The sequence below is a fragment of the Dyella sp. 01L423 genome, from assembly GCF_056399945.1.
Map to the genome: position 1 here is coordinate 167,397 of NZ_JBFTSI010000004.1, position 57,671 is coordinate 225,067.

A 57,671-nucleotide genomic window follows, 5' to 3' on the forward strand; every position below is an offset into this window, starting at 1 on the left:
AAGTTTTCCTGATGGACGGCGAGGCGGAAAATGCCGCCATTGCAGGAGAACCGCATGAACGCCGCCGTCGCCATCCCCACCACTCCCACGCCTTCCCGCCTCCCCGGTTTACTGCTGTCGGTGGTGATCGCCCTGGTCGCGCTGGGACTGGGCAAAGTGGCGCCGCTGATCGGCGGCCCGGTGTTCGGCATCGTGCTGGGCATCCTGGTGCGCAATACGGTGGCTCCGGGCGGCAGCTACACACCCGGCATCCAGTTCGCGGGCAAGCAGGTGTTGCAGTGGTCGATCATCGCGCTGGGTTTCGGCTTGAGCCTGAATCAGGTGGCCAAGACGGGGCTGGAATCGCTCTCGGTCACGCTGGTGACGATGACGGTCGCCTTTCTTACCGCATGGGGCCTAGGCCGACTGCTGAAGGTCCAGGACAAGCTGAAGATCCTGATCGGCGTGGGCACGGCGATCTGCGGCGGCTCGGCGATTGCCGCCGTCACGCCCATCATCAAGCCCGACGAACACGACACCGCGTTCGCCATCTCCACCATCTTCCTGTTCAACCTGGTCGCGGTGTTGTTGTTCCCGCTGTTGGGGCACCTGTTGCACCTCTCGGATCTGGGCTTTGGCCTGTGGGCGGGCACCGCCATCAATGACACCTCCTCGGTGGTTGCGGCGGGTTACAGTTTCAGCAAGGCGGCTGGCGATTACGCCACCATCGTCAAGCTCACCCGCGCCACGCTGATCATTCCGATCTGCCTGATCCTCGCCTTCGCCACCGCGTGGAAGCAAAAGAAGCAAGGCGCCACGGATTTCAGCCTTGCGCGCATCTTCCCGTGGTTCATCCTGTGGTTCCTGGTAGCTTCCGCCATCCGCACGGCGGGCCTGGTGCCGGTGGCGATCCAACCGGCGCTGCACCTGGCGGCCGAGTTCCTGATCATCGTGGCACTGACGGCGATTGGCCTCTCGGCGAATTTGCGCAAGATGGCCTCCACCGGTGCGCGCCCGATCCTGCTGGGGCTGGGCGTATGGGCGGCGGTGGCAGTAAGCAGTCTGGTCGTGCAGCTGGTGATCGGGCAGCTCTAGGGATCGATTACGCTTGACGTCGAGTCATCTCGACAACGGAAGCCACCATGCAGCTCCAAGGCCAGTGTCACTGCGGCAATATTGCCTATACGCTCGACTGGGAACCCGATCCCATCGAGATCCCAGCACGCGCCTGCGACTGCACCTTCTGCACCAAGCACGGCGCTGTTTGGACGTCCAATCCGGATGGCGAGCTGCGCGTCACCATCGGCCATCCTGAGTTGGTGAACCGTTACGCGTTTGGCACCGGCACGGCAGCTTTCCATATTTGCCGGCAATGCGGCGCGGTACCGCTGGTGACCTGCACGGTGGATGGCCAGGTCTATGCCGTGGTCAACGTAAACACGATCGACAATCTCGACACCGGCTTGCTGCAGCATCGCGCGGCGAGTTTCAGCGAAGAAGACCTGAGTGCCAAGCTGGCGCGGCGACAGTCGAACTGGATCGCGAACGTCAGCTTCTTCGAACGCAGCACCTGATCAAGCAGACGGTTGCACCGCGAGTGTTTTGAGGATGGCCAACGGCCCCGCCAGATTGCTGGCCAGCGCCTCCGGCAAGCGGTGACGCGAGAGTATGTATTCCGGTGCATTGCTGGCCATCCAGGTCGCGCCCTGGCCGTCGTCCCACACCAGCGCCTTCATTGGCAGATCCAGCCCCACCAGGGGCTCCACCTGCATCAAGGGCGTGCCGCCCTTGGGATTGCCGAAGATCAGCATTTGTTCCGCGCGCATGGTGAGGCCGGCGCGCGCTGCGTCGCCGCTGAAGTCGATCAACGCGAAAACGGTTGCGCCATGCGACTCCAACGCCTCCCGCAGTTTGGCGATGGTCGTGGGCACATCGAATGCGGAGCGGAATTGGACGATCCCGTTACTGGTCTGGCTGGACATCCGAGTGCCTCGTTACGGGTGACATAACGACGCATTTTCAGCCCATGCGCGTTAATCCGGCGCATGCAAAAAAAAGCGCACCCCGGCCCACACCGGGGTGCGCTATACGACTAGGCGCGATGAATCAGCGCATGCCGCCGCCGGCGTAGAGCTGCTCGCCGGTGAGCCAGTAGGAGTCGTTGGAGGCCAGGAAGGTCACGATGGAGGCGATGTCGTCCGGCTGGCCGATGCGGCCCAGCGGGGTCTGCGCAATGGCGCCCTGGTGGAAGTCCGAACCGATAAAGCCGGCGGTGTGAGTGCCTTCGGTTTCCACCATGCCCGGGTTCACTGCGTTGACGCGGATCTTGCGCGGGCCAAGCTCACGCGACAGCACGCCGGTGATCGCGTCCACGGCACCCTTGGTGCCCGTGTACACCGCGCTTTCGGCCGGCACGATGCGCGACACCAGCGAACCGATGTTGATGATGCTGCCGCCATCCTTCATGTGACGCGCCGCGGCCTGCGTGGTCAGCAGCAAGCCCAGCACGTTCACGTTGAACTGCTTGTGGAAGTGCTCCTCGGTGATGGCATCCAACGCGCCAAATTCATAGACGCCCGAGTTGTTCACCAGGATGTCCAGACGACCGAAGTTCGACACGGCGGCGTCGGCCAGGCCTTTCGCATCAGCTGCCTTGGAAACGTCGCCACCCACGGCCACGGCCTTGCCGCCCGCCTTGGTGATTTCGGCGACCACGGCATCCGCGCCGGCCTTGCTGGAAGCGTAATTCACGACCACCGAAGCACCTTCGGCGGCGAGCGCCTTGGCGATGGCGGCACCAATACCCTTGGATGCGCCGGTAACAACAGCCACTTTACCTTTGAGCTTGCTCATGACGGATACCTGTTCAGGTTTGTGTGTAGAAAGGGGTTGGGACAAGTTGTTGTCCCATAGTTCGTAACATACGAACTTAAGAACTAGATTGCAAGTGCTGCTAAAATGAGCACATGAGGCCCCTGACCCACCCATCCATTGACGATGTCACCGTCGAAGGCATCCTGCATGCCCTCTCCGATCCGGTGCGCGCCACCATATATTGGCAACTGTCCTGTGCGGACAGCGCGAACAGCTGCTCCGTATTTCTCAAGCTGGAAGACCGCTGCATTCCCAAGTCGACGCTGTCACAGCATTTTCGTGCGCTGCGCGAAGCCGGCCTGATACGCAGTGAACGCCGTGGCGTGGAAATGCTCAACACCACGCGCTGCGCGGAAATCGAAGAACGTTTTCCGGGATTGCTGCCTGCGATCAAGCAGGCGCAGAGCATCCAGTGCGCCGCGCGCAAGCAAGATGCTGCGCCCAAGCTCGTTGTCGGCGAAGTGCACGGCGGCTGAGTCAGCCGCCAGGAGGAGCAAGCTCAGGCCTTGCCCTGCTCCACCAGCGTAAGCGCGACCTTGTCGCGTAGATACACCGGCAAGGCGTGTTCCGGCGCGTCGGCGCGACCCGCCAGGAATTCGCGTGCAGCGAGCTCGGCGACGTGGCGTGCCTGCGGATAGCGCACGCCTTCCGCGGAACGCAGTTCGCCGGTGAGATGCGGACGCAGCACGTCGGCATAAGTGGTCCAACCCGTGCCGACCACGTGCCATGCCGGCGATACCGACAAGCGAAGATCGGCGGGTAGACAGACACGTTCCTCGTCGAGCTCGATGAGTCCGCCGTTGTCGTCGCGTCGGTAGCTTGCGGCGTAGATCTCACCCATGCGGGCATCGATCACGGCCAGGATGGCCGCATCGTCCTCGGGAGCTTCCAGCGCCAGCGCGGCCAGGGATGACACCGTCACCACGGGCACGTCCAGCGCCAGCGCCATGCCTTGGGCGAGCGAAATGCCGAGGCGCACGCCGGTGAAGGCGCCCGGACCGCGGCCCACGGCGATCACATCGAGTGCATGCCGCCCCAGCCCGGCCTCGGCGAGCAGCGCGTCTGCCATGGGCAGCACCAGTTCGGCGTGGCGGCGTGGCGCGAGTTCGCTGCGGGCGACCACTTCGTCGCCGTGGATCAGGGCGACGGAGCAGGCTTCGGTGGAGGTTTCGATGGCGAGCAGATTCATGGCTGCTCCATGATAGCCGGGCCAGCGGCCGCAGGCATGCTGGCGTACCAGTCGATGCGGCGGGTCAGGTACATCAACAGCGCCACCGTAAGCGCCAACACGATCGCGCCAATCAGCAAGGCGTACTCCTCGGCCGCCAGCACCACATAGAGCATGGCGTAAACCAGGGCCAGCGAGCCGCCCAGCAACAGGCCTGCTCGACGCGCACCGAGCACCGACATGGCGTAGCCGCCGACGATCGCCACCACTGCGCCCGCGGCCACCGCGTAGGCGAGTCCAAAGCCGATCTGCTCGGACAAGGCCAGCAACAACACATAGAACGTCGTCAGCGCCGCTCCCACCAACAGGTATTGCACCGGGTGCACGCGCAGACGCTTGAGCACCTCGAACAAGAAGAACGCCACGAAGGTCATCGTGATGAACAGCAGCCCGTACTTTCCGGCACGCACATTGCGTTGATAGACATCCACCGGTTGAAACAGCGCCACCCCGAAGGCGGCGCCGTGCACGGCAGTGTCGATGCGCGCATCGCTCGCATGCCACGACTGGCCGAACTTGCGATTGAGATCCAGCATGTGCCAGCGCGCCGAAAAGCCCTGCGCATTCACCGTGCGCTCCACTGGCAAGGCGGCACCGATGAAACTCGGGTCGGGCCATGGCGCATGCATCTTCACCTCGGTGGTGCGCGCCAGCGGCAGCAATTGCAGCGACTGCGTGCCGGCCAACTTCAGCTTCACCGAGAACTCGATCGGCTGGCCATTCAGCGCCTCCAGATCGAGCGGCACAACGACAGTAGAGGACGCTCCTGCAAGCGTCGCCGCCGATGATGCGAAGCGTTGCGGCTTGCCATTGACCAGCAACTCGGTGACTTCCTGCAAGCCACGCAGATCGCCGACCGCCAGTCGCAATTCCGACTTGCCATCCTGCCAAACGGCGGTATCCATTTGCCGCTGCTGCGCGATATCTTCCGCTGTGAATTTGCCGTGCAGCTCGACCGTGGAAGCGAACACGGGCGCTTCGTAGATGCCGTAGCGGCGCTTGTCCACCGACATGCCAATGCTCATGTCGGCAGTGTCGGGAAGCACCAGGGTGGTATCGGCCACATCGCGCAGTTCGCCGCCGGTCATCGCGATCTTTTCGTGCGACGGCACCGCAAGCACCAGTCCACCGAGCAACTGTTCACCGCCCCAACCCTGCGCGATCTGGTCGATCGCCGCCTGTCGCATGCCTTGTCGTTCTTGCACCAGCGACTGCACCTTCCACAGCGGCAGCAACATCAGCAGCGCCAGCAGGCCCACGCCCAGCACCTTGGCGGTCCAGCCCTTCATCCAGCTTCCCATGGCCCCATCCTTAGTTTCGGAGACTGCAGGAAAACAAACGTCGGGGCTAATGGGCGGGCGCTCAGCTGTCGACTCACGCGCGACTTGTGGCAGAACTCGGGCGCAACTCATTACCCCGGAGGTAATCGCTACCTTGCGCCACCGGTCGCAAGCTGTTTCCACACCAACCCACGAAGGAATACGCCATGACCGACCATGCCCATGCGCTTGCCCAGCGCTATATCGCCAGCTGGAATGAAACCGACGCCCTGCGCCGCCGCAGCTTGATCGAAGACGTCTACGCCGAGCATGCGCGCTACACCGATCCGATGGTCGACGCCAAGGGCTGGCAGGCTATCGACGCCACCGTCGCTGCCGTGCAGGAGATGTTCCCGGGCCATCGCTTCGCATTGGCCGGTGTGGTCGATGCGCATCACGACACGCTGCGCTTTCAGTGGCATCTCGCCTCGCCCGGCGCGGACGAGCCGCTGGTGATCGGCTTCGATGTCGCCGCGCTGGAAGACGGACGCATCCGCCAGGTGTTCGGCTTTCTCGACAAGGTGCCGCAACTGGTCTGATCACCGCCGCCGGACGGCACCACGCCGTCTGGCATGGGCCGGCGATGCGTCCTCGTGGGAACATCGCTGCAACGAGGCACGACGGAGTCACGCATGAGCGCCACGGTTTCCATGCTTGCCCGCCCGGTGGGCGACCTGTTGCGGGAATGGCGGAGACATCGCCGGCTTAGCCAGCTTGATCTCGCCTGCGGCGCGGAGATTTCCACGCGCCACCTTAGCTTCATGGAATCGGGCCGCTCGCAGCCCAGTCGCGACATGATTCTGCGCCTGGCGGAATACCTGGAGATTCCCTTGCGCGAACGCAATCAACTACTGGTGGCCGCGGGATTCGCACCCGTCTATCGCGAACGCACGTTCGACGATCCTGCGTTTGCCGCCGTGCTCGGTTCGATCCGCCTGTTGCTGAAAGGTTTGGAGCCTTATCCCGCGCTCGCCGTGGACCGCCACTGGAATCTGATCGAAAGCAACCAGGCCACGCAGCGCATGCTGGCAGGACTGGTGCCGCAATGGCTCAAGCCTCCGATCAATGTGCTGCGTCTCAGCCTGCATCCCGATGGACTGGCCCCGCACATCCGCAACTTGCCCGTGTGGCGCGCTCATCTGCTCGACCGCTTGCGACGCCAGATCGATGCCACTCATGACCCGGAACTCGTCGCCTTGCTACAGGAGTTGCGCGGCTATCCCGGCGACGATGTCGAGGGACACGAAGTGCTCAGCAGCTACATTGCCGTACCGATGGAACTGGCACTTGGCGATATCACGCTGTCGATGCTGAGCACCACCACGGTATTCGGCACGCCGATGGACATCACGCTGGCCGAACTCGCCCTGGAGGCTTTTGTCCCCGCCGACGAAGCGACCGCGCACCATCTGCGCGATATGGCCGCTCACGCCTAAGCTCAGGCCGGCGGCTGCCACAGTTCGATGCGCGTGCCTTCCGGATCCATGATCCAGCCGAACCGGCCGAACTCGCTCTCCTCTACCTTTTCGTCGACGGTCACGCCGTCGGCGCGCAGCTGGGCGAGTAAGCCGTCCAGGTCATCCACGCGGAAGTTGATCATGTACGGCAGTGTACTGGGCGCGAAATGCGTGGTGTCGGCCGCAAACGGCGACCATAGCGTGTAGCCCGGGCGCGCTGAGTCTTCGTTGAAGCGTGCCCCGCCCCATTTTTCAACGGGCAATCCCAGGTGTTTGGCGTACCACTCGTTCAACGCCTTGGCGTCGCGCGACTTGAAGAAGATGCCGCCGAGTCCGATAACCTTTGCCATGTTGGTGCCCTCTGCGCTAGGGGTAAGGCGCCTATCATCTTTCGGGGGGCGGCCCGAAGCTAGTGCCCTGTCAACAGCGAGGTCCCCATGACGCGGGCATGCTGGGTACTGTGGCGAGCGGATGGGCCCCGGTCGCGCGCAAGGTGCGCTCCTACACGGTCGCTTCTTAGCCGGGCGCGGACGTGTCGTCGAAGAAGGCGGTTACCTGGGCCAGCTCTTTCGTGCGCGGCATGGGCGGAAGGCTGTTGAGGAACAGACGTCCATAACCCTTGCTGGTCAGTCGCGGATCGCATAGCACCAGCACGCCGCGATCATGCACGTCGCGAATCAGGCGCCCGGCCCCCTGCTTGAGCGCGATGACCGCGCTGGGCACCTGCCATCCCATGAACGGGTTGATGCCCGCCTGTTCGAGCGCTTCGAGCCGCGCCTGCAGCACCGGATCGTCAGGCGACGCGAACGGCAGTTTGTCGATCACCACCACGCTGAGCGCTTCGCCGGCGACATCCACCCCTTCCCAGAAACTGGCCGCACCCAACAGGACGCCGTGTCCGCTCTGGCGAAATTCCTCCAGCAGCCGATGGCGCGGCGCGGTGCCTTGCACGAACAACGGCCACGGCACGCGTTCCTGCAAAAGCTCAGCGGCGCGGCGTAGCGCACGATGCGAGGTAAACAACAGAAACGCGCGCCCATTGGACGCGTGCAATACCGGCAGCACCGTTTCGATCACGCGATCGGTGTAGTCGCGGGCGGAAGGATCGGGCAAGCCGGGCGGCAGATAACACAGCGCCTGCTTGGGATAGTCGAACGGACTTTCCACCTGCAACGTCTGTGGATCTTCCAGACCGAGTTGCCGTGCAAAGTGGTCGAAACTGGACGACACGGACAGTGTGGCCGAGGTATAGATCCATGCCGCCTGGGTCTGCTCTCGCATCGTCCGCAAGGGCGCCGCCAGATCGAGCGGCGTCGCGTGCAGGGCAAAGCCGCGCGGGAACAGCTCATACCAGCGCACGTCCCGCTCGCTTTCGCGCTCGGCGATGCGGTCGAGCCGCTCGCTCATCAACGCAGCGCGTTCGTGCGCGTTGGCGAAACCGCGCGAACGTTCCGCCTGCGACGCCAATACGTCGGTCAGCGCCGCCAGCACGTCGCGCAGTTCGTGCAGTTTGTCGCTGATCTCGCGATGGATCTCGAGCTGATGGAACGGCCCGCGCTCAGCCAGGCCATCCATGCTCAGCCGCAGCTTTCGCACAGCGTCTTGCATGGCCTCGACCGGCTCCAGCACCAGGCCGATGGCACCGGTGACACCATTGCATTCGCTCAGGCTGTCCTGTGCCAGATCGGTGAGCTGACGCGCGCTGAGGCTCTGTGAAAAGAACTGGCCCGCAAGCTCGGGGATCTGATGCGCTTCGTCCAGGATGAAGGCGCTGGCGCCGGGAAGAATTTCGCCGAAACCCTCCTGCTTGAGCGCCAGATCGGCAAACAGCAAGTGATGGTTGACCACCACCAGCTCGGCCTCCTGCGCCTCGCGACGCGCCTTGATCACGTGGCAGTCGTCGTAGAACGGACACTCCACGCCCAGGCAATTTTCCGGCGTGGAGGTGACGCGCGGCCACATCGGCGATTCTTCCGGCACCTCGGCCAGCTCCATGCGATCGCCGCGCCGCGTGCGCGCCGACCAGGCGCGGATCGCCGCGAGCTGGGAAGCCTGGGTACGATCAAAACTCGCGCCTTCGCGCACGGTCTGATCCAGACGGTAAAGGCATAGGTAGTTGGATCGCCCCTTGAGCAAGGCCGTCTTCAGGCGCACATCCAGCACCGACCGCATGCGCGGCAAGTCGCGGAAATACAGCTGGTCCTGCAGCGCCTTGGTGCCGGTGGACACGATCACGCGCTCGCCGGACAGCAGGGCCGGCACGAGATACGCGAAGGTCTTGCCCGTGCCCGTTCCCGCCTCGGCAATCAGCGTCTCGCGCTCGGCGATGGCGTGCTGCACGGCGCGCGCCATGGCCTGCTGGGCGGCGCGCGGGGCGAAATTGGGCAGCTCGCGGGCGAAGGGGCCTTCCGTGCCCAGCAGCGCCGCAACATCCTCGTGATCGATCATCCACCCAGTATCGCCGACCTCGGTCGCTTCCGCGAATACTCTAAACTGCACTCTTCCCACCCGTGGAGCCTTGCCATGTCCTCACGGATCACCGGCATCGGCCAGATCGCTGTCACCGTCAGCGACGTCGATGCAGCGCTATCGTTCTACCGCGACATCCTCGAGCTGCCTTTCCTGTTCCGCCCCGCCACCAACTTGGCGTTTCTCGACGCCGGCGGCATACGGCTGATGTTGTCGACACCGCAGGGCCACGGCAGCGTGGGCGGCAATTCCATTCTCTACTTCAAGGTCCCGGACATCGAGCACAGCTTCCGCGCCCTCCTCGATCACGGCGCGGTGGGCGAAAGTGAGCCGCAGGCAACCGCCGAGCTGTCCGACCACACGCTATGGCTGGCCTTTCTGCGCGATCCGGACGGCAATCTGGTCGGACTGATGGAAGAGCGCGCCAGGGCTTAGCTGCTCCCCGTCCTGTTGAATCGACGAGCCCGCAACCGGATGCACGCCAATTATTCCTGGCGTGCACCGCCCGTGCGGATCCGGCTTGCTTCCTTGATGGAACGCGATCGGGGGTGACGCTTCATCAAGGTGTGCTCCCAAGGGCAGGAGCCACTCCACTAGTTGATATGCATGCTGCACCTAGTCACTGGCGCCTCAATCAAACGCGAACGCTAGGCCATGCGCGCTGAAAGGGCGTCAAGGGCGGCGCACCCGCTTCGCAACTCAACGTGGGAACTACTTGCGTTCGCCGAAGCGATAAGTGGCCTGCACGTAATAGGCTCGTCCGTACACGTCGTAGTTGCTGCCGTTGTAGGGCGACGTGCTGGTGCCGGGATAGCTGCCATCGTGCGGCGGCATGCTGTTGAACACGTTGTTCACTTGTATGGCCAGCTGCAGCGCGGGCGTGGCCTGATAGGACACGCTGGCGTTGTAGCGGATCCACGGCGCCAGCTTGCCGGCGCCCGGGTAGTCGTAGCCGTAGTTGTCAGCAAGATAGTTCGGTGTACTGCCATACCGGTTGCCGTAGAGCGTGGCTTGCCAGCCGTGCAGGCGCCAAGTGGCCGAGGCATTGAAGCGGCTCTTGAAGTCGGTGCTCCAGGTGGGGTCACGCAGGGTGTCCACCATGGCGTCGCCGGGGTAGGCCTGATAGTCGTGCTTGAGCATGTCGCTATAGGAAGCCTGCAGGCTCAGATCGCCCCAGCGGCCAAGGTCGACGCCGTAACGCGCATCCATCACCAGCGCCGACACAACGCGCCGCGATACGTTGACCTTGCCGCGGTAGATCGACGTGATGGTGCCGACGGTGCCGTCATCGCTCACGCCCGCGCTGCGGGTCACCTGCGACAACGCGGCCTGGCACGAGGGAGAAGCGGCGTCGCGCTTGCCCTGGCGGCACAGCATTTCGTCGCGCAGCAGATCATCCACACTCTGTGCTTGCACCTCGCCTTGAATATTCCAGTGCAAGTAGTCGGCGCTGAGCGAGAAGCGTGGCAGCGGTGACCATACGACACCGTAGCTCCATGCTCTGGCTTCGATCGGCTTTAGATTGGGATTGCCGCTTTGCTGGCCGTAGTACTGCGCGTTGCTATAACGCGCCGGGCACTTGTCGATGGCGCCGCCGGTGTAACCGAGCGCGGCGCAGTTGTAGTAATCGACGGTGCTGCTGTAGAAGCCGCTGAGCCCTTGAAACTGATCGGCGAGCGATGGCGCCTTGAAGGCCGTGCCCACCTTGCCGCGCAACAGCAGCGTCTCCCACGGCCGGTACTCCAGTGAGGTATTCCACGTCGGTTTGTCCACCTGCTTGCCGGCCACGTCGTAGCTGTCGTAGCGCAATGAGGCGTCCGCCGTCAGTTGCTGCAGCAGCGGCGCGCGCGCCTCCAACGTTCCGGCGTAGCGCGAGCGATGGCCGGCACCCTGCACCGCCGTCGTGCCCCATACGCCGCCATTGAGCAGGCGGGCATCGGGCGAATAATCCCAGCCCTGATTACCTGCTTCCAATACAACAGCCATGCCTAAGTCACCACCTGGCAAGGTGGCCAGCGTGGCGCTGGTCAGCTGGCCGCGCAGCAGATTGTCCCAGGTCTTGCTGTGGCTGTAGGCAAAGCCGGTGAAGCTGCGGAAATCCGCGGGCGACATGGGGGCATAGAACGCCGCGTAGTCGGGCGAAAAACTGCGATACCCCCTGCCGCGCGGATCGGGCCCCAGGTCGGGACCCAGCACGCGCTGCTGGAAGTAGTTGTTGATGGGATCGGTCCAGCGCGCGAAGTTGCGTTGTTCCAACTGGTCGTCGGAATGGGTGAAGCCCATGTCGTAGTCCCACGACGATGAGCCCACCCGCCCCTTCGCGCCCAGCGTGAGCATGTAGGCACTCTCGGTGTATTTGTTCATGATCGAGTCGTAGCCGCCGATGTCCTCAGGCGAAAACGCTCGCTGCAGTTGCACGTAGTCGCGCAATTTGGGGTCGTAGAAGTATTTGTACTTGCTGCTGCTACCCCACCAGGTATAGCTGGAGCCGGAAGCGAAGCGCGTTTCGTTGTAGTTGTAGAGGAGGTCCCCATACATCTGCAGGTGTTCGCCCGCGTCGAAGGTGGCATGCGTGTAGAGCTGACCGCTTTCGCTGCCGTTGGCCAAGGTGCGGTAGCCCGGCGAGTAGAACGAGCCGCAATACGTGCCGTTGCCGGGACGCGACTGCAAGGCCTCGGTACCTGCGAACTGCCTGGTGACGCGACTACAGGCGCTGCTATCCACGCGATCGACGTTGATATAACGGCCGGTCGTGCCGCTGATCAGCAGATAGTCGCGGGTAGCCACCGGAGCGCTGGTGCCATCCTGGTTCACCCGTGCAGTGAGGTCGCGCTGGTAACCCCAGATCGGGTCCACCTTCTCGTACTGCACGCCTCCCATCAGGGTGAAGCGTCCGTGCTGGAAGCCGTCGCTGAAACTGATCCGGCGACTGATGCCGCCGCCGCTCTGGTAGTAGCCGTAACGCGCATCGAGCACGGGTCCTTCCGATCGCTTCTTGAGGATCACATTGACCACGCCAGCAATGGCGTCCGATCCGTACAGGGAGGATTGGGCGCCCGGCAGGATCTCGATGCGGTCGACCAACTGCATCGGGATACCCGCCAGGTTGTTGAACACGTCGGACCCGTTGTACAGCGCGGGGAAATTGCCCATCGGCCGGCCATCGACGAGATACTTGGTAAAGCCCGCCGGCATGCCGAACAGGCTCAAGGTCTGCGCACCTTGGGTGAACGAGGCCGACGTCTGCGCGCCCTGCACGCTGCCTACGGCGAAGGAGGATTGCTTGAGCGCATCGGCCACGCTGGCGAAGCCGCGTACCTCCATGTCCTTGGCCGTGATGGTGATCAGAGGTGCGGCGGTTTCCACCAGCACCTGCGGGATAAGCGAGCCGGTGACGTGGATCGCCTCCATCCGCTTCGCCTCCTTGGGGGACGCAACAGGTGGCTTGTCTTCAGCCTTGGCTTTCGGCGGCGCCGACTGGGCCAGTGCGGGTTCGGCGGCGGCCAGGGCAAGCAGGATCCAGAAGGCAAGGCGGCGCCAGCGGCGGCGGGGTGGCAACAGCGTCATGGATGAAGTTCTCCCTTGATGGCTGGCGGAGGGCGCACGGCCCTTGCCAGGCGATGGGGTCATCGCAAGAACACACGAAAGCAGAGCCTTCTTACCAAGTCAAAGTTGTGAACTGGGTCGATGAAAAGCCCAAGAATGGCTTGGCATTTGGCTTTCACAACAAAAGGTTTAAGTTGCCTACTAAACAAAAAGGCAAACCGTACGCGGGTTTTGCAGACCGCCTGCATCAGGCCTGCGATAACGCCGGCATCTCGCCGGGGCGTGCGCGAAGCGGCGCCCTTGCGAACCGCTTCGGCGTGTCGACCGAGGCGGTACGGCAGTGGCTGGGCGGCAATGCCGTACCCGAAGTGTCGCGACTGATCGAACTGGCTGACGAACTGGGCAGCAACCTTGACTGGCTGCTGATGGGCCGCCCACCGAGCGTGTCGGGTGCGCGCGAGCCCACGGTGACTTATCAGACGCTCAGCCCGCAGGAGCGGGCCGTGGTCAACATCATGCGCAAACTCAGCGCGCGTCGCCGCGACGCGCTGGTACAGCTGCTGACCGAGCAGTAGCAAAACGGCCCGATAGCGGGCCGTTTTCTTGTGCGATCAAAAGGCTTGCGCCTGCCTATGCGAAAGCGTCGCTCAGTAGCGCTGCATCCCTTCCACATGACATTGCGCCACGCTCTTGCTGGCGTTGGCAGCGCCGGCGTCATCGCCCGCATGCCGGCGCAGCTCAGCGATGGTCTGCCAGTTGCGGGCACACAGCGGTCCTAGCTTCGGGCCCAGATCCCATGAGCGATGCGCCAGTTGCTCGGCGTTGGCGTAATCCTTCAGGCGGATGGCCAGCTCGGCGCGGTCCTGCAGCAGGTCCGGCGAGTTGGGGCTGATCTTCAGCGCCTGATCGAGCTTGGTGGCGGCATCGTTGTACTTGCCCACGCGCAGATCCCCTTCGGCGGCGTCCTGCAGAGCGGCCACACCCGGATCGCGCAACGGGTTCACGTCAATGGCCGACTTCTCTTTGTCGCCGGCCGCGTGGATGGCCGCAAGCATCTGATCGTCGGACACGGTCGGGCGCGTGGCCTGCGACGGTGCCGTGGGCTGGCTGCACGCGGCGAGCAAGAGGACGGCCAACGAGACGGGCGCGGCTGAAAGACGAAGGGCACGACGAAACATGATCAATCCCGGATAGGAGCGGAGGAAGCCGGCGCAGGGGATCCGTCGCCGCCGCTGAAGAAATTGCCGACGTGCTGCCAGAAACAGCCTTCGGCGTCCTGTGACAGTGTACCGGCGACCACCGGCACCTGCCGCGCTCCTTCGCAGCCCTCTTCCGAACGCTTGCCATCGGCGGGGTTGATCCACGCCATTTCCAGACCCTGGCCCGGTGCCGCCGGCAGCGGACGGGTGGGCAATTTCTTGAACAGTTCCTGCCAGGCGCGCAGGCTGCCGGTGGCGCCGTACATGCCGCTGGGCTTGTTGTCGTCACGGCCCATCCAGAACACCGCGAGGTGATCGCCGGTGAAGCCGGCGAACCAGCTGTCGCGCATGTCGTTGCTGGTACCGGTCTTGCCGGCCGCATTGAGATACGACAGGCCCGAGCTGCCAATCGAGGCCGCCGTGCCCGAGCGGGTGACCTGCTGCATGGCCCAGGTCACCAGACGCACGGCCGGCTGGTATTCGCCGGTGCCGGTCTTCACTTCGTAGCGCTTGATGGTCTGGCCGCGCGCATCCACCACACCGCGCACCGCCAGCGGCGGCAGCGCATGGCCGTCGGCGGCGATGTACTGATAGAGCTGGGTGGCCTGCAGCGGCGACATGTCGACGGCGCCAATCAGCAGCGAGGGGCTGGGGTTGACGTTGGTGAGACCAAACGACTCGAGAAACGCCTTGATGCGTGACACGCCGATGTTCATGCCCAGATTGATCGTGGCGAGATTCCACGAATGCACGAGCGCATCGACCATCGGCACCGAGCCGTGCACATCGCCTTCGTCGTTCTTGGGTGTCCAGAAACTGCCGTCGGGCTGGCGCATGCTGATCGGCGAATCTTCCACGGGACTGGCCAGGTTCCAGCGTTCCGGATTGGTCAGCGCCACCAGGTAGACCAGCGGCTTCACCAGCGATCCGATCTGGCGCTTCGCATCGAGCGCGCGATTGAAGCCCTGGTCGCCGGGCACTTTGCTGCCGACGATGGCCAGCACAGCGCCCGTCTGCGCCTCGGTCACCACGGCGGCGGCTTGTGCCGCTTCGCCACGTTTGCCCAGGCCGCCGAGCGTGGTGGTGATGGCCTGTTCCGCGTACACCTGGGCGGCCGGGTCCAGCGTCGTGAAGATGCTCAGGTTGCCTTGGGAAAGCGTGTCATCGTCGAAGTCCGAGGTGATCTGCAAACGCACCAGGTCCATGAACGCGGGGAATCGGTTGTGCGGCAGTTGACCGTTGCTAACGATGCCTAGCGGCGTCGCCTTGTAGCCATTGGCCTGCTCAGCAGTGATCAGGCCGGTCTCGGCGAACTGGTCGATCACCAGGTTGCGGCGCGACAGCGCGCGATCCGGATAGCGGCGCGGGTCGTAATAGCTCGGCCCCTTCACCATGCCGATCAGCAGCGCCATTTCCTGGGGCTTGAGATCTTCCATGCGTCGGCCGAAGTAGAACTCCGAGGCCGCGGCAAAACCGTGCACGGCCTGACCACCCTGCTGGCCGAGGAAGACTTCGTTGACGTAGGCCTCGAGGATGCGGCTCTTGTCGTAATGCGCCTCGATGAGGATCGACATCAGCGCTTCGTTCAATTTGCGCGAGACATGTTGTTCGCGATCGAGGAACAGGTTGCGCACGAGCTGCTGCGTGAGCGTGGAACCGCCCTGCACGGTGTGGCCGGCACGCAGGTTGGCGAATGTCGCGCGCAGAATGGCCGTGAGATCGATGCCGAAGTGATGCTTGAAGTCGCGGTCTTCCACCGCCTGCAGGCCGCCCAGCAAGAGCGGTGGCACGTCGGTGAGGCGCACGATGCGGCGCTCTTCCTGCTGCGAGCCGTACACCGTGGCGATGCGCGCGGGATCGAGATGGGTCACGTCGATGGACTTGCCGTTGGCCAGATCCTTGACGCTGGCGACCTGCCCCTTGCCCAGTGCGACGCGGATGCGCTTGGGTACTTCGCCGCCATCCGGGCCGGCATAGCCGCGCGAGGCGATGGTGTAGGTGCTGCCCTCTTTCATCCAGGTTCCGGCCACGTCGGCGTGGCCGTCGTTGCTATAGCCGGCGAAGGTCAGCTCGAGTTCGAGCGTCGAAGGCGTCATCGGTGTACCTGCCGACAACGGCAGCGGCCTGGCGTAGATGCGCGTGGGTACCGCGAACACCAGATCGTTGAAGCGATCCTGCACACGCTTGTTGAGCACCATCGTGTACGGCAGCACGAAGCCGAACAGCAGTCCCATGCAGACCCAGAACGGAATGCGGATCCAGGGCCAGACGGCACTGAAGATCGAGCGGAGACGGGTCATGAAGTCCAAGTAGGGGCAATCCTGAACAGGGAGGCTCCGGGATCATAGGGCCTGCTTCCCGGCGGGCATCTGAACGCGCGCCGCGATGTCTGGCGTGGAGCGGGCGCCGGTGAGGCGCCCATCGGGCCAGTTGGGATTGCCGGAGGCGGTATTACAGCGGAGGCTGTGGCTCCCAGCACCGCGCATCGGGCTGGAACGGACGCGGCGACACGCCCAGCAATTGCTGCAACGAGGTGTTGTCGGCAATCAGATCGGCTTCCAGCCGCGACAGCGGGCCGCGCAGACGCGGCACCGCGTGCCGACCCAGGCGCAACAGCAGGGCCGGAATCGGCACCGGCACCGTGGACGTGGCGAGGCTGCGGCGAACCCGGGCGAACATCTCACCCGCGGTGAGCCTTTCGCCGCCGCCCAGCGGCACGATCTGGCCGGCCGCCTCCGGATGATCGAGTGCGGCCACCACGGCAGCGGCGATATCGTCCGCATGCACCGGCTGGCGCAGGCCGCTGCCGGCCGGCAACGGAAAGATGTGCAGGCGACTGGCGCGACGCGCGATCGGCGTGAGGCTCTTGTCGATACCGGCGCCATAGATGAGCGTCGGTCGGAAAATGGTCCAAGGCATCCCCAGCCGGTCGCAGGCAGCGGCGACGGCAAGCTCGCCTTCGCGCAGCGACTGCGAGAGCTCGCGCTCGGCGGGCACATCCGACGCCTGCTTGGACTCGGCGCTCATTGAACTGGTGGCGACGACACGCGTGGACGCCGGCAACCCGGCCGAGGCCAGCCACTGTGCAAACAAATTCAGCGGACCGAAGTTGATCACCGCCGTGGGGCGGCCCACGTCGAAGAGCGGGCCGGGCAGTTCGCCTTGCAGCCAATGCACACCGGCTTGCGCCTGCCGCGACTGGCGGCTCAACGCGAGCACCGATTCGCCGCGCGCACGAAGCCGTGGCAGCAGGAAATGGCCAATCTGACTGCTGGCCCCGAACACAAGCACCGTCATATCAACCGCCCGATTGCAGACGCGCGGTCAAGGTCGCGAGGCGCGGATTACCGGGTGCGAGCTTGCGTGCGCTATCGAGCGCCTGCGCCGCGCTGGCGCGATCGCCGTTCTGCAATTCCTGTTCGGCCTGATCCATCCAGGCACCAGCGAGACGGTTACGCAGCTCGCCCTGGCTGGCGCTGCCCGGCGAAAGATCGGCCAGGTCGGCGAGTCGATTGCCTGCCGCCGGAAGATTGCCGCTGGCCAACGCCTGGTTGAACTGCTGGACGGCCAAACCCGACAGCGACTCCAGCCCATGGCGCGCCGCTTCGTTGTTGCCGTCCATGGCCAAGGCCTGGCGGTAGAGGTCATAGGCGCTCTCGCCCGGCGGCAGCATCAGGTTGCCCTGCCGCGCAGCGGCATCGGCGCGCTGGATGGTCCGGGCCAGTTCCGCACTTTGCTGCGGCGTGAGCGGCGGATGCTGAAGGTTGTCGTTGCTGTCGGATGCGACATCGCTGGCGATGTCGTTGGCGACCTGCGCGGAGTTCGCTTTGCGGCTTTCGCCACCGATGCGGGCACGCGCTGCTGCCAGGTCCGCCGAATGCGGCGCGATGGCTGCCGCCTGATCCAGCAGTTGGCGTGCGTGGGCAGCGTCCGCGTTATCGATGGCGGCATTGGCCTGCACGATCAGCGCCTGCGCTACCTGGCCCAGGCCTGCCTTGGCATCGGCATTGTCCGGATCCATGGCCAGCGCCGCCTTGAAGTGCGCCAGCGCGGTGTCCTCGCCGGGACCCACGATGCGGCCGTCGCGCAGCGCGTCCTGACCCTGCTTGATGGCATCGCTGAGGGCGCCGTTGTTTTGCTGGTTCTCTTGCACCAGCGCTGCCCGGAGCGCGGGCAGTTCGGCGTAATTGGGCAGCAGCACGGCAAGGCGATCGACCAGGGTCGCCGCCTGCGCGCGATCGCCTGCATCGAGTGCCTTGTGCACTTGGCCGGCGATCGCGTCGCCGACCTGTTCCAGGCCATGCTTGGCTACGGCGTTGTTGGGATCGGCCGCCAGCACGCGGCGATACAGTTCGCCTGCGCCGTCGTCGCCGTCGAGCTTGCCCGCGGCGAAGGCCTGCTGGGCCTGGTCCACCAGTCGATCGGTGGGCACGGCGCCGTTGCGCGCCGCCGCCAAGGCCTGGGTCAATCGATCGACATCGCTGCCGCCGCCCAACAATTCGCGAGCCGCGGTGAGCGCCTGGTCCGCTTCGTCCAGCTTGCGGGCCTGCAGTGCGGCATCCGCTCGCGCGATCTCGGCCTGACCCACGTTGCGCAGGCCGTCGCGGGCACGGTCGTTGTCGGGCTGAAGCGCACGCGCCGCTTCGAACAATTCGCGCGCGCTGCTGCCGTCGTTGCCATCGAGATGGCCGTCCTGCAGCGCGGTTTCCGCACGCCCCAGGATGCCGTCCAGTTCGGTGTTCGGCACCAGCCCGCGCAATCGGTCCTGGCCGATCCACAGCGAGGTACCGATGCCGATGGCAATCAGCACTACCACCGGCACCAGCCAGCCGCGGCGCCGGGGACGGTGCGCGGGCGGGCGCGACGAGCCACCGCGGCGCAGATCGGGATCCAGCGTGAACTTGGGCAGCCCGTCGTCCTCCCGGGACTGGGGCGCCGGCTCGTCCAGGTTGTCGAGGTTGCCAAGGGTGGGCTCGGTGCGGCCCGACGACCCGTGGTCGTGCTGGTCTTTGCGTCCGTTCATGGGTTCACGAAGGTGGGTTAACGTGGGCAGCTTAACATTGCGCCGCTGCCGCTCCCGGGTGGGAACGCACGGTGTTCAGGCTCCGCTGACGCGGCGTGCGTCGACCACGTTGGGCAGCGCCACCAGCCGGCTCAGCAGGCCCGACAGCTGCTCGAAGTCGCGTACACGCAGGGTGAAGCGCATCTCCACTTCGCCCGTGTGGCCCAACAGCCGGCTGGACGACGCGATGATGTGCGTGCCCATATTGCTGATCAGGCTGGTGACGTCCTTCTGCAAGCCCTTGCGGTCGTAGCCGCTCAACTCGATGTCCACTTCGTAGGCCCGGGCGGCAGCCTTGCCCCACTCCACCTCGATCACCCGATCCGGATCGCGCCGGGCCAGACGTGCCAGGCTGGCGCAATCGGCACGATGCACGGACACGCCGCGACCGCGGGTCACAAAGCCGCGCACCGGATCACCCGGCAACGGCTGGCAGCAGCGCGCGAGCGTGGTGAGCAGATTGCCGACACCCTCGATACTTAGCGCGCTGTGATCGCGCAACGCCTGCCTTGCCTGGGCGGCAGCCGAGGGTGGCGGTGCAGCAGGCGGCGGCGCTGCCGCCTCTTGCAACACGCGTGCGATCTGGCCAGGCGCCACTTCGCCGAGCGCCAGCGCCACCAGCAATTCGTCGTGCGTCTTCAGATGGAAATGCGCGGGCAACTTGCCGAGGTCGGCCGCGGGCAGCGCCAGTCGCTTGATCTCCTTTTCGAAGATCGCACGCCCGGCGGCGAGATTGGCATCGTGCGCAATGCGGCGGAACCACGTGCGCACTTTCTCCTTGGCGCGCGAGGTATGCAGATAGCCATGATGCGAGGACAGCCAGTCACGGCTGGGCTCGGCCACTTTCGCCGTCAGCACCTCGATGCGATCGCCGCTGGAAGGCTGGAACGTCAGGGGCACGATGCGTCCGTTGACTTTGGCGCCGCGGCAGCGATGACCTACTTCGGTGTGCACGTGATAGGCGAAATCCAACACGGTGGCACCGTGCGGCAGGTCCACCACTTCGCCCTTGGGCGTAAGCACGTAGACGCGGTCTTCGAGCAGCTCGGTATGCAGGTCGGCGGCCAGATCGCCGTCGCTGTCCGGACGGGGTTCGAGCAGGCGGCGCATCCAGGCGATCTTCGCCTCGAATTCGCTGTCGCCCGCACCGCCTTCCTTGTAGCGCCAATGCGCGGCCACGCCGAGCTCGTTGATGCGATGCATCTCCTGCGTGCGGATCTGCACTTCCAGCGTCTTGCCACGCGGTCCGATCACGGCCGTGTGCAGGGAGCGATAGTCGTTGCCCTTGGGGCGCGCGATGTAATCGTCGAACTCACCCGGCAGGTGCGGCCACAGCGTGTGCACCACGCCGAGCGCGCCGTAGCAGTCGCCGACGGAATCCACCAGCACGCGGATGGCGCGGATGTCGTAGAGATCGGAGAATTCCAGCGACTTGCGCTGCATCTTCTTCCAGATCGAATAGATGTGTTTCGGCCGGCCGGCGAGTTCGGCGTGGATGCCGGCCGCTGCCAGCGAGTGTTGCAACGCGTCCAGCGATTCGCGGATGAAGTCTTCGCGATCGACGCGCCGCTCGTCCAATAACCGCGCAATGCGCTTATAAGTTTCCGGTTGCAGGTAGCGGAAGCTCAAGTCCTCCAGCTCCCACTTCAATTGCCAGATACCCAGGCGATTGGCCAGCGGTGAGTGGATGTCCTGCGTGAGGCGTGCCAGCTCCTGGCGCTCGCTGTCCGGCAGGCTGCTCGCGGCGCGCATATGCGCCAGCTGGCGCGCCAGCAGGATGAACACCACGCGCAAGTCACGGATGATGGCCAGCAACAGGCGGCGCAGCCCTTCTGCGCCACGGTCGCTGCCGTGCTGTGCATGCAGCGCCCACACTTTTTCCGCGGCGAGCTGGCCACTGACCAGCCGCTGCAGCTCAGGCGGCAAGTTGGCTTCACGCAATGCCCACAAGGCCGGATCGATGCGCGACACCTCGAACCACAGGGCGGCGGCCTGGGTCTGGGCATCGCAGCCCAGCATGGCCAGCAGCTCCAGCACGTCCACGCATTCGGCCTGGTTCATGGGCAGCACGGCGCAGGTGTCCAGCGCCTCGCCCAGGATGGGCGGCACGCTGCCGGCGCGTTCGCGCCACTCGGCGAGACCCGAGCTTGCATGGAGGACGGCTTGAACCATGCCGCTATTCTAATGCAGTCACCCTGGTTTCCCGGCGCCTGCATGAACCGGCGATTCATGCCGTGTATGCTGCGCCGGCAACGTTTCACCCCTTGCCCCTAGAGGACTACCCCATGCGTCTGGCCCGTTCGCTGCTGTTGCTGATGAGTGTCGCTCTCGCCGTTCCCGTCGCCGCGTTCGCTGCCGACCAGGTGCTGCCGCTGCAACAGCGCATGACGCCGGAAGAGTTCAAGGCGGCCGGCCTGGACAAGCTGTCGCCGGAAGAACTGAAGAACCTCGACAACTGGCTGAGCGGTCACGGCAAGGTCGTGACCAAGGTGGTCGACCAGAGCGGCAAGCCGGTGTTCTACCCCACCGCCGAAAAGGCTGGCCCGGTGCAGGCGCGCGTGCAGGGCTCGTTTGCGGGCTTCACTGGCCATACCCAGCTCACCCTCGACAACAACCAGGTGTGGCAGCAGGCCGACGGCACCCGTGTGTCCTGCATGACCAGCGAGAATCCGAAGATTGCCATCCGCCGCTCGCTGATGGGCAACTGGATGGCGGCGGTGGACGGCTGCAATGACACGGCACCCATCACGCGAGTGAAATAATCCTCGCTTGTAGGAGCGCGCTCTGCGCGCGGCTGCCGATGCCTCGCGGCATCGGTTCGCGCACAGGGTGCGCTCCTACAAGTGAATGGCTCAGGCGAGGTTTTCCAGCGCGCGCATCAAGCGCTTGGCCGAGACCGGCTCGGGCGTCTTCAGCTCCTGTGCGAACAGCGACACTCGCCACTCTTCGATCAACCAGCGCAACTCGTCCAGGCCTTCGCTGCCTGCCGCTCGATGCTTGAGGTAATCGCGCCAGAACGGCGACACCTGCAACAGGCGCTGCTGATCCTTGGCCGGATCCTGGCGCAAGCGTTCGGCGCGCAAACGCATGGCCTTGAGGTAGCGCGGATAGTGCGCCAGCCGTGAGGTGGGCAGTTCGCGCAGGAAACCGGGCGTGAGCAGCGCGTCAAGCTGCTCGCGCAAATCGTCGTAGCTCGCCCGTGCAAAACCCATCAGCGGCGGTTGCAGCCAGGGCTTGAGATCGGCCTGCGCTTCGATGATGGGTTCGGCCAATTTCAAACGTTCGACGGCGGCGCCAAACAGCTCCCGCGACGCCTGCGTATGCAAGGCTTCGAACGCGCCAGCCGTGCGCACGTTGAGCTCGTAGCGCGCCAGCAGGTCCTGCAAGCCGCCTTCGACCAGATCCTCGCGCAGGCCGTCCACGCCGCCGAGTGGCGCGTACTTCAAGGCGAGCGGATTGCCGACCGGCAAGCGACGTCGCGCCTGCTTCATGTCGCTTGCCAATGCGTTGCGCAGCAGGCGGATCACGCCGTGTATATGCGCTTCGCGCGCTTCGTCGCTGCGCTCGAACACACGCAGCGCCACCGCGTCACCAAGGTCGACCAGCGCGGGGAACGCGAGCAAGCCACCGGCCGAACGCACCTGCTGGGGAATCTCCTCGAAATCCCAGCTGGCGATGTCTTCGCGCGTGAGTTCGATATCGGTCTTGCGCGAGAACGCCTCGCGGGCCTGGCCTTCCCACTGCGCACGGATGGCGGCGAGGTCGCGCCCGGTCGCAAGCGTCTTGCCGTTCTCGTCGTGCAGGCGATAGCGCATGCGGAAGTGTGCGGGCAAGGCCACCTGATCAAATTCGGCGGCAGAAATATCGACGCCGGTGGCGCGCTTGAGGAATACAGCAAGCGCCTTGGTCAGCGGCTCGTCGCGCGGCGTTTCGGCTTCCACAAAGGCGCGCGCAAAATCCGGAGCCGGCACGAAGTTTCGCCGCAAGGCCTTCGGCAATCCCCGGATCAGCTCGGCGATTTTTTCGGCGAGCAGACCCGGCACCAGCCACTCGCAACGCGCGGCGGGCAAGGCATTCAACATGGCCAGAGGCAGATGCAGGGTGACGCCGTCCGCATCGTCTCCGGGGACGAAGCGGTATTCGAGGCGATATTTCTGCGGTGGTACGTCCAGCGAAGCCGGGAACGCCTTCGGATCGAGTCCGGCGCCACCGCTCATCACATCGTCAATCGACCAACGCAGCGCAGCCTGTTCCGCCGGGCGCGCCTTGCGATACCACGCATCGAGCGCCCGAGTGTCCGCGATGTCCTGCGGCAGCTTGCCTTCAAAGAAACGGACCAGCTCGTCTTCGTGGCGAAGCAGGCCTTCGCGACGTTGCTTGGCCTCGATGCCGCGTGCGTCTTCGAGCACACGCTGGTTGGCGCGGATGAAGTCTGCGCGCGCATCGATATCGCAGCGTGCCAGCGCTTCGCGCAGGAAGATCTCGTGCGCGAGCGCGGGATCCTGCTTCTGGAACGTGACCGGCCGGCGTTCGACCAGAGTGAGCCCGAACAGGCTCACCTGCTCGTACGCCACAACGTGACCGCGCTTGCGCGACCAGTGGGCATCGCGGCAGGAGGCGCGCAAGAGATGCGCGGCCTGCTGCTCGATCCATAGCGGCTCGACGCGGGCGCACATCATGCCCCACACGCGACCGCCGACATCGAGTATCTGTCCAGCGAAGATCCAGTTCGGCGGCACTTTGGAGAGCGACGAGCCCGGGAACACCTGGAAGCGGCGTTCGCGCGTGCTGCGGTAGACGCCCTTCTCGTCTTTGTGACCCACCTGCGTGGGCAGGCCGGCGAGCAGGCTGCGATGGATGGCTTCGAATTGTTTCGAGGCTTCGTCATCGCCTTTACTCCCTTTCCCCTCCGGGGAAAGGGCTGGAGTGAGCGGTGGGTGCTCGCGGGAAGGCTGCCTATCCTTCTTCGCCGCGACAACAGCCGTCACCTTTGCAGCTCCCCGCAAGGTTGGCCCCTCATCCCGGCCTTCTCCCCGCTGGGGAGAAGGAGAAGTGGGGGCTTCCAATTTCCACCCCAGCTCCTGCACCACCAGCAGCAACTGCCGGTGCAGCTCGCGCCATTCGCGCATGCGCATGAAGCTGAGGAAGTGCCGCGTGCACCAGTCGCGCAGCTTCGACTGCGTCAGGTCTTCGTGCGCCTTGCCGTAATCGCGCCACAGGTTGAGCACGCCAACGAAATCGGATTTCGGATCCGCGAATGCCGCATGCGCCGCATCGGCCTGCTGGCGCGCGTCCGCCGGCCGCTCACGCGGGTCCTGGATGCTGAGGAACGATACGATGGCGAGCACTTCGCGCAGGCTGTGCAACTGCTGCGCTTCCACCAGCATGCGTGCCAGCTGGACGTCGATCGGCAGCTTGGCGACCGTGCGGCCGGTGGGCGTCAATCGCCGTGCATCGTCGATGGCGGAAATTTCCGCCAGGCGGCGATAGCCATCCGCCACCACGCGCGGATCGGGCGCTTCGAGGAACGGAAAGTCCTCCACTTCGCCCAGCTGCAAGGCCAGCATGCGCAGGATGACGTTGGCCAGCGAGGAGCGCAGCAATTCGGGATCGGTGTACGCGGCGCGACTTTCGAAATCGGCCTCGTCGTACAGGCGATAACAGGTGCCCGGGCCTACTCGACCGCAACGACCCTTGCGCTGGTCAGCGGCCGCCCTCGAAATCGGCTCCACATGGAGTCGTTCCAGCTGGCTGCGTTGGCTGTAGCGCTTGACGCGCGCCTGGCCGGTGTCGATCACATAGCGAATGCGGGGCACCGTCAGCGAGGTTTCCGCCACATTGGTGGCCAGCACCACGCGGCGTTTGACGCCTGGCTTGAACACGCGATCCTGATCGCCCGCCGACAGCCGCGCGTACAGCGGCATCACTTCGGTTTCGCGGTACTGGCGTCGCGAGAGCAGCAAATGCGCGTCGCGAATTTCGCGTTCGCCGGGCAGGAAGATCAGCACGTCGCCGCGCGGATCGTCATGGGTGATCTCATCGAGAACGGCGGCCACATGGTCGGCACCGCCCTGCTGCAGGTCGCCCGCCCGCTGGCCGCGCCGTGCAGCAACCTCGTCTACCGAGCGCCAGCGCACTTCCACCGGATAGGCGCGCCCTTCCACCGACACGATGGGCGCGCCGCTGAAATGTTCCGCGAATCGCTCAGTGTCGATGGTGGCTGAAGTGACAATGATCTTCAGCGTCGGACGCTTTACCGCCAACCGCTTGAGGTAACCCAGCAGGAAGTCGATGTTGAGGCTGCGCTCGTGCGCCTCGTCGATGATGATGGTGTCGTACGCGCTCAGCCACGGATCGCCCTGCGTCTCCGCGAGCAGGATGCCGTCGGTCATGAACTTGATCAGGGTGCGATCGGACACCTGGTCGTTGAAACGCACCTGGAAGCCGACTTGTTCCCCCAGCGGCGTTGCCAGTTCTTCCGCCACGCGGCGTGCCACCGAGCGCGCGGCCAGCCGGCGCGGCTGGGTGCAGCCGATCATGCCCGCTTCGCCACGTCCCGCCGCCAGGCACAGCTTGGGCAATTGGGTGGTCTTGCCCGAACCCGTTTCGCCGGCGATCACCACCACTTGGTGCTTGCGGATCAGCTCGACGATTTCCTCGGCGCGCGCGGTGATCGGCAGCGATTCATCCAGCCTGATCGCCGGCTTGGCATCCGCACGCGCCTTGCGGCGAGCCACCGAAGCTTCGATGTCGCGGGTAAGCGCAGCCAGCTTTTTCTCGTCAAAACGGCGCGACAACTCGCGCCACCGGCCTAGCAGGCGGCCCTGGTCGCGGGTCGATACGTCGTCGAGCGCCTGGCGCAACGGACGCAGACGCGCATCGGTGGAGGCGGCGTTGGATGCGGTCGGAGTCATCGGACCGCAGATGATAGCCGCTGAGCGGCTGGCGCGGGACCGCTGAAAAAAAAACGGCGCCCTGCTCGTGCCGGCTCATCCAGGGCGGCGGACTGCGGCAGCTTGCCGCGCGAGCCTCGATATGCGCTACCGGCGACGCCAGCTCTCTGCGGTAACCGGTTCAACCAGGTGATAGCTCAGACCTATCGCCGGCATCAGAAGGATTCATTTCCCCCGCAGGAATCACCTCACTAACCTGAGTCCAGCTTCCCTCTCATCACCCTCCCAAGGAGCACCACATGGCCATTTCCATCGGTATCGCCAAGAAGGACCGGGAACAGATTGGTGAGCAGGTGTCCAAGCTGCTGGCCGATACGTATTCGCTGTACCTGAAGACGCACAGCTTCCACTGGAACATCACCGGTCCGCAGTTCAACAGCCTGCACACCATGTTCGAGACGCAGTACAACGAACTTTGGCTGGCCGCCGACGAAGTGGCCGAGCGCATCCGCACGCTGGACGTGTTCGCGCCAGGCTCTTATAGCCAGTTCGGCAAGCTCACTTCGATCAAGGAAGAGGCAGGCGTGCCGGACTGGAAGGAGATGGTGAGCCAGCTGGTCGAAGGCCACGAGATCGCTGCGCATACTGCGCGCCAGGTGATCAAGGTGGCTGATGGCGCAGGGGACGAAGGTACGGCCGACATCGTGACGGGCCGCCTGAAAGAACATGAGAAAACGGCCTGGATGCTGCGGTCGTTGTTGAAGTAAGTGGCAAGGTGAGCGGTGGTCCTGAAGGCCTGTTGAAGATCCGTGGGTAACGGCTTCCCTTCACCGTCATTCCCGCGAAAGCGGGAATCGAGTGCCTTCATGCACCGTGAAAAGGCACTGGATTCCCGCTTTCGCGGGAATGACGGTGAGGAAAACGGGGCGCAGAGGGATATCTGAACTGGCTCTCAGGCACCATGCTCAGGGCCGCGCCTCCAGCACGATGTTGAACGGCGTCTCCGCGGCACGGCGGAAGCGTTGGAAGCCGCCGCCATCCACTACCACTTCGCGCAATTTCGCTTCACCCGCCTGGGCGCCCAGCGCGGGGCCGTGGCGCGCCAGTGACACGGGCACGCAGATCTGCGCCGAGGCGCCGAAATAGACGCGCCCCACCGGATTGAGGTTGTCCTGCACGCGGTTGCCGGCGAACGGCTCCACGATCATGCAGTTGCCATCGGACTTGAGCGCACCGCGCGCGTGTTTGGCCACGCCGACCGGATCGCCCATGTCGTGCAGGCAGTCGAAGAAGGCAATCAGGTCAAAATCCTTGCCTTTGTAGCCAGTGGCGTCGGCCACTTCGAACGATGCGTTGACCACGCCCGCTTCGGCGGCACGTTCGCGCGCCACGTCGATGGACGGTGCGTGGTAGTCGTAGCCGACGAACTGCGAGGTGGGAAAGGACTTGGCCATCAGGATGGTGCTTGCGCCATGCCCGCAGCCAACGTCAGCGGCGCGCCCTCCCTTGCGCAATTTGTCCACCACGCCATCGAGCGCCGGCAGCCAGGCGCCAATCAGGTTGGCGTTGTAGCCGGCGCGGAAAAAGCGCTCGGTGCCATGGAACAGGCAGGGATGATGCTCGCCCCACTCCATGCCTTCACCGTTGCGGAAGTGTTCCAGCGTGCGGCTCTTGGCATGGAACAGCGCCTCGACAATCGAATAAGCGCCCGGCACATCCACTGGACCGTGCGGGTCGGCCAGGCACAAGGCCTGCTCCTCGCTCAAGCCGTAACGGCCGGAGGCCTCGTCGTATTCCACGTAGCCGCCCGCAGCCTGGTTGCCCAGCCACTCGCGCACGTAGCGTTCGTTGGTGCTGGTGCGTTCGGCCAGTTCGGCCGGGGTCAGGCGTTCCTTGGCAAGCGCCTTGTAAAATCCCAGCTCGTCGCCGATCTGGATCAGCGTGGCACTGATGGCGGCCCCCAGATCGCCAACGGCTCGTCCCAGGAAAGCGTGAAGTCTTTGTTCATCGATCGCCATGACAGTGCTCCGCGACACCGCCCTCAGGGCAGTGGAGTAGGATGGAACTTCCTGGATACGCTGGCCGTGACGAATGCGCCTGTCCCATACCGGACAGCGCGAAAGGACTAGGCCGGTGGCAGGAGTCCGACATGCCACGCCCGTTGGGACACTTATCCGCAGGGGAATCCCAGGTGCCGATGGCGCCTAGCGGAGGCGTGCGCGCAGCGCTGTTGCAGCAATTGCTCGATCAGTTGCTGATCGGCGTGATCCTGGTGGACGCGCAGGCCCACCCTTCTTTTCTCAATCACCAGGCCCGAGACCTGCTGGCGCGACGTGACGGCCTTCTGGTGAGCCCCGCCGGCCTGAAAGCAGCCAGCACGGCGGACACGCGACGGCTGCACCACGCCATCGCCCTGGCCGCCGCATCCATGCGCAGCGACGGGCGCCCGGCCCGGCCCCACTATCTGGCCCTACGGCGCCGCTCCCGACGCGCCGCCCCCTGGCTGCTGCGCCTGTCGCCACTGCCGGGCCCGCCGCCAGAAGTCGTGGTGCTCGTCACAACCCCTGAACATCTACGGCCGTTGCCACCGGAGGCGCTGGCGGTGGCGTTCGGCCTGACCCCGCGCGAGGCGGCCCTGGCCGGCATGCTGGCCGATGGCCATGAGCTGCGTGACTGCGCCCGGCTGCTGGCAATGGCCGAGGGCACGGCGCGCAACCACCTCAAGCATGTCTTTGAAAAAACCGTCCAGCACAGCCAGGCCACCCTGGTCGCCGCACTATGCCGGATGGCTGTTCCCTGCCGGTGAGCGCGGCCGGCCCAACAGCGGCCTGAGCTTACGCTGACCATCCTGGCCCATTTCGATTGAGACAAAAGCCGCGCGTGGTTAAGCTTCCAATGCTTTTCGGCCTCGTGTGAGGCAGCCACGGGGATCGTTTTGAGCGCGAGTACAACCAACCACGACAGCAAGCACCCCCTGCTCGCAGCCATTCTGCTTGCCCTGATCGTGGCGGCCATGAACATCGGCCTCTGGTGGTGGAGCAACCTGCCGCACGGCCCCGAAGACTGGAAAGGCCCGATCGGTGGCTTCGCCCTGTCCGCTTTCCAGCGCTACCAGAATCCGCTGAAGAACGATTTCCCGTCGGACGAGGAGATCGACAGCGACCTGAAGCTGCTCAAGCGCTACACGCCGCGCATCCGCACGTATTCGACGCTGCAGAATCCACAGATCTATCGCCTGGCAGAGAAGGATGGCCTGCAGGTCATGGCCGGCGCGTGGATCGACCGGCGCCTGGACAACAACGAAAACGAAGTCGATACGCTGATTGCGCAGGCGCGTCGCTATCCCAACTCGATCAACCGCGTGGTCGTGGGCAACGAGGTGCTGTTCCGCAACGATGTCACGCCGGAACGACTGATGGCCTACGCCGACCGCGTGCGCGCGGCGATCCATCAGCCGGTGACCATCGCCGAACCTGAGCACATCTGGATCAAATATCCGGAGCTTGTCGAGCACGTGGACTTCATCACGGTGCACTTGTTCCCGTATTGGAACGGCATCGACCGCAGCGCTGCCGTGCGCGCGGCCTTAGGCAGCTACGACAATCTTCGCAAGCTCTACCCCAACAAACCGATCGTGATCGGCGAAATCGGCTGGCCGTCAAACGGCGATCGCTACAGGTACGCCGACCCGTCGGTATCGAACGAAGCGATCTTCCTGCGTACGTGGTTCAACGAAGCGAAGAAGCGCAACATCGATTACTACGTGATGGAAGCGTTCGACCAGCCCTGGAAGGAAGCGCTGTCGGGCCGCACCGAAGCGTATTGGGGCATGTTCAACGCCGATCGCCAGCCCAAATTCCCCTTCACCGGACCGGTGACCGAGGACACCGCGTGGCCGTGGAAGGCGCTGGGCGCCAGCCTGCTCGCGCTGATTCCAATGGTCTGGTTCGCGCGCCGCTACAGCCGCTTCAAGCTCACCGGCCGGTTCTTCTTCTGCGCGCTGATCCAACTCGCCTGCGGCCTGGTCACCTGGTCGGCCACGCTGCCGTTCAATTTCTACCTGAGCTGGATCGACTGGACCATGCTGGTGCTGTTGTTCCCGGCCCAGATCGCCATTCTTGCCATCCTGCTGATCAACGGCTTTGAGTTCACCGAAGTGCTGTGGCGCCGTGGCTGGGTGCGCCATGCCGGCCTGCTGCCGCCCGATCCGGTGGAGAAGCAGCCTTTCGTGTCGATCCATCTGGCCTGCTACAACGAGCCGCCGGAAATGGTCTTCGTCACGCTCGATTCGCTGGCCGAGCTCAAGTACGAGAACTACGAAGTCCTGGTGATCGACAACAACACCAAGGATCCGGCGATCTGGAAGCCGGTGCAGGAATACTGCGAAAAGCTGGGCAGCAAGTTCCGCTTCTTCCATCTGGAACCGTGGCCGGGCTTCAAGGCCGGCGCGCTGAATTTCGGCCTGAAGGAAACCGATCCGCGCGCGGACGTGGTGGCGGTGATCGATGCCGACTACGTGGTGCGCGAAGACTGGCTGGCCTCGCTCACGGGTTACTTCCACGATCCGAAGGTGGCCGTGGTGCAGTGCCCGCAGGCGCATCGCGACTATGAGCACAACCGCTTCCGCCGCATGACCGCGTGGGAATACGACGGCTTCTTCCGCATCGGCATGCACCATCGCAACGAGCGCAACGCCATCATCCAGCACGGCACCATGACCATGGTGCGCCGCTCGGCGCTGGAAGGCACCGGCGGCTGGTCCGAATGGACCATCTGCGAAGACGCGGAGCTTGGCTTGCGCCTGATGCATGCGGGCTACGAGCTGGTCTACGTCGACGAACTGATGGGCAAGGGCCTCACCCCCGCGGACTTCAAGGCATACAAGAGCCAGCGTTACCGCTGGGCCTTCGGCGCCATGCAGATCCTCAAGGGCCGCTGGAACTGGATGACCCAGAAGGGTCCGCTCAGCGCGGGCCAGCGCTTCCACTTCCTCACCGGCTGGTTCAGCTGGTTTGCCGATGCGCTGCACCTTATCTTCACCATGATGGCGATCTTCTGGACCGCGGGCATGGTGGCCTTCCCCACCATCTTCAACTTGCCGATGCAGTTGTTCCTGATCCCGGTGATCGGATTCTTCTTCGCCAAGGCGATTTTCGGCATCGTGCTGTACCGCGTGCGCGTGCCCTGCAGCTGGTACGACACCTTGATGGCGTCGCTGGCCAGCATGAGCCTGTCGCACGCCATCGCGCGCGGCATCCTGCATGGCCTGACGCGCGAGAAGACTTCGTTCGTGGTGACGGCCAAGAGCCGCCGCCTGGGCGGAAGCAATTTCGCCGCATTCGCCCCGGTGCGCGAGGAATTGCTCATGGCCATCGCGCTGGTCGGCTGCATCGTCGGCATGGGTCTGCGCTTTGGCACAAGCTATGTCGAAGGCACGTTGTGGATGTTCATCCTTGCCGCGCAGTCGATTCCGTACGTATCGGCGGTGATTGGCGCGTGGATCGCGCACAAGGCCGGCGACAAGGCAGGCTAAAAACCAGAGCTTTCGCGACACTCCGTTCACCGGCATCGGCCGGCTGATCGGCTAAGCTTGGGCCGCATGCGTTTGATGACGCATGCGGCCCATCTTTTTTCCAGGACGGAAACCGGGAGCGCATGCGCCGACTGCGACGCCTCATGCTATTGCCTCTGCTGCTGGCCCCATGGCTGGCGCATGCAGGTGTGCAGCTGGTGGTGGATGGCGTGGAGGATCCGTTGAAGCTCGCGGTGAGTTCTGGCGTCGATCTCTCGCAATACGCCAATCGCGACGTGACCGAAGCGCAGGTGCGCCGCCTGTACGAACAGTCGTTGGACCAGGCCAAGACGGCGTTGGAGCCGTATGGCTACTACGAGGCCAAGGTGCAGGGGCAGCTTGATCCGGTGGGCACCGACTGGCGCGTGACGCTGCATGTCACGCCAGGTTCGCCTGTGACCGTCACCGGCGTAGATTTCAAGCTCGACCCCACCGCTGCGAAGATCCCGGCGATTCGACGCGCGCAACGGGCCATCGAAAACCTCAAGGGCCAGACCCTGAACCACGGCGAGTACGACGCCGCGCGCGATGCGCTGAGCGGCGCGCTCACCGCCAACGGCTTTCTCGATGCGCGGCTGACCACGCATCGGGTGGACGTCAATCGCGGCGAGCGCAGCGCAGTCATTCATCTCGCCTGGGAGGCGGGCCAGCGCTACAAGTTTGGCGAGGTCCATTTCGAAGGTTCGCAGTTCAAGGAAGGCTTCCTGCAGCGCTACGTGCCCTTCAAGTCGGGCGAGTACTTTGCGCAGGACAAGCTGCTGCAGCTGCAGCAAGCGCTCAATGGCGCGGATTATTTCTCGGTCGTGAACGTGCTGCCCGATGTGGACGACAAGAAGAACGGCGTGGTCGACGTCAACGTGGAACTCTCGCCGGCCAAACGCACGGTCTATACGGGCGGACCGTTCATCGGCACCGACACGGGCTTTGGCGTGCGCGCGGGCATGGAGCGGCGCTGGGTGAACGCCAGCGGCCACAAGTGGAAGAACGAGCTGATCCTCGCGCAGAAACTGAAGACACTGTCGACGCTGTACACCGTGCCCCTACCTGGCCCCAATCAGCGCAGCTTCAACTACGGCGCCACCTATCGCGACTCCAATACCGATACGTCCAAGTCCAAGACGCTGGAGCTGGTGGCGAACGAAACGCGTGAGTGGCATGGCTGGGTACGCACGATCGGCATTCACGCGCTGGACGGCACCTTCACCGTGGGCCAGAAACCCGGCGAAGCGGACAACGTGGAGGGGTTGGAACACGGCCAGAGCAATCTGTTCTATCCGGAAGTGTCGCTGTCGCGCAAATCGGGCGACAACCCCATCTTTGTGCGCAGTGGCTGGTCGCTGGTGCTCACGGCACGCTCCACCGTGGGCTCGCTGCTGTCCGATGCGAGCTTCAGCCAGGTCACCGCCGACGGCAAATGGATCACCTCGTTCTGGGGCAATAACCGCTTCATCGTGCGCGGCTCGGCCGGCGCCACCTGGACCAATAATTTCGACGACTTGCCGCCGCAGCTGCGTTTCTTCGCCGGCGGCGATCGTTCCGTGCGCGGCTACAGCTATCAGAGCATCGGTCCCAAGAATTCGTTTGGTCGTGTCATCGGCGGTGAAAATCTGCTGGTCGGCAGCACCGAGGTGGAGCACTACTTCACGCGCCAATGGGGCATGGCCGCGTTCGTCGACGCGGGCAACGCGTTCACCGGCACCGATTACCGTCCCAAGATTGGCGCGGGCCTCGGCGTTCGCTGGCTTTCGCCGGTGGGTATGATCCGGGTGGACCTGGGTACGCCGGTGCACAACCCCGATGAGCATGGCGTGGAACTGCACGTCGTGATCGGCCCGGATCTGTGAGCAGCGATGTGATGACTGAGACGATCGCCTCCGCTCCCGCGCCTCGCCCACGCCGCCACTGGCTGCGCTGGACGCTGCTGTCCGTATTCGCGCTGGTGCTGGTGCTGCTTGCCTTCATCGCGTGGGTGATCGGTACGGCGCCAGGGCTGCGCTTTGCCTTGGCGCGCGCAGAAGGTTTCACGCATGGCCAGCTCACCGTGCAATCGGCGGAGGGTCGTCTCGTCGGCCCCCTTGATCTGGCGGGCTTGCGCTATGCCGATGGCGAGGGACTCGACGTAAAGGTCGCCAAGGCGCATCTGGATCTGCGCGTGCCTGCACTCTTGCGCAAGCGACTGCATGTGCTCGATCTCAACGCCGATGGTGTCGAGGTTGCGCTGCCTCCCAGTGAACCCGAATCGCCCGAGAGCGAGGGCAGCTTCTCGTGGAAGCCACCGTTCGACATGCTGCTCGACCGTGCGCACGTCGGCTCAGTGAAGATCACGCAGGCAGGACAACCGGTGTTCGCCTCCGATTCGCTCGACGTCGCGGGGAGCTGGACCGGCAGCCGCGGCATCGAACTTCGCCAGCTCGCGCTGCGCGCACCGGAGGGCCATGCGAATCTCACCGGCAGCCTGGTGGTGGGCAGCAAATACCAGGGCGACAGCAAGGCGAGCTTCGCATGGACCGTAAGCGGCACCGAGTACGCCGGTGAGCTGATCGCAAGCGGCGACGGCAAGCAGGCGCATGCTGATTTGCAACTCACCCAGCCCACGGCCGTGCGACTTCAATTGGCGCTGGCGCAAGGCGGCGACTACGCGTGGACGGCGACGCTCGATGCGCCTCGTTTCGATCCCAAGCCGCTGCTCGGCGAGAGTTCGCTCACCGGCCTTGCCGTGGCACTCACCGGCAAGGGCGACCGCCGCAGTGGCACGCTGACCGGCCAACTGGGACTCAACGACTACCAGCTGCAATTGCAGCCGCTGACCGCGCGCTTCAGCGACGATCTCAACACCTTGACGATCGAACAGCTCGGCATCGCCTCGCCGCAGTTCAAGGGCGGCGTCGGTGTGCATGGCGTCATCCAGTTGGCGGCCAAACCACTGGCAGCCGACCTCACCGTCGAGTGGAAGGACGTCGTGCTGCCCGAGCAGATGGCCGGCCAAACGCTGCTGAGCCACGGCAGCCTTGACGCCAAGGGCAGCATCGAACAATTCCATGCCCAAAGCACGCTTGCCATCGGTCCCGCAGGCAAGCTGGCCGATGTCACGCTGGATCTCGACGGCACGCAAAAGCTCATCAACCTGCACGCGCTCACGGTCAAGCAGCCGCAAGGCGACCTGCAAGCCAAGGGCACGTTGACCCTGCAACCGACGCTGGGTTGGCAACTTGAAGCGATCGCCCACAAATTCGATCCGGGCCACGTGCTGGCGCAGTGGAACGGCTCGCTGGATTTCGACGTCGCCTCGCAGGGTACGCTGCCGCAGGACCATCCCGACGTCACGCTGGAAATCAAGAAATTCGATGGCCGTTTGCGCGACCGCACGGTGCATGGCGACGGCAAATTGCACCTCCCGCCCGAGGGCGTGATCGACGGCAAGCTGCATCTGATCTCGGGCGGCAGCGATGCGCAGATCGACGCCAGGCCGGGCAATACCAACGACATCACGATCAAGCTTGCTGTCGCCTCGCTGGGCGATTGGCTGCCCGAGGCCGCCGGGCGTCTTCAGGGCACCATCCAGGTACGCGGCAAGCATCCCAAGCTTGCGGTTGAGGCCAATCTGCAAGGCAGCGCACTGAGCTATGCGGGCCAGCAGGTCGAGACGCTACGGCTGCTCGCCAATGTGCCGGACATCAGCCATCCAGGCGGAAAACTCGATCTGCAAACCAGCGGCGTAAACGCAGGAGGACTCGCCTTCACCCAGGTCAACGTGCGCGGCGATGGCACGGCTGAACGGCACAGCCTCGCGCTCACCGCGCATGGCTCACCGCTGTCGACGGAGCTGGCGCTCAGCGGCAGCCTCAAGGGCTCGGCCTGGAGCGGCACGTTGTCCACGCTCAATGTGGACTTTGCCGGTCTGCCTCGCTGGCGACTGCAGCAGTCGACGCAGCTTTCCTATAACGATGGCGCGCTCAATCTTTCAGAGCTTTGCCTCACGGCGGGCGAACCGCTGTTGTGTGCCGCCGCCAAGCAGGACAAGGCAGGCAACCTCGACGCCAGCTATCGCCTGCATGGCATGCCCATCGCGCTGATCATGAGCGCCGTAAGCACCAGCAAACAGCCGATGCGCGTGGAAGGCACACTCGAGGGCAGCGGCAGTCTGCGCCGCAATACGGCTGGTGCCCTGACCGGCAACGCGTCGATTACCTCGCCGCGCGGCTCGGTGGCCTATGCCGATCGCGCCGATCAGCCGCTGGTGACGTATGACAACCTCGCGCTTACCGCGCAGCTGAGTCCCTCAAGCCAGCAGCTCGTGCTGCACGCGGGATTGACCAATAACGGACGTATCGACGGCCAGCTGAATATCACCGGCGCGCAGCAATCGCTCGGCGGCCATGTCGGCATTCACGTGAGCAATCTGAAACTGCTGGAAATTTTCACCACCGAGGTGGTCAATCCCAAGGGCGCCATGAATGGCGACTTCAATCTGGCGGGCACACTTGCGCAACCGGCCATCAGCGGGCAGGCCAACCTCACCGATTTCTCGGCGGAAATTCCCGGCATGGGCCTCAAGCTCACCCAGGGACGCATCGCCATCGGCACTACGGATGCGAAGCATTTTCGCATTGACGGCACGCTGCATTCGGGTGACGGCAGCGTCGCGCTGGCGGGCACGGCGGCACTCGGCACTGATGCGCAAAGCGTGCTGACGGTGAAGGGCAGCAACTTCAAGGCGGTCGACATTCCCTCCGCCAAGGTGGCGATCTCACCAGACTTGGCCGTGCGCCACGACGACAAGGGTCTGGACATCACCGGCAACGTGACGCTGGACAGCGCCGACGTGAATCTCGACAAGTTGCCCGGCGCGGGTGCGACGAAGGCGTCGCCGGACGTGGTCGTGGTGGACGAGAAGCAGCAGGAGGAAGCGGCCAGCCAAATGCCGATATCGGCCACCGTCACCGTCAACCTGGGGAAAAAGGCGCACCTCGTCGGCATGGGTCTCGATGGCACCTTGCGAGGCCAGCTCGTGGTCAGCGAGCGGCCCGGCCGCGCCACCACCGGCCAGGGTCAAATCGAAGTGGCAGGCACCTATAAGGCCTACGGGCAGAATTTGCAGATCGCCCGCGGCCAGCTGCTGTTTGCGAGCACGCCGATCGACAACCCAGGCCTCAATATTCGCGCCGTCCGCAAGCTCAATCCCAATGCCACCATCGACGACGGCCAGCAGGTAGGCCTCAATATCGCGGGCACCGCGCAGCGACCGGTGCTCACCGTGTTCTCGCAGCCGCCGATGGAACAGTCTGACGCCCTCTCCTACCTGATCACCGGCAAGCCGCTGTCCCAGGTGAAGGGCGGTGAAGGCAATATGGTGGGGGCGGCTGCCCAAGCCCTGGGTTCGGCCACGGGCAACCTGCTGGCCAAGAGCATCGGCTCGCGCCTCGGTGTAGACGACATCGGCGTCAGCAGCAATGACGCACTCAATGGCGGATCCGCCTTTACCGTGGGCAAGTACCTCTCGCCGCGCCTCTACATCAGCTACGGCGTGGGCTTGTTCGATCCAGGCCAGGTCATCACCCTGCGCTATCACTTCAACAGCCGATGGAACTTCGAGGCGCAAAGCGCGACCGATTTCAATCGCGCCTCGCTGAACTATCGCATCGAGCGCTGAGCAGCACAGACGCCCTGGAGATCAGCGGCGATATCGCACGTACAGACGCTTGAGCAGATAAAGCAGATGACCGGCCAAGCCCTTGTCCTGCGCCTGCAGCAGTTTGGAGTTCTCTTGATAGAGCTCACGCAGTTGCACGTCACGCTGCACCACCAACTGCTGCAGCAACGATACGTCCGACTCAGTCAAGGTGTGGCCAAGTTGCAGATGCTCTGGCAACTGCCCATTGACGTAGTGCGTCGTATGGCGCCCAGCCGTTTCCGCAGACGGACGATCCGCACTGTAAAAATACAGGGCAATCGATTTTCGGCTTAAGTTCCGCTTTTCTTCGGGCAGGCAGATCGCATCGAAACCGTGCCAGCTGTGTTCGTTGGTTTCAAAGATCACGCAGCGATTGAACAGCGGTGCGACTCGGACGGCAGGCGACGGATCGGCATAAGGGTCGCGATACAGATCGAACATGCCGCCCCAAGCATCGTCCCATTCGTGATTCAGATAGATGATCAGGTTAAGCCGACGGTGCCAGCGCTCACTGGGGTGGTAATTGAAATCGATGTGCGCCTTGAGGCCTTGCCCGTGCCGGTTTTCGTGCGTGCCGCCGCCCAAGTAAAACGGGTCGTAGAGCAGGCCCTCGATCCCTGTGACAGTGCCCACGAAATCAAGGAATTCGCGAGTCTGGATGACTTCATCCAGATCGCGATAGGCGTCTCCGAGGCCACGGATGCGATCAACTGTGGATTTGCCGCCCGGTCGGCCGTTCTCGCCAATGTAGTTGCCGTTCTCAAAATCGGGAAACTGTCGCAGCACAGCATCCGCGAACGCCGGAGACAGGAAGTCATCGATGATCACATGACGAAACGGCGCTGCTGATGCAAATTGCGCGCGCCATTCCTGCGTCCGCGCAAGCGCAAGTGGATTCACGATGGATCCGGTGTTCGCCATGGACAACCCTCCCTGGTCGTTGCAGAGGCCCACTGGCGGGCCGAAAATTGTAAGGGTACCGTATCCTTCGCAACTTTTTGAGCACTCGCGGCCGGTTTCTAGGCCATAGGTCATGCCCAGCCTGGTCGCGGTTGGGACTATCGTTACCGTTTACCCGCTCAGGAGACCGCTCATGCGGCAGCTTCGTTGGATCTTTACGGCCGCAGCGCTGGCCACCACCTGCGCCATGGCGGCCACCGCCACCCAGCCGGCGCCGGCTCACACCGCCGCCCGCAGCGCCAGCGGCATCGACCTGGCCGGCATCGACCACAGCGTGCTGCCGGGCAACGATTTCGACAACTACGCCAATGGCAGTTGGAAGAAGACCGCGGAGATTCCCAGCGATCGCTCCAGCACCGGCATCTTCGTGGATGTGTTCCTGAGGGCCGAGAAGCGCAATGCCGAGCTGATCCAGGCCGCGGGCAACAGCAAGCCGGCCGCCGGCAGCAACGCGCGCAAGATCGCCGATTACTACGCAGCATTCATGGACGAGGCCGCTATCGAAAAGCGCGGTCTCGAACCGCTGCAGCCCGAGCTGAAACAGATCGATGCGATCCAAAGCAAGGCTGACCTCGCCCGTGTGCTGGGCGATGGCCTGCGCGCCGACGTGGATCCGGTGAACGCTACCAATTTCCAGACGGAGCACCTGTTCGGCCTGTTCGTGTCGCATGACCTGCAGGACGCCTCGCGCAATATCCCGTACCTGCTGCAGGGCGGCCTCGGCATGCCGACGCGCGACTATTACCTGTCCGACGACAAGGCGATGGTGGAAACGCGCGGCAAGTACCAGGCATTCGTCGCTGCACTGCTGAAGCAGGCGAACATCGCCGATGCCGACGCAAAGGCCAAGGCTATCCTCGAGCTGGAAACCAAGATCGCCAAGGCGCAGGTCGACATGGTCGACAGCCAAGACATCCACAAGGCCAATAATCCGTGGGCGATGGACGCGTTTGCCAAGAACGCGCCGGGCCTGGACTGGAATGCCTACTTCAAGGCTGCGGGCCTCGATCAGCAAAAGACCGTGGACGTATGGCAAGTGCCGGCCATCAAGGCGCTTTCCGCGCTGACCGCCAGCGAGCCGTTGCAGACCTGGAAGGACTACCTGACCTTCCATGCGCTCAACGAAAGCGCCTCGCTGCTGCCCAAGGCATATGCCGATCTGAGCTTCGGCTTCTACGGCCAGACCCTGTCCGGCACGCCCAAGCAGCGCGATCGCTGGAAGCGCGGCGTGGCCAGCACCAATGTCGCGCTCGGCGATGCGGTGGGCCAGATTTACGTGAAGGAGTACTTCCCCGCCTCGTCCAAACAGCAGGTCGAGCAGATGGTGAAGAACATCCTCGCGGCATTCGACGAACGCGTGGATCATCTCGACTGGATGACGCCGGCGACGCGCGAGAAAGCCAAGGCCAAGATCGCCAGCATCCGCGTGAGCGTGGGTTATCCGGAACATTGGCGCGATTACGGCACGCTCGATATCCGCGCCGACGACGCGCTCGGCAACAAACAGCGTGCCGAGAAGTACGAGTACGAACATCAGCTTGCCAAGCTCGGCCAGCCAGTGGATCGTGGCGAGTGGTGGATGACGCCGCAAACGGTCAACGCGGTGAACCTGCCGCTGCAGAATGCGTTGAACTTCCCGGCCGCGATACTCGAAGCGCCGCTCTTCGATCCGAAGGCGGACGCCGCCGCCAACTACGGTTCCATCGGCGCCGTGATCGGTCACGAGATCAGCCACAGCTTCGACAATCTCGGCGCCGAGTTCGATGCGCAGGGCAATCTCGCCAACTGGTGGACGCCGGAAGATCAGGCGCACTTCAAGGCCGCGGGCCAGAAACTGGTCGAGCAGTACAACGCCTATGAAGCACTGCCGGGTCTGCATGTGAACGGTCAGCAGACGCTGGGCGAAAACATTGCTGACGTGGCCGGTCTCACGATTGCCAACGTGGCCTATCACAAGTCACTTGGCGGCAAGCCGGCACCGGTGGTCGACGGCCTCAGCGGCGATCAGCGCTTCTTCCTGGCCTTTGCCCAGACCTGGCGCGAGAAACTTCGCGATGCCGCCATGCGCCAGCGCGTGATCGGCAACGAACATGCGCCGGGCCGTTTCCGCGCCCAGACCGTGCGCAACCTCGATGGCTGGTACGACGCCTTCCAGCCCAAGCCGGGCGAGACGCTGTACCTGGCGCCAGCCGATCGCGTGAAGATCTGGTAACGCGTCTGCTGCGATCAAACAAAGGCCACGTCTTGCGAAAGACGTGGCCTTTTCGTTCAAGCCACCCGCGCAGCCGTGCTGCGTGGCGTGAGCAAACCCAGCACGATGGCCACGATGAACAGCGCCGGCACATCACCCACCAGATGCCCCATATGCATGGGATGCATGAACGACTGCACGGCCATGATCGCGCCGTGCACCACGCTGGACCATACGGTGAACCAGATCAGGCTGAGATTGGCCAAGGGATCGCGGGACGCGCGTATCAGGAACACGCCAAGCGTCGCGTAGACGCCAACGATCATCAGTGGGTAGTCGGAATAACCTTCGTGCCACACCCATCCCGAAGGCCACAGTTGCATCAGCGGATAGATGAGCAGGAAAACGGCGCCCAGCAATACCAAGGCGATGCGTAACAGCTTGATGCGCTGCGTGTCGCTCATGACTCTACCTCGACGCTTCTGGCGGGAGGCCGAGTGTATGACGGGCCATCGATGGAGGACTTCGAACGAACGGCCTAGAGCGTCCGGGTCATGAAGACACTGTAGGGATCTTCGACGTAATCTGCGAACGGCTCGCAGTACGCAAAACCAAACCGCGCATATAGCTGCCGCGCCCGCATAAATGGTTCCGGCGAGCCGGTTTCGAGGCTCAGTCGCCGATAACCGCGGCGTGCCGCTTCATCCAGCATGTGTTGCAGCACGGCGGCCGCTACGCCCTCGCGGCGATGATGCGTGGCGGTACGCATCGACTTGATTTCGCCATGCGTCGCGTCGAGCTCCCTGATGGCACCGCAGCCGACCAGTTCACCGCTCTGCCAGACCGTCCAAAACGTGATTTCCGGTAGCCGCAACCGTTCGAGGTCCAGCGCATGAATGCTTTCCGGCGGCGAATACTGCGCCATCTCGTCGAGATGTTCCTGCAATAGCGCGGCTATTTCCGGCCCGCGCAAATCGTCGACACGGATCTCAAAAGCAGCGCGCATCACGCCCCCTCAGTGAATACCCAAACCTTCGATGCCGATGATGTCATGGGCATCGAAACCGGCCATCTCGGCAAAATGCCGGCCGCGGTCGGCGTAATCGTGGAACTGATCGAAACTGGGCGCGCCCGGCGAAAGCAGGATGGTGCCGCCGGCAGGCGTCAAGGTCCGTGCGCGTTGCACCGCCGCCGCAAGGCCTGGCGCTTCCTCCACGGCAATACCAGCATCACGCAATGCCTGCGCGATCCGCGGGCCGTTGGCGCCTTGGGCGACGATGGCGTGCGGCGCATGCATTTTGGCGGCGACCACAAAATCATTCCAGTCCAGGCCACGATCGTGGCCACCGACAATGACCGTCACGGCATGGCCTTCCAAACTGTTCAACGCCGCCAGCGTGGCCTGGGGCGTGGTGCTGATGGAATCATTGATCCACTGGAAACCATCGTGCTCGCCCAGCGGCTGCAATCGATGCGGCAAGGGCCGGAACGTTGCGAGCGAGGGCGCGGCCTTCAGCGCATCAAAGCCCATGACTTGAAGCGCAGCGAGCGCGGCACAGGCGTTGAGCGCATTGTGTTCGCCGGGGGCGCGCAGCCTGGCGATCTCAAATACCGGTTTGGCACCGTGGCGTATGAAGCCACCGGCGACATGCCACCCTTGCACATCGCCAAACACGATGCGCTGCGAATGCCGCGCCGTGCGCTCCAACAGCGATGGCTGCGTGGCGTTGACCAGCAGCTGTTTCGAGACGTCGGCGAGCTTGAGCTTGTCTTCGATGTAGCGCTCGCGCGAGCCATGCCAGTCGAGATGTTCCTCGTACAGGCTGGTGATGACGCCGAGCTCGGCCGGCCCTGCTTCCCCGGTCTGAAAACTGGACAGCTCGATGGCCCAGAGCTCGGCCGGCTCATCGAGCAGTTCGAGCATCGGCATGCCGATGTTGCCGGCCAGTGCCGTGCGCACGCCAAGACTGCGTGCAAGATGGGCGAGCAGCGCGGTGGTCGTGCTCTTGCCCTTGGTGCCGGTGACGGCAACAACGCGTGCCATGGGCTTTTCGGCAAACCATAGCGCTGTGCCCGACGTCACGCGGATGCCCGCCTCGCGCGCTGCCAGCAGCGCAGGCTTGTAAGCCGAAATGCCGGGCGACTTCACCACTACGTCGAACATGGCGAGCGCCGTGGCATCGGGTTCCTGGCCATGCACCGTCAGCGTTTTGTCGAACGCATTGGCCGCGGCGACTTCCGCATCGCTGCAGAACAACGAGAGCGCAAGTTCGGGCAAACGTGCGCGAATGGCTGTTATCGCCGCCTTGCCTTCCCGGCCAAAACCCCAGATCGCCACTCGCTTGTCGGCAAGATCGGCGATGCGCAGCGGTGGCAAGGTGGTCACGCGAAGAACGCCAACGCCGGCAGGAGACGCTTGGGAATGCGCTGCTCGGCGGACGGCTGCAGCCAGGGTTCCAACGCCAGTTCGCTCACTTCGAGTTGCGGCAGGATTTCGCGGATGAAGCGTGCGACCAGGGCGTCTTCCTGCCATTCCGAACGCTGGCTCAGCGCAAACATGGCCGCACGTGCTTCCGCGCCCTCGCCCACGCACTCGAACGGCTTGTGATCCTGGTATTCCAGCAGCGCATCAAAGCCCGGCGCGAGGTTTTCATCGTCCAGCAGATTGCGCCCGAAGATGGACAGCAGACGCGGCTTGGGCAGGAACGGCGCCAGCGCAAGAAACACGAAGTGGCACTTCGGACACTGGCCGCACCAGCGATCCGCCGGCTTCGGGCCGAGGATCTTGAAGTTGCGGTTGCAGCTGGAAAACACCTCGAAATACGGCGTGAGCTTGGCGAACGCACGCGTCACCGCCAACTCGGAATACGGCCGCAGCAGCGAGCAATAGTCGAGATCGGCTGCCACATGCTGGTGCAGCCAGTCGCCGAGCAATTGCTCGAACGCATAGCCCTTGCTCCACTGGTGATTCACCTGCTGGCCATCGTATTCCAGCGTGGCAGCGGAGGCGGAGCGCTCATTGGCAAACGCGATGCTGTCGAAGCCGTACAGGATGGCCGCTACGGCGAGAATTGCCGAGTTCACTGCCGTCACCGGGATATGGCCGTTCCACGCGCCAAGACGATTGAGTTCAAACAGGCCCGGCGCCAGCTCGCGCTGGATATTGAGCATGGACAGGCCGGTGCGTTCGGCGCAGGCGGCGATCAGCGGCGAATTGCCGACCCACACCGCGGTGGCGTCGCCACCGATGGATTTGATCGCTTCCACCGCGACCAGCGAGTCCTTGCCGCCGCCGATCGGCACCAGGGTGCGCCGGGGCAGCCCCAGCGCCTTGGCTTCAGGCTGCTTCGCTCCGCCGCGGGGGAAGTTGATGCGACCACGCAGGTCCAAGCCGTTGCGGTAGGCAAACTCAGCCAGGCCATGCAGATAGAGCGCGTCGAGCAGGTCCGCCGTGCTGTCATCCAGCGGGCCGCCTACCACCTCGATGCGCGGCGGCACGCCGGCCTTGTAGTAGCTGACGCCCGCGATGAGATGCAGCATGTTCAGCGCCTGCTCGAAGGCAGCCTGGTGGTTCGCCGGAATGGCTGGCGCATTCGGGAAGCGCACGCGCTCGACCAGTTCGTCGCCATGATCGAAGGCATACACCAGCTCGGCCACGCCGTCGGCATAGCTGCAGCGCACGTAGCGGAATACCTGGGTCAGGCGAGGGTTGATGTTGGTGGTCACGCTCAAGTCTCCGTCGACGCTACTCCCTCTCTCCTTCGGGGAGAGGGCTGGGGTGAGGGGCCGGCCTAGCCAAAGCCTCCAGAATCACCTCAAGAACGTCTTCCACGTTCTTCAGGACTTCATTGTTCCAGAAACGCAGCACGCGGTAGCCCTGTTCCCCGAGCTTTCTTGTTCGTGCTTCGTCATAAATCAGCTGATCGTCATGTTGGCCGCCGTCGAGCTCCACGATCAGGCCAGCATCCGGACAGACAAAATCAACGACATATAGCCCGATCTCGTTCTGACGGCGGAATTTCCAGCCTTGCGGGCGGCGATTTCGCAAGTGACGCCAGAGCAGTTGCTCGGCGTCTGTCTGGCCGGCGCGCAGGCTGCGTGCTCTATCTAGGTTTAAACGCTTCATCCATGAGCGTCCTTTTTTGAAAGGGTACCGCGAGCACCCGCCCCTCACCCCGGCCCTCTCCCCGGAGGGGAGAGGGAGAAGTGGGGGACTGAGGCTATTCGAGGATGATCTCCTCCGCCTCATCCCGCAGGTTGTACGGCGAGGACATCACCTTGCCGTACGCACCCGCCTGCGCCACCAGCACCACGTCGCCTTCCTGCGGCTCGGGCAGGCGGCGGTCGGTGCCGAGCACGTCGCCGCTCTCGCAGATCGGGCCGACCACCTGGAACAAGGCCGTGGCCGGCTCGTCCAGCCGCGTGAGGTTGACGATCTCGTGCCAGGCCTCGTACAGCGCCGGCCGGATCAGGCTATTCATGCCCGTATCCACGCCCAGATAGCGGATCTGGCCATGGCCCTTGCCCTTGGTCTGGGTGACCTTGGTGATCAGCACGCCCGCATCAGCGACGAGGTAACGACCCGGCTCCATCCACAGCTTGTAGTGCGGATAAGCGGCCTTCACCTCGCGCAGCACCTTGTCGAGTGCGGCAATGTCCAGGCGCGCCTCGCCCGGATGGGACGGCACGCCTAGGCCGCCGCCGATATCCAGGAAGGTCACGCTGCCGATGCGCTCGGCCAGGCTCGCCAGCTGCCCGTAAACCTCGCCCCAATGACTGTCGTCGAGGATGCCCGAGCCCAGGTGCGCGTGCAGGCCGCGCACGATCACGCCATGCGCGTCGGCAAGACGGAGGAAGGCATCGAGCTGTTCCACCGGCAAACCGAACTTGCTGCCGCTGCCGCCGGTGCGCACCTTCTCGTGATGGCCCAGGCCGCGGCCCAGATCAAGACGTAGCACCACCTCGCGCCCCCGGAACAGCTCGCCCCAGCTTTCCAGCTGATAGAGCGAATCCAGCGACAGCGTGGCGCGCGTGGTGAGCGCCCACTCGTAGTCCTCGCGCGGCGCGAAGTTGGGCGTGAACAGCAGTGGCGCGGATTCCGGCACCACCGCCATCACCGCCCTCAATTCACCCGGCGACACACATTCGAAACCGAAACCTTCTTCGGCCAGCGCCTTCAGAATGGTCGGATGCGTATTGGCTTTCACCGCGTAATGCAGGCGATCCACCGCACCCAGCGTTTTCAGCTCGCGCGCCTGCTGGCGCACCGTGGGCAGGTGGTAGACGTACCGCGGCGTCGCGCCGGCGCCGATCTTCAGCAGATCCGCGCGACGCTCTTCGCGCCACCAGGAAGCCACCGGCGGCAATGCCTCCCCTGTACCGTACAGCGCCTGCCAGCTCGGACCAAACAAGGCGCTATCGTCGGTGCGCAAGGCGCCTGCGGTGATCAGCAGTTCGTGCAGATGCGGCAGCAATTCGTCGACAACGTTTTCATCCACCACGAAGGTAAGGTTCAAGTTGTTGGACGACTGCGAAATCATGTGCACGCGCAGCTGGCCGAACTCCGCCAACACGCTGGACAGCGTATGCAGCATCGAACGCATGCCGCGACCCACCAAGGTGATCGCTGCGCACGGCGCAATCACCTTCACGCGGCAGACCTTGGCCAGGTCGCTGGCCAGGGCAGCGAGCGCATCGGAGTCGAGCAGATTTTCCGTGGGATCCAGCGACACCGTCACGTTGGTCTCAGCTGAGCCGATCATGTCCACCGACAGACCGTGCTGCTTGAACTGCGCGAACACATCGGCAAGAAAGCCGACCTGTTGCCACATGCCGACCGACTCCATCGACACCAGCGTGATGCCTTTGCGTGCACTGATGGCCTTGACGCTGGGCGCATGCTCGCGAACTTCCGGACCGATCAGCGTGCCTTCCAGCTCAGGGCGATTGGTGTCCTTGATCAGCAGCGGCACGCGCGGCTCGCGCAAGGGCGACAGGCAGCGCGGATGCAGCACCTTGGCGCCGGTGGAAGCGATTTCCTGGGCTTCTTCGTAATCCAGGCGCTGCAGCAGGCGTGCACTGGGAACCTGGCGGGGATTGGCGGTGAACATGCCGGCCACGTCGGTCCAGATTTCCACCCGCAGCGCTTTCAGCAGCGCACCGAAGTAAGACGCCGACGTATCCGAACCACCACGGCCGAGCAGCACCGTGCGGCCCTGCGCTTCACGCGCAATGAAACCCTGCGTGATGAACACCTCGCCCAGCGCGGCAAGACGCGCATTGAGCGCCGGATCAGGCCGGGTTTCCACCATCGCCGAGAGCAGCTTGGTGCGCTCGTTCTGGTTGGGCAGCGCGATCGCCGCGAGGCAATCGCGCGCATCGACCCATTGGGTGTCCAGGCCGCTATGGGTAAGGAACGCCGAGCCCAGCGCGCTGGACATCAGCTCGCCATGCGCCTGCACGCGTGCCGACCAGGCCAGCTCGCCCAGCAGCGACGGGCCGTCTTCGGCCAGCTGCGCGAGTTCGCTCAGGCGAGCGCCGAGCGTGTCCGGAACCGCCAGCTGCATGTGATCGAGCAGGTCGTAGTGACGCTGTTCGATCGCCTTGGCAGCCTCGATGCGTTTGCCCTTGTCTTCCTGTGCGCACAGTTGTTTGAGTGCGTCGGTGATGCCGGAGAGTGCCGAAACGACAACCAGCACACGCGCGCCTTCGGCGCGACGGCTGGCTACCAGCTCCAGAATGTTCTGCCAGCGCGGCAGGGTGGCGACACTGGTGCCGCCAAACTTCATCACGATCCAGGGGGCGTCGTTGGTGAGCGACGCGGGGCTTTGCGGGTTCACGGTTACCTTCGGTAGTGGTGGGAAAGACAATCCGGTGAGTGTTGCGCCGCAGCAGGAGGAATGCAACCTTGGCGCGACGTAGCCGTTTGGACGGCTAAATGTGGGAGAGCGGGGGACGCCTCTGCCAGCCCCCTCTCCCCTCTGGGGAGARGGYTGGGGTGAGGGGCCAATCTWGCCTCAGTTTCTAACGAAACGAAAAGCTCGCTTTAGATACGTTCGGCCGAGCACCCGCCCCTCATCCGCCTTCTCCCCGGCGGGGAGAAGGCGAAGTGTTGTTCTTACGCAACTACCACGGGAATCTTGCCAATCCGCCCCTGCCACTCCTTCGGCCCCGTCTGATGCACGGACGTACCCGCGGAATCCACGGCTACGGTCACCGGCATATCCTCCACGGTGAACTCGTAGATCGCTTCCATGCCCAGATCGGCAAAGCCAACCACGCGCGATGCCTTGATCGCCTTGGACACCAGGTAAGCGGCGCCACCGACAGCCATCAGATACACCGACTGATGCTGCTTGATCGCATCGATCGCGGCCGGGCCACGCTCGGCCTTGCCGACCATGCCCAGCAGACCGGTCTGCGCCAGCACCTGCTCGGTGAACTTGTCCATGCGGGTGGCCGTGGTCGGGCCGGCCGGGCCCACCACTTCGTCGCGCACCGGATCGACCGGGCCCACGTAGTAAATGAAGCGATTCTTGAAATCGACCGGCAACGGCTCGCCCTTGTTGAGCATGTCGACCATGCGCTTGTGCGCAGCATCGCGGCCGGTGAGCAGCTTGCCGTTGAGCAGCAGCACTTCACCCGGCTTCCAGCTGGCGACTTCTTCGCGAGTGACCGTGTCCAGATTCACGCGACGTCCCTTGCTCGAGTCATAGGTGAGCTTGGGCCAGTCTTCCAGCGACGGCGGATCGAGCGCGACCGGGCCCGAGCCATCCAGCGTGAAGTGCGCATGGCGCGTGGCGGCACAGTTGGGGATCAACGCCACCGGCAGGTTCGCCGCATGCGTCGGGTAATCCTTGATCTTGATATCGAGCACGGTGGTGAGGCCACCGAGGCCCTGCGCACCGATGCCCAGCGCATTGACCTTCTCGTACAGCTCGACGCGCAATTCCTCGATCCGGTTCTGCGGGCCGCGCGCGATCAGTTCCTGGATGTCGATGTGTTCCATCAACGATTCCTTGGCCAGCAGCATCGCCTTTTCGGCGGTACCGCCAATACCGATGCCGAGCATGCCCGGCGGGCACCAGCCAGCGCCCATGGTGGGCACCGTCTTGAGCACCCAATCGACGATGGAATCGGACGGGTTGAGCATGGCGAACTTGGACTTGGCCTCCGAACCGCCGCCCTTGGCCGCCACGATCACCTCGACGGTGTCGCCCGGCACGATGGAGACGTTGATCACCGCCGGCGTGTTGTCCTTGGTGTTGCTGCGCTTGCCCGCCGGATCGGCCAGCACACTGGCGCGCAGCTTGTTGTCCGGGTCGTTGTACGCGCGGCGCACGCCCTCGTTCACCATGTCATCGAGCGACATGGTGGCGTCCCAGCGCACGTTCATGCCCACTTTCAGGAATACGGTGACGATGCCGGTGTCCTGGCACAGCGGGCGATGGCCTTCGGCGGCCATGCGCGAGTTGATCAGGATCTGCGCCATCGCATCTTTCGCGGCCGGCGACTCCTCGCGCTCATAGGCGGCGGCGAGGTTCTTGATGTAGTCGACGGGGTGGTAGTAGCTGATGTACTGCAGGGCGTCGGCGACGGACTGGATCAAATCGTCTTGCTTGATGGTGGTCATGGCGGCTGCTTCGACTCCGGGGGATCAGGGCGTCGAAAACGGGGATGTCCACGACGCACAACCCTGCCATTGTGCCGCAAAAGGCTCGCCGGCCCCAAAGAGACGGCCGCTTGCGCGGCCGTATGGGGTTAGAAGCGGAATTCGGCGGAGACCGAATAAGCGTTCACATGACCGAACGAATCGCCCAGGTTGTAGTAGTCGTAACCCGCGCCAACGCTGAAAGACCGGGTCAGGTCATATCCAGCGCCCAACCCGAAATAGGGACGGGAGTTGGTTTGGCTGCTGCTACCCAGTTCGCCGTCAGAGCCGAACTTGGAGGTTGTCCTGGCCACAAACCAGCCACCACGGGCCGATAGGTACCAAGGCGAATCGAAGTGGTATTTCAGGTTGCCACCGAGCAACCAGCCGCGAGCCGAGCCTGTTTGGCGATAGCCGGCTTGAGCTGGCTCGCCATTCAGGCCGGTAAAGGTGTAGGTGCCACTGCGAACCATTTGGCCCAGATCGGCGTAGCCCGCCTCCACGCCATAATCGAACTTGCCCTGCCAGGCATAGCCAAAGCGCAATGCGCCATACGTATCGCTGTTGTCCTTATGTGTTGCGCCAAAGCTCGGCGCACTGAAATTGGATTGGCCTACGTTTCCATTGACGAAGAACTGCCCGTCCTGGGCCAATGCATTGCATGCAGCCGTGCTGAAAACCATGGCCAGCATGGCCACGCCGAGGTTTCTCATGGATAACTTCCTTGCTGTGAGATGTTCGCGCCCGAAGGCTCCCTGCCAGCGCGGATCGTTACGTCTCCGCGCCGCTGCGACGAAAGACATCGCTCCGCTGAGCAAGTTCCCAGCCACGCCGCCACAAAACACGGTCTTCGTCCAGAAATCCCATTCATTCGGAGCCGCCCCGAGGCGACCCGAATCCATGGACTGAGTGGTCAAGTCAGAATCTGTACTGGACGGATGCCGAGTAGGTTTTCACGTAGGACGACGGAACGCTGTGGCTCGAATAATAGGTATAGACGGAACCTAAGTCGTAGTGGTCGTAATTGAGGCCCACTCGCCACTGAGCCGAAATGCTGTAGCCAACGCCGATACCGTAATAGCCGTGCGTACCGGTGTTAAATGAACTCTGGTCGTGGTCGTAGCCAAAGACCGGATGAGCAAACAATGGATCTTCTTCGTACCACGAAGCGGATTCCTGAGTCACGCGAGGTCTGAACCACCCACCCCTGGCCAACAGATACCAGGACCGACCCACGGTGTATTCCAGTCTTCCGCCCAAGAGCCAGCCATTGGCCGCTGTCGAATCCCGCTTCCTCGCAGCGCCAAAGTTATGCGCGAAGTCGTATCGATTTACAGCCTGGCCGAGGTCGGCGTAACCGAACTCAACGCCGTAATCCACAAAACTGTGCCACAGGTAGCCCGCACGTATGGACGTGGCCCAATCAGTTTTGTCGTTGTAGTTCTGGGCTTCCCAAAAGTCATGACTGGCCCGCCCGATACCGCCATCCACAAAGAATTGTCCACCCTGTGCCATGGCCGAGCCGGAGGCGACCGCACCGAACAGTGCGGCGACAAAAGTATGTTTACCCATGGAATTGCTTCCTTGCGTGTTTAAGGTTTGGTCCTTGCTGCCTAGCGAGGTGCGGCAGCTTGTGGCCGCAAGCTGCCGATAACCCAAGGATCGATTCTCAGAAGCGAAATTCCGCCGTAGCCGAATAGGCATTCACGTGACCGTAGTCGCTTCCAAAGTCGTAGTAGTCGTAACCGACGCCAACGCTCCAGAATTTGGAAAAGTTGTAGCCAGCTCCCACGCCAACGTATTCGTTGGTCGACGTGGATGAACCGCGAGTATGTGAATACCCGGTACTGGCCAGGGGGTTGTAGATGGGCGTATAGGTGGCGTCGTATTCGCTGTCGACTTTTGCGCGGAACCACCCGGCATGCCCTGACAGGTACCACGATCCGAGGTTGTATTTCAGATTGCCGCCCAGGATCCCGCCTTTGGCCGAAAACTGATTGCGGTAATCGACGCGCTCGATCAAGAGGATCCCTCGGATCAGATTCGTATAGCTTCCCGTCGCAGATGTTTTGCCGAGGTCAGCGTAACCAGCCTCCACGCCGTACTCGAGCGAGCCGCTGCGCCAGGCGTAGCCCAGTCGTAGCGCGCCTTGTGTGTCGGTCTTGTCCTGATTGCCGATGTAGCTGGTATTGAAGTTGGATTGCCCAAGACTTCCGGCGACAAAGAACTGGCCGTCCGCCGCAACAGCGGAGGTCGAAATCGTCGCAAGCGCAATCGCCGCAGTCGCGGCCAATCCAAACTTTTTCATGAAAGCTTCCTTGCTGTGATGTCTGACGCAAGTACATGCGCGGTCGACGCGCAAATTACAGGCTGCATAGCCCTAAGACCATGTGCGATTAGCGAACTGGTTCGCACTAATACGTAGTCCAAACGATATAGACGTAATTTATTGCGAATCCGATTGAGGCGCGGCGCGGGTTTCGTGACTTCCTGCGACGTGGCGGGCACTTCACCCGGTGGCATCTCAGGCGTAGGTTCGGAGCACCAGCGCGAATGTGTCTCCAGGGGGCGGGCTGGGATTTTGGGGAAAGCGATTACGTCCGTTTTACGGCCTCGCTGAAAGGCGCGGCGGCGCGCAGGGGCGTCGTCGACGCGCAGCGTCGGCTGTATCTACCCTGGAGAAACAACATGCTCTCGACGTTGCATCGCAAGTCGCTCGCGGTCTCCCTCGGCCTTCTGCTCTTCGGTGGCGCTACTTCGGTAGCGATGGCTGCCGGCAGTTCGTCACCGGCCGATCTCGGCCCAAGCAACACCAGCCAGAAAGTGAACGTTACGCTCGTACTGGGCCTTCGAAACCAGGCGGCGCTGGAAAGTCTCGTTTACAGCACGGTGACCCAGGGTAACCCCTCCTACCACCGCTTCCTCACTACCGATCAGTTTGCCGATCGCTTCGGCGCGTCGGCCAGCGACATCGCCAAGGTGCAGGCCTTCGTCAAACAGCAGGGACTCACGCAAGTGGAGCTGCTGCCCAATCATCTCGCCATCAAGGTGAGCGGCACGGTCGGCCAGTTCAATAAAGCCTTCCAGACGTCCATTCACGATTATCAAAGCGCGGATGGCACGACCTTCCATCGTCCGAGCAACCAGCCCACCCTGCCCTCGTCGCTGTCGGGCACGCTGATCGTTGCCTCGGGCCTCAGCTCCGAGGCACGTTACCGCTCGCATCGCGTGTCGGCCTTCGAGCCCGTCGCGCCCGCTTCGGCGTCGACGATGAGCCCGGCCGCCAGAACCGCTGCGGCGGCGCCTGCTGCACCGCCCTGCACCGGCAATCCCACCGCCACCTGCACACCCGGCGAGTTCACCGTGGGCGACGTGGCCAATCGCTACAACATCAATCCGCTCTACAAGGCGGGCGTCAACGGCAAGGGCTCGACCATCGGCATCGCCACGCTGGCGGATTTCCTGCCGGCCGACGCCTATAGCTACTGGAGCGCCATCGGCTTGTCGGTCAAGCCCAACCGCATCACCCAGGTGCATGTGGACGGCGGCGGTCCGCTGAGCGGCCCTGCCGGTTCCGGCGAAACCTCGCTGGACGTGGAGCAGTCCGGCGGCCTCGCACCGTGGGCGGACATCATCGTCTATGACGCGCCCAATACGGATGCCGGTTTCTTCGATGTGTTCAATCAGGCGGTGTCCGACAATAAGGTCGACAGCCTGTCAGTGAGCTGGGGTTCGCCGGAAATCCTGTACTTCCCGCAGACCGAAGGCGGCGTGGATTTCACGGACGAACTGCGCGCCTTCCATCAGGTGTTCCTGGAAGCCGCGGTGCAAGGCATCTCGATGTTCGCCACCTCGGGCGACTCCGGCGCCTATGACACCGTACGCAACTTTGGCGGCTCGCTGACCGATCCGGTACCGCCGCCGCTGACGGCGGACGCCCCGGGATCCGATCCGTTCATCACCACCGCGGGCGGCACCACGGTGCCCTTCAGTTATAGCTTCCGCGGCGGTCCGGTCGAATCGATCACCAAGGAAGGTGTCTGGGGCTGGGATTACATCCAGACCTATTTCAAGAAGAACCTGGGTCTCAACGTCGCCGTGTTCTCGGTGGGCGGTGGTGGCGGCGTGAGTGTGTTCTGGCCGCTGCCGCTGTACCAGGCGTTCACGCCCGGGATCAAGAAGAGCGAAAAGAACCAGCGCTGGCTGTTCCCGGAGTTCGACATCGACTACACGCTGCCGGCCAACTTCAAGGGCCGCAATGAGCCGGACATCTCGCTCAACGCCGACCCGGAAACCGGCTATAGCCTGGTCTCCTCGCTGGATGGCCCGGGCCTGCTCACCGGCTCAGGCGGCACCAGCTTCGTCGCACCGCAGCTCAACGGCATCAGTGCTCTGCTCAAGCAGGCCACGCGCGGTCGCCAGGGCTTGTGGAACCCGCAGATCTATCCGCTGCAGAACATCTTCGGCTACGGCGCTTTCTCGCCGTTCAACGACATCAAGTCCGGAGACAACTGGTTCTACAAGGGCGTGGGCGGGTATGAACCCGGCGCCGGCATCGGCACGCTCAACGTGACCAACCTGGCGCTGTTCATGACGGTGTTCTAAGCATCAGCGCTTGATCGTCGACGAAGGGCCGGCCGATGCCGGCCCTTCTCTTTGCGGGCCCGGCCAGCGGCGAGGGCTTGCCGATACTGGCCCCAGTTGCGATGCTCGCTGCACTTTCACGCAGCGAAGCCTTCATGACCGATACCTCGACGTCCGGCGGATACGTCCGTCGCCTCCGACCCTGGGACGCGGCCATGATCGTGGTCGGCGGCATCATCGGCGGCGGTATCTTCCTCAATCCGTACGTCGTGGCGATGCGCACATCGTCCGGTTTGTCGCTGCTGCTGATGTGGGTTGGCGCCGGCCTGCTGACACTCATCGGCGCGCTTTGCTATGCGGAACTGGGAGCGCGGCGCCCCCACGCGGGCGGCAGCTATGTATACCTGCGTGAAGCATTTGGCCCACTGGCCGGGTTCCTGTTCGGCTGGAGCATGTTGCTGGTGATCTATTCGGGATCGACGGCGGCGGTGGCCACCATCTTTGCCAGCTACGCGGCTTCGCTGTTCGGCCTGCCCGCCAGCGCCGCCACCCCTCTGGCGATTGGCGCGCTGGTGTTTGTGGCACTGATCAACCTGTTCGGGCTGCGCCTGGGTGCCCAGGTGCAGAACCTGTTCACCTTGCTCAAGCTGTTGGCCGTGGCGGTGCTGGTGGTCTGCGGCCTGTTCCTGGCCGGCGTGAGTGGCCACGGCATGCTGGCCACCGACCCGCAAACCGCCGACGTCGGTTTCATGGGCGCCGCGCTGCCGGTGCTGTTTGCGTATTCCGGCTTCACCTATCTCAACAATCTGGCGGGCGAGGTCAGCGAGCCGCAACGCACGCTGCCCCGCGCCCTGTTCATCGGCATGCTGTTGGTGATCGCGGCTTACGCCTTGGTCAACCTGGCCTATCTCGCGGTGCTGGGCCATGCCGGCCTTGCGGCCAGCCGCGCGCCGGCGGCCGATGTAATGCAGCGTGTCTTTGGCACCGCAGGGGCCAAGCTCATCGCGGTCGGCGTGGCGATTTCCGCGCTGGGCTTTTGCAATATCACCCTGGTGGCGGGAGCCCGCGTACTGCAGGTGATGGGCGAAGACGGCTTGTTCTTCCGCAGCGTGGCCCGGCTGCATCCCAAGCACCGCACGCCCAACGTGGCGCTGTTGCTGCTGTCGGGCTGGGCCATTGTGCTGGTGTGGTCCGGCAGTTACGGCCAATTGCTCGATTACGCGACCTTTGGCGACTGGCTCGCCTGCGCCTTTGGCGTCGGCACGCTGTTTTGGTATCGCCGCCGCGAAGGCGATCAGGCCAGCTTCCGCGTACCCGGCTACCCGCTGCTGCCGCTGATCTTCATCGCCACCATCGGCCTGGTCATGGTGCAGAGCCTGCGCAGCAGCCCCCTGAACACGGGCATCGGCCTGCTGATCATGGCCGCGGGCATCCCGGTTTACCTGGTGTGGCGACGCCTGTTCAGCCGGGTTACCTCCTAAGCATCGCGCTCCGATGCCACAATAAGTAGATATCCAAGGAGTTCTGTACCGATGGCGCAGTCGCAAGACCAGTTACCGACACCCGGAACAAGCAACACCATCGTGGCCGAGAAGGTGCGCGAGGGAGTCGATCTGGAGATCAATGGCAGGAGCTATCGCCACACCGGTGACGATCAGATGCCCTTGCTGTGGTATCTGCGCGATGTGCTGCGCCTCACCGGCACCAAGTACAGCGGTGAGCACGGCGAAGGTGGCTACGACCTGGTGCTGGTGGACGGCAAGCTCGCCTCGGCCACCACCCTGCCCGTGGCCAAGCTGGCCGGCAAGGCGGTGACCACGGTCGAGGGCCTGGCCGCGGCCGACGGCAAACTTCATCCGCTGCAGCAGGCCTTCGTCGACGAAGACGCCATCGGCTGCGGCTATTGCACTCCCGGCTGGCTGATGGCTTCGCTCGATCTGCTCACTCGCCATCCGCAACCGAGCGACAACGACATCGACCAATTGCCCAACCTCTGCCGTTGCGGTTGCCAGACCCGCGTGCGCCTTGCGATCAAGCGCGTCGCCAAGGGAGCGCACGCATGAGCCGCACCAACGACCACATGCCGCAGCTGTCGCGTCGACGTTTCCTGCAGGTGCTGGCCGGTAGCGCCGGCGCCTTGATCATCGGCATTCCGTTCGCGGACGCCGCCGATGCGCCTGTCCCCGCCGCCATGCTGGGCGACACGCTGTATGGCCTCGGCGCCTATGTGCGCATCGATGCGGACGGCAACATCGTGATCGGCGTGCGCGATCCGGACACCGGCACCGGCACGTCCACCTCGCTCGCGCGCATCATCGCCGACGAACTCGATGCCGACTGGACGCGCGTGAGCGTCGTCTCGCTCGGCCTTGGCGTGGAAGACGACAACGGCCAGCCGCGCTGGATCTACGGACACCAGACCAGCGGGCTGGGCGATTCGATTCCCGCCGCGTGGGCTGATCTTCGTGGCGCCGGCGCGCTCGCGCGCTGGCTGCTGCTGCAGGCGGCGGCGCGACGTCTTGGCGTTCCCGCCGATCGGCTGCGTTGCGAAGAAGGCAGCGTCATCGCGCCCGATGGTCGTCGCTTCGGTTATGGCACGCTCGCCGATGCTGCCGCCAAGATCGCCCCGCCTGCCACGCCGGTGCCGCCCAAGTCGCCGGAGCATTACAGCCTGATCGGCCAGCCCGCCGGCGACATCGACGCGCGAGCCATCGTCACCGGGCAGGCGCCGTACGCGCTGGATACCTATCCGGCCGAGGCGCTGATCGCCGTGCTATCGCACTGCCCCTGGCCCGACGGCAGCGTCGAGAGCCTCGATACCACCGACACGATGGCCGTGAAGGGGGTCGTCAAAGTCGTGCAGATCAAGCCCGAAGCTGGCATCCCGCTCGGCCAGACGGTGCGCTCGCCCGCTGTGGCCGTGCTCGCCGAGAACACCTGGGCTGCCCTGCAGGGTCGCGCGAAGCTCAAGTTGCAGTGGAAGGCCGGCGCGCAAAGCGAAAGCAGCGCCTGGTTCGAACAGCAGGCCAGCGACGTTCTCAATGACAAGAACGCCCAGCCGGCCGCACGCGTGCGCAACGACGGCGACGTCGACACGGCCGCCAAGAAAGCCGCGCACCGGGTAGAAGCAACCTACGTGCAACCCTGGCTGGCGCACGCCACGCCGGAGCCGATGAACTGCGTGGCCCGCATCGACAAGGACGGCGCCATGCTGGTGGTGCCGACGCAGGCGCCGAAGCTGGCATGGAAAGTCGTGCAGCGGCTCACCGGCCTCGCCCCTGCGCAGATCGAGATCCGCGTGCCGCGAGTGGGCGGCGGCTATGGCCGTCGCCTCGATCACGATTACGTCGCCGAAGCCGTGATGCTCGCCAAGGCCGTCGAGAAGCCGGTCAAACTGATGTGGACGCGCGACGAAGACCTCACGCAGGACTTCTATCGCTCGGCCACCGTGCACAAGTTCACCGCCACGCTGGACGGCAAGCGCCAGGTCACCAGCTGGAACCAGCGGCTGGCCAGTGCCTCCGCGCTCGCTCAGCGCGGCGTGCCCGACAACCACCTGTGGACGTCCGAACTGGATGCCCATCAGCTGCCGGCGGGCCTGGTATCCAACTTGCGCAGCGATTGGTACTCGCTGCCCTCGGCGATGTTGCGCGGACCTTCGCGCGGCATGCCGAACGTCAACAATGCATTCGCCATCGAGAGCTTCGTCGACGAGATCGCGCAATCGCTCAAGGAAGATCCGCTGGTCACGCGCCTGCGCCTGATCGGCGAGCCGCGCGTGATCCCGCTCGGCGACAACCGCACGCTCGATACCGCGCGCCTGATCAATGTGCTCAAGCTGGTGGCCGACCGCATCGAGTGGAAGAACTGGCTGCGCACCGTCAATGGCCTGGGCATCGCCTGCTGGCATGTGGACGGCGCCTATGTGGCGCACGCGATCGAGACCTCGCTGCAGGGCAATAAGCTCAACATCGAACGCGTGGTCTGCGCGGTCGATGTGGGCCGCGTGATCAACCC

General features: G+C 64.1%; 43 protein-coding genes (1 of these 43 only partly in view). 18 read left to right on the top strand and 25 right to left on the bottom strand.

Features of this window, described 5'->3' with window-relative positions; all coding sequences use genetic code 11:
• Nucleotides 1-54 precede the first annotated feature (54 nt).
• The gene (locus AC1DMY_RS13430; RefSeq protein WP_477165433.1) at nt 55-1,074 is read left to right on the top strand and encodes a YeiH family protein; all 1,020 of its coding nucleotides are present in this window, start codon (nt 55-57) and stop codon (nt 1,072-1,074) included.
• Between the two features lie 47 nt (nt 1,075-1,121).
• Nucleotides 1,122-1,553: a GFA family protein gene (locus AC1DMY_RS13435; protein ID WP_477165434.1), complete on the top strand. Its 432-nt coding sequence runs from the start codon at nt 1,122-1,124 to the stop codon at nt 1,551-1,553.
• Here AC1DMY_RS13435 and AC1DMY_RS13440 read toward each other — a convergent pair whose 3' ends face one another.
• Both AC1DMY_RS13440 and AC1DMY_RS13445 read right to left on the bottom strand, forming a co-directional pair.
• Nucleotides 1,554-1,961, bottom strand: coding sequence for a DUF302 domain-containing protein (locus AC1DMY_RS13440; protein WP_477165435.1), 408 nt, complete (start codon nt 1,959-1,961; stop codon nt 1,554-1,556).
• A 124-nt stretch (nt 1,962-2,085) separates the two neighbouring features.
• Nucleotides 2,086-2,832: a glucose 1-dehydrogenase gene (locus AC1DMY_RS13445; RefSeq protein ID WP_441603050.1), complete on the bottom strand. Its 747-nt coding sequence runs from the start codon at nt 2,830-2,832 to the stop codon at nt 2,086-2,088.
• Nucleotides 2,833-2,945: 113 nt separating this feature from the next.
• On the opposite strand from AC1DMY_RS13445, the gene AC1DMY_RS13450 reads away from it, so the two are divergent.
• Nucleotides 2,946-3,329 carry an ArsR/SmtB family transcription factor gene (locus AC1DMY_RS13450; RefSeq protein WP_477165436.1) on the top strand — a complete coding sequence of 128 codons (384 nt, stop codon included), beginning with the start codon at nt 2,946-2,948 and terminating at the stop codon, nt 3,327-3,329.
• A 23-nt stretch (nt 3,330-3,352) separates the two neighbouring features.
• Here the strand turns inward: AC1DMY_RS13450 and tsaB are convergent, their stop codons facing one another.
• Together tsaB and creD are read right to left on the bottom strand one after the other, a co-directional pair.
• Nucleotides 3,353-4,042 (bottom strand): tRNA (adenosine(37)-N6)-threonylcarbamoyltransferase complex dimerization subunit type 1 TsaB, encoded by a 690-nt coding sequence (tsaB, locus tag AC1DMY_RS13455; RefSeq protein WP_477165437.1) that lies wholly within the window; start codon nt 4,040-4,042, stop codon nt 3,353-3,355.
• Entirely contained in the window at nt 4,039-5,382 is a 1,344-nt protein-coding gene (creD, locus tag AC1DMY_RS13460; protein WP_477165438.1) for a cell envelope integrity protein CreD, read from the bottom strand. Before creD ends, tsaB begins: the two co-directional genes overlap by 4 nt.
• A gap of 185 nt (nt 5,383-5,567) precedes the next feature.
• Between creD and AC1DMY_RS13465 the strand changes: the two genes are divergently transcribed.
• Together AC1DMY_RS13465 and AC1DMY_RS13470 are read left to right on the top strand one after the other, a co-directional pair.
• Nucleotides 5,568-5,939 (top strand): nuclear transport factor 2 family protein, encoded by a 372-nt coding sequence (locus AC1DMY_RS13465; protein WP_477165439.1) that lies wholly within the window; start codon nt 5,568-5,570, stop codon nt 5,937-5,939.
• Nucleotides 5,940-6,032: 93 nt separating this feature from the next.
• Complete coding sequence (locus tag AC1DMY_RS13470) at nt 6,033-6,836, top strand: helix-turn-helix domain-containing protein (RefSeq protein ID WP_477165440.1); 804 nt, start codon at nt 6,033-6,035, stop codon at nt 6,834-6,836.
• 2 nt (nt 6,837-6,838) lie between these two features.
• On the opposite strand, the gene AC1DMY_RS13475 is transcribed toward AC1DMY_RS13470, so the two are convergent.
• On the bottom strand, nt 6,839-7,207 hold the full coding sequence (locus tag AC1DMY_RS13475) for a VOC family protein (protein ID WP_477165441.1): 369 nt from the start codon (nt 7,205-7,207) through the stop codon (nt 6,839-6,841).
• Between the two features lie 166 nt (nt 7,208-7,373).
• Nucleotides 7,374-9,305 (bottom strand): ATP-dependent DNA helicase, encoded by a 1,932-nt coding sequence (locus tag AC1DMY_RS13480; protein ID WP_477165442.1) that lies wholly within the window; start codon nt 9,303-9,305, stop codon nt 7,374-7,376.
• Nucleotides 9,306-9,380: 75 nt separating this feature from the next.
• Between AC1DMY_RS13480 and AC1DMY_RS13485 the strand changes: the two genes are divergently transcribed.
• On the top strand, nt 9,381-9,761 hold the full coding sequence (locus tag AC1DMY_RS13485) for a VOC family protein (RefSeq protein ID WP_477165443.1): 381 nt from the start codon (nt 9,381-9,383) through the stop codon (nt 9,759-9,761).
• 276 nt (nt 9,762-10,037) lie between these two features.
• Here the strand turns inward: AC1DMY_RS13485 and AC1DMY_RS13490 are convergent, their stop codons facing one another.
• On the bottom strand, nt 10,038-12,893 hold the full coding sequence (locus AC1DMY_RS13490; RefSeq protein WP_477165444.1) for a TonB-dependent receptor domain-containing protein: 2,856 nt from the start codon (nt 12,891-12,893) through the stop codon (nt 10,038-10,040).
• A 2-nt stretch (nt 12,894-12,895) separates the two neighbouring features.
• Here AC1DMY_RS13490 and AC1DMY_RS13495 point away from each other — a divergent pair, with 2 nt between their 5' ends.
• Nucleotides 12,896-13,447, top strand: coding sequence for a helix-turn-helix domain-containing protein (locus AC1DMY_RS13495; protein WP_477165445.1), 552 nt, complete (start codon nt 12,896-12,898; stop codon nt 13,445-13,447).
• A 72-nt stretch (nt 13,448-13,519) separates the two neighbouring features.
• Here the strand turns inward: AC1DMY_RS13495 and AC1DMY_RS13500 are convergent, their stop codons facing one another.
• The 5 genes from AC1DMY_RS13500 to AC1DMY_RS13520 form a co-directional block, all read right to left on the bottom strand.
• Entirely contained in the window at nt 13,520-14,050 is a 531-nt protein-coding gene (locus AC1DMY_RS13500; RefSeq protein ID WP_477165446.1) for a tetratricopeptide repeat protein, read from the bottom strand.
• Nucleotides 14,051-14,052: 2 nt separating this feature from the next.
• Nucleotides 14,053-16,380 carry a penicillin-binding protein 1B gene (gene mrcB / locus AC1DMY_RS13505; RefSeq protein ID WP_477165447.1) on the bottom strand — a complete coding sequence of 776 codons (2,328 nt, stop codon included), beginning with the start codon at nt 16,378-16,380 and terminating at the stop codon, nt 14,053-14,055.
• Between the two features lie 142 nt (nt 16,381-16,522).
• The gene (locus AC1DMY_RS13510; RefSeq protein ID WP_477165448.1) at nt 16,523-17,368 is read right to left on the bottom strand and encodes an SDR family oxidoreductase; all 846 of its coding nucleotides are present in this window, start codon (nt 17,366-17,368) and stop codon (nt 16,523-16,525) included.
• A 1-nt stretch (nt 17,369) separates the two neighbouring features.
• Nucleotides 17,370-19,094 carry a tetratricopeptide repeat protein gene (locus AC1DMY_RS13515; protein WP_477165449.1) on the bottom strand — a complete coding sequence of 575 codons (1,725 nt, stop codon included), beginning with the start codon at nt 19,092-19,094 and terminating at the stop codon, nt 17,370-17,372.
• 75 nt (nt 19,095-19,169) lie between these two features.
• Nucleotides 19,170-21,305: a RelA/SpoT family protein gene (locus AC1DMY_RS13520; protein WP_477165450.1), complete on the bottom strand. Its 2,136-nt coding sequence runs from the start codon at nt 21,303-21,305 to the stop codon at nt 19,170-19,172.
• Between the two features lie 113 nt (nt 21,306-21,418).
• Between AC1DMY_RS13520 and AC1DMY_RS13525 the strand changes: the two genes are divergently transcribed.
• A complete protein-coding gene (locus tag AC1DMY_RS13525; protein WP_477165451.1) occupies nt 21,419-21,895 on the top strand; it encodes a hypothetical protein in 477 nt (158 codons plus the stop codon).
• 90 nt (nt 21,896-21,985) lie between these two features.
• On the opposite strand, the gene hrpA is transcribed toward AC1DMY_RS13525, so the two are convergent.
• Nucleotides 21,986-26,047 (bottom strand): ATP-dependent RNA helicase HrpA, encoded by a 4,062-nt coding sequence (gene hrpA / locus AC1DMY_RS13530; RefSeq protein ID WP_477165452.1) that lies wholly within the window; start codon nt 26,045-26,047, stop codon nt 21,986-21,988.
• A 278-nt stretch (nt 26,048-26,325) separates the two neighbouring features.
• Between hrpA and AC1DMY_RS13535 the strand changes: the two genes are divergently transcribed.
• A complete protein-coding gene (locus AC1DMY_RS13535) occupies nt 26,326-26,793 on the top strand; it encodes a Dps family protein (protein ID WP_477165453.1) in 468 nt (155 codons plus the stop codon).
• 198 nt (nt 26,794-26,991) lie between these two features.
• Here the strand turns inward: AC1DMY_RS13535 and AC1DMY_RS13540 are convergent, their stop codons facing one another.
• Nucleotides 26,992-28,044 carry a class I SAM-dependent methyltransferase gene (locus AC1DMY_RS13540; protein WP_477165454.1) on the bottom strand — a complete coding sequence of 351 codons (1,053 nt, stop codon included), beginning with the start codon at nt 28,042-28,044 and terminating at the stop codon, nt 26,992-26,994.
• Between the two features lie 197 nt (nt 28,045-28,241).
• On the opposite strand from AC1DMY_RS13540, the gene AC1DMY_RS13545 reads away from it, so the two are divergent.
• The 4 genes from AC1DMY_RS13545 to AC1DMY_RS13560 all read left to right on the top strand — a co-directional run bounded on the left by AC1DMY_RS13545 (nt 28,242) and on the right by AC1DMY_RS13560 (nt 37,248).
• Entirely contained in the window at nt 28,242-28,832 is a 591-nt protein-coding gene (locus AC1DMY_RS13545) for a helix-turn-helix transcriptional regulator (protein WP_477165455.1), read from the top strand.
• 129 nt (nt 28,833-28,961) lie between these two features.
• Complete coding sequence (locus tag AC1DMY_RS13550; protein ID WP_477165456.1) at nt 28,962-31,559, top strand: glycosyltransferase family 2 protein; 2,598 nt, start codon at nt 28,962-28,964, stop codon at nt 31,557-31,559.
• Nucleotides 31,560-31,681: 122 nt separating this feature from the next.
• Entirely contained in the window at nt 31,682-33,442 is a 1,761-nt protein-coding gene (locus AC1DMY_RS13555) for an autotransporter assembly complex protein TamA (RefSeq protein ID WP_477165457.1), read from the top strand.
• Nucleotides 33,443-33,453: 11 nt separating this feature from the next.
• A complete protein-coding gene (locus tag AC1DMY_RS13560) occupies nt 33,454-37,248 on the top strand; it encodes a translocation/assembly module TamB domain-containing protein (RefSeq protein ID WP_477165458.1) in 3,795 nt (1,264 codons plus the stop codon).
• Between the two features lie 21 nt (nt 37,249-37,269).
• Here AC1DMY_RS13560 and AC1DMY_RS13565 read toward each other — a convergent pair whose 3' ends face one another.
• On the bottom strand, nt 37,270-38,190 hold the full coding sequence (locus AC1DMY_RS13565; RefSeq protein ID WP_477165459.1) for a 2OG-Fe(II) oxygenase: 921 nt from the start codon (nt 38,188-38,190) through the stop codon (nt 37,270-37,272).
• Nucleotides 38,191-38,362: 172 nt separating this feature from the next.
• Between AC1DMY_RS13565 and AC1DMY_RS13570 the strand changes: the two genes are divergently transcribed.
• Nucleotides 38,363-40,441 carry a M13 family metallopeptidase gene (locus AC1DMY_RS13570; RefSeq protein ID WP_477165460.1) on the top strand — a complete coding sequence of 693 codons (2,079 nt, stop codon included), beginning with the start codon at nt 38,363-38,365 and terminating at the stop codon, nt 40,439-40,441.
• 56 nt (nt 40,442-40,497) lie between these two features.
• Here the strand turns inward: AC1DMY_RS13570 and AC1DMY_RS13575 are convergent, their stop codons facing one another.
• The 10 genes from AC1DMY_RS13575 to AC1DMY_RS13620 all read right to left on the bottom strand — a co-directional run bounded on the left by AC1DMY_RS13575 (nt 40,498) and on the right by AC1DMY_RS13620 (nt 51,378).
• Nucleotides 40,498-40,884 carry a DUF6632 domain-containing protein gene (locus tag AC1DMY_RS13575; protein WP_477165461.1) on the bottom strand — a complete coding sequence of 129 codons (387 nt, stop codon included), beginning with the start codon at nt 40,882-40,884 and terminating at the stop codon, nt 40,498-40,500.
• Nucleotides 40,885-40,958: 74 nt separating this feature from the next.
• The gene (locus AC1DMY_RS13580) at nt 40,959-41,426 is read right to left on the bottom strand and encodes a GNAT family N-acetyltransferase (RefSeq protein WP_477165462.1); all 468 of its coding nucleotides are present in this window, start codon (nt 41,424-41,426) and stop codon (nt 40,959-40,961) included.
• Nucleotides 41,427-41,435: 9 nt separating this feature from the next.
• Nucleotides 41,436-42,788 carry a UDP-N-acetylmuramoyl-L-alanine--D-glutamate ligase gene (murD, locus tag AC1DMY_RS13585; protein WP_477165562.1) on the bottom strand — a complete coding sequence of 451 codons (1,353 nt, stop codon included), beginning with the start codon at nt 42,786-42,788 and terminating at the stop codon, nt 41,436-41,438.
• A gap of 14 nt (nt 42,789-42,802) precedes the next feature.
• Nucleotides 42,803-44,146, bottom strand: a complete 1,344-nt coding sequence (gene murL, locus AC1DMY_RS13590) for a UDP-N-acetyl-alpha-D-muramoyl-L-alanyl-L-glutamate epimerase (protein WP_477165463.1) — start codon at nt 44,144-44,146, stop codon at nt 42,803-42,805.
• Nucleotides 44,147-44,165: 19 nt separating this feature from the next.
• Complete coding sequence (locus AC1DMY_RS13595; protein WP_477165464.1) at nt 44,166-44,546, bottom strand: endonuclease domain-containing protein; 381 nt, start codon at nt 44,544-44,546, stop codon at nt 44,166-44,168.
• 94 nt (nt 44,547-44,640) lie between these two features.
• Entirely contained in the window at nt 44,641-47,259 is a 2,619-nt protein-coding gene (locus AC1DMY_RS13600; protein ID WP_477165465.1) for a bifunctional aspartate kinase/diaminopimelate decarboxylase, read from the bottom strand.
• A gap of 278 nt (nt 47,260-47,537) precedes the next feature.
• On the bottom strand, nt 47,538-49,052 hold the full coding sequence (locus AC1DMY_RS13605; protein WP_477165466.1) for a fumarate hydratase: 1,515 nt from the start codon (nt 49,050-49,052) through the stop codon (nt 47,538-47,540).
• 128 nt (nt 49,053-49,180) lie between these two features.
• Nucleotides 49,181-49,987 carry an outer membrane protein gene (locus tag AC1DMY_RS13610; protein ID WP_477165467.1) on the bottom strand — a complete coding sequence of 269 codons (807 nt, stop codon included), beginning with the start codon at nt 49,985-49,987 and terminating at the stop codon, nt 49,181-49,183.
• Nucleotide 49,988: 1 nt separating this feature from the next.
• A complete protein-coding gene (locus AC1DMY_RS13615; protein ID WP_477165468.1) occupies nt 49,989-50,642 on the bottom strand; it encodes an outer membrane beta-barrel protein in 654 nt (217 codons plus the stop codon).
• A gap of 97 nt (nt 50,643-50,739) precedes the next feature.
• Nucleotides 50,740-51,378, bottom strand: coding sequence for an outer membrane protein (locus tag AC1DMY_RS13620; protein ID WP_477165469.1), 639 nt, complete (start codon nt 51,376-51,378; stop codon nt 50,740-50,742).
• Nucleotides 51,379-51,758: 380 nt separating this feature from the next.
• Between AC1DMY_RS13620 and AC1DMY_RS13625 the strand changes: the two genes are divergently transcribed.
• The 4 genes from AC1DMY_RS13625 to AC1DMY_RS13640 all read left to right on the top strand — a co-directional run.
• Complete coding sequence (locus AC1DMY_RS13625) at nt 51,759-53,675, top strand: S53 family peptidase (protein ID WP_477165470.1); 1,917 nt, start codon at nt 51,759-51,761, stop codon at nt 53,673-53,675.
• A gap of 134 nt (nt 53,676-53,809) precedes the next feature.
• On the top strand, nt 53,810-55,135 hold the full coding sequence (locus AC1DMY_RS13630; protein WP_477165563.1) for an APC family permease: 1,326 nt from the start codon (nt 53,810-53,812) through the stop codon (nt 55,133-55,135).
• Nucleotides 55,136-55,186: 51 nt separating this feature from the next.
• The gene (locus AC1DMY_RS13635; protein WP_477165471.1) at nt 55,187-55,717 is read left to right on the top strand and encodes a (2Fe-2S)-binding protein; all 531 of its coding nucleotides are present in this window, start codon (nt 55,187-55,189) and stop codon (nt 55,715-55,717) included.
• On the top strand, nt 55,714-57,671 hold the 5' portion of the coding sequence (locus AC1DMY_RS13640; protein ID WP_477165472.1) for a xanthine dehydrogenase family protein molybdopterin-binding subunit. It continues 307 nt past the right edge of the window; 1,958 of the gene's 2,265 nt are visible here — the first part of the coding sequence; the start codon lies at nt 55,714-55,716; its stop codon lies beyond the right edge, outside the window. The genes AC1DMY_RS13635 and AC1DMY_RS13640 overlap by 4 nt, the downstream gene beginning before the upstream one ends.

Excerpts from the sequence above, each read along its gene's own strand:
- AC1DMY_RS13430 (WP_477165433.1), top strand. The coding sequence starts at position 55 with ATGAACGCCGCCGTCGCCATCCCCACCACTCCCACGCCTTCCCGCCTC.
- AC1DMY_RS13435 (WP_477165434.1), top strand. The coding sequence starts at position 1,122 with ATGCAGCTCCAAGGCCAGTGTCACTGCGGCAATATTGCCTATACGCTC.
- AC1DMY_RS13440 (WP_477165435.1), bottom strand. The coding sequence starts at position 1,961 with ATGTCCAGCCAGACCAGTAACGGGATCGTCCAATTCCGCTCCGCATTC.
- AC1DMY_RS13445 (WP_441603050.1), bottom strand. The coding sequence starts at position 2,832 with ATGAGCAAGCTCAAAGGTAAAGTGGCTGTTGTTACCGGCGCATCCAAG.
- AC1DMY_RS13450 (WP_477165436.1), top strand. The coding sequence starts at position 2,946 with ATGAGGCCCCTGACCCACCCATCCATTGACGATGTCACCGTCGAAGGC.
- tsaB (WP_477165437.1), bottom strand. The coding sequence starts at position 4,042 with ATGAATCTGCTCGCCATCGAAACCTCCACCGAAGCCTGCTCCGTCGCC.
- creD (WP_477165438.1), bottom strand. The coding sequence starts at position 5,382 with ATGGGAAGCTGGATGAAGGGCTGGACCGCCAAGGTGCTGGGCGTGGGC.
- AC1DMY_RS13465 (WP_477165439.1), top strand. The coding sequence starts at position 5,568 with ATGACCGACCATGCCCATGCGCTTGCCCAGCGCTATATCGCCAGCTGG.
- AC1DMY_RS13470 (WP_477165440.1), top strand. The coding sequence starts at position 6,033 with ATGAGCGCCACGGTTTCCATGCTTGCCCGCCCGGTGGGCGACCTGTTG.
- AC1DMY_RS13475 (WP_477165441.1), bottom strand. The coding sequence starts at position 7,207 with ATGGCAAAGGTTATCGGACTCGGCGGCATCTTCTTCAAGTCGCGCGAC.
- AC1DMY_RS13480 (WP_477165442.1), bottom strand. The coding sequence starts at position 9,305 with ATGATCGATCACGAGGATGTTGCGGCGCTGCTGGGCACGGAAGGCCCC.
- AC1DMY_RS13485 (WP_477165443.1), top strand. The coding sequence starts at position 9,381 with ATGTCCTCACGGATCACCGGCATCGGCCAGATCGCTGTCACCGTCAGC.
- AC1DMY_RS13490 (WP_477165444.1), bottom strand. The coding sequence starts at position 12,893 with ATGACGCTGTTGCCACCCCGCCGCCGCTGGCGCCGCCTTGCCTTCTGG.
- AC1DMY_RS13495 (WP_477165445.1), top strand. The coding sequence starts at position 12,896 with ATGAAGTTCTCCCTTGATGGCTGGCGGAGGGCGCACGGCCCTTGCCAG.
- AC1DMY_RS13500 (WP_477165446.1), bottom strand. The coding sequence starts at position 14,050 with ATGTTTCGTCGTGCCCTTCGTCTTTCAGCCGCGCCCGTCTCGTTGGCC.
- AC1DMY_RS13510 (WP_477165448.1), bottom strand. The coding sequence starts at position 17,368 with ATGACGGTGCTTGTGTTCGGGGCCAGCAGTCAGATTGGCCATTTCCTG.
- AC1DMY_RS13515 (WP_477165449.1), bottom strand. The coding sequence starts at position 19,094 with ATGAACGGACGCAAAGACCAGCACGACCACGGGTCGTCGGGCCGCACC.
- AC1DMY_RS13520 (WP_477165450.1), bottom strand. The coding sequence starts at position 21,305 with ATGGTTCAAGCCGTCCTCCATGCAAGCTCGGGTCTCGCCGAGTGGCGC.
- AC1DMY_RS13525 (WP_477165451.1), top strand. The coding sequence starts at position 21,419 with ATGCGTCTGGCCCGTTCGCTGCTGTTGCTGATGAGTGTCGCTCTCGCC.
- hrpA (WP_477165452.1), bottom strand. The coding sequence starts at position 26,047 with ATGACTCCGACCGCATCCAACGCCGCCTCCACCGATGCGCGTCTGCGT.
- AC1DMY_RS13535 (WP_477165453.1), top strand. The coding sequence starts at position 26,326 with ATGGCCATTTCCATCGGTATCGCCAAGAAGGACCGGGAACAGATTGGT.
- AC1DMY_RS13540 (WP_477165454.1), bottom strand. The coding sequence starts at position 28,044 with ATGGCGATCGATGAACAAAGACTTCACGCTTTCCTGGGACGAGCCGTT.
- AC1DMY_RS13555 (WP_477165457.1), top strand. The coding sequence starts at position 31,682 with ATGCGCCGACTGCGACGCCTCATGCTATTGCCTCTGCTGCTGGCCCCA.
- AC1DMY_RS13560 (WP_477165458.1), top strand. The coding sequence starts at position 33,454 with ATGACTGAGACGATCGCCTCCGCTCCCGCGCCTCGCCCACGCCGCCAC.
- AC1DMY_RS13565 (WP_477165459.1), bottom strand. The coding sequence starts at position 38,190 with ATGGCGAACACCGGATCCATCGTGAATCCACTTGCGCTTGCGCGGACG.
- AC1DMY_RS13570 (WP_477165460.1), top strand. The coding sequence starts at position 38,363 with ATGCGGCAGCTTCGTTGGATCTTTACGGCCGCAGCGCTGGCCACCACC.
- AC1DMY_RS13575 (WP_477165461.1), bottom strand. The coding sequence starts at position 40,884 with ATGAGCGACACGCAGCGCATCAAGCTGTTACGCATCGCCTTGGTATTG.
- AC1DMY_RS13580 (WP_477165462.1), bottom strand. The coding sequence starts at position 41,426 with ATGCGCGCTGCTTTTGAGATCCGTGTCGACGATTTGCGCGGGCCGGAA.
- AC1DMY_RS13595 (WP_477165464.1), bottom strand. The coding sequence starts at position 44,546 with ATGAAGCGTTTAAACCTAGATAGAGCACGCAGCCTGCGCGCCGGCCAG.
- AC1DMY_RS13605 (WP_477165466.1), bottom strand. The coding sequence starts at position 49,052 with ATGACCACCATCAAGCAAGACGATTTGATCCAGTCCGTCGCCGACGCC.
- AC1DMY_RS13615 (WP_477165468.1), bottom strand. The coding sequence starts at position 50,642 with ATGGGTAAACATACTTTTGTCGCCGCACTGTTCGGTGCGGTCGCCTCC.
- AC1DMY_RS13620 (WP_477165469.1), bottom strand. The coding sequence starts at position 51,378 with ATGAAAAAGTTTGGATTGGCCGCGACTGCGGCGATTGCGCTTGCGACG.
- AC1DMY_RS13625 (WP_477165470.1), top strand. The coding sequence starts at position 51,759 with ATGCTCTCGACGTTGCATCGCAAGTCGCTCGCGGTCTCCCTCGGCCTT.
- AC1DMY_RS13630 (WP_477165563.1), top strand. The coding sequence starts at position 53,810 with ATGACCGATACCTCGACGTCCGGCGGATACGTCCGTCGCCTCCGACCC.
- AC1DMY_RS13635 (WP_477165471.1), top strand. The coding sequence starts at position 55,187 with ATGGCGCAGTCGCAAGACCAGTTACCGACACCCGGAACAAGCAACACC.